Origin of the sequence: Planotetraspora phitsanulokensis (assembly GCF_016863295.1) — a bacterium.
In the GTDB taxonomy this organism is placed as follows: domain Bacteria; phylum Actinomycetota; class Actinomycetes; order Streptosporangiales; family Streptosporangiaceae; genus Planotetraspora; species Planotetraspora phitsanulokensis.
In genome coordinates this window covers 1-54,945 of record NZ_BOOP01000041.1, presented here as the reverse complement: position 1 = coordinate 54,945, position 54,945 = coordinate 1, and the positions used below count along the sequence as shown (strand labels likewise).

Genomic DNA, 54,945 nt, shown 5'->3' with positions numbered 1-54,945 from the left:
GGTGCTCTACTACAAGTCCGGCGTGCTCGACTACACCTCCGTGCGCCCGTTCCCCCAGGGCCTCCGGTTCGTGGTCGGCAGTCCCACCGCGACCCAGTCCGACTTCCAGCACGCCCCCGGCGCGGTCGAGGGCTGGGAGTGCGGGGAGAGCTTCCACAACTGGGACTTCCCGGCCTCCTGCCCGGCCGGAAGCCAGCTCAACGTCCGTTATCAGGCCCCGAGCTGCTGGGACGGCGTCCACCTCGACAGCGCCGATCACAAGAGCCACATGGCCTACCCGGTCAACGGCGAGTGCCCGGTGACGCACCCCGTCGCGGTGCCGATGCTCGAATACAAGATCGCCTTCCCTGCCGACGGCGACATGGCGCAGGTGAGGCTGTCCAGCGGCCGCGGCTACACCTGGCACTACGACTTCTTCAACGCCTGGGACCCCGCCACGCTGGCCGCCCTGGTCACCCACTGCATCAACGGCGGTCTGCAGTGCAACGCCCGCGGCTACGACCTGTACAAGCCCGAACGCGGCGCGGCCCTCGACGAGAACTACCGGTTGCCCGGGCATCCGTGAGTCACGCTCCGGGCCGCTGACCTCAGGTCCCCGCCGTGCCGTCCTCGGCGGGGACCCCTGGGCACTGGCCGCAGATCCTCACGGGAGGATGTGGTCGGCGCAGCCGCCGTCCACGCGCAGTGCGCCTCCCGTGGTCGCCGAGGCGAGGTCGGAGCTGAGATAGACCACCATGTTGGCGATCTCCTCGGGGTCGATCAGCCGCTTGATCAGCGACGTAGGGCGCAGCCGCGACATGAACTCGGCCTCGGCCCGCTCCCAGGGCAGATCCTCGCCGAGGAGCCCGCGGATGAACTCCTCGACGCCCTCGGACCGCGTGGGACCGGCGATCACGGCGTTGACGGTCACCCCGGTTCCGGCCACCGCCTTGGCGAACCCGCGCGACACCCCGAGCAGCGCCGTCTTCGTCACGCCGTAATGGACCATCTCGATGGGAATCACCACGGCGGACTCGCTGGCCATGAACTGGACACGCCCCCATCCGCGGTCGCGCATGCCGGGCAGGTAGTGGCGTGCCAGCCGCACCCCCGACATGACGTTGACGTTCCAGTAGTGCAGCCAGGTCTCGTCGTCGATCTCCAGCACCGGCTGAGGCGCGTAGATCCCGAGGTTGTTGATGAGGACGTCCACGGCGGGCAGCGCGCCGAACACGGTCGCCGCTCCCTCCGGCGTCGAGACGTCGGCGGCGATCCCGTCGATCCGGGCGCGCGGATCGGCGGCCCGCAACTCCTCGACGACCGCCTCGACGCGGTCCGCGGCTCTGCCGTTGATCACCGTGTCCGCCCCGGCGGCCGCCAGCCGGGCCGCGATCACCCGGCCGATCCCGTGCGTGGAGCCGCTGACGAAGGCCGTGCGGCCTGCGAGGTCGATGTGCATGCAGGTTCCCTACCCATGCCGGTCGCACCACCTTCTGCCTGCCGTTTCGAGGGGTACCACCTGGCGTTCGGCGCGGCCCTCATCATCGTCCTGTTCGTGCTCCCCCCGGCGCGGTCCCCTCCGCCTGCGGCCATGGTCATACCGGACGGCGCGGCGAGCGATGCGAGCAGACGATCTTGAACAGTTCTTTGCCCACGGCTCGATAGCTTGAGAATCCGCATGACTTCGAGGGGGCACGCATGAAGCCCGATGCCCGGCGCATGGCCGATCTTTTGTACGGCGCGATCAACAAACACGACATCGACGCGTTGTTGCGGCATTTCCACGCCGATGCCGTCCTCGTCTCACCCGCGGGCGTCGCGGAGGGCGCGGCGGAGATCGCGTGGCACTACGAGCACATCTTCGTCGCCTTCCCCGATCTCGCCTTCACGCCGTGGCAGGGGATGCTCCCCGCAGATCCGGCCTTCACCGAGTGGACCATGAACGGCACGCACACCGGGCCCTTCTGGCTGCCCAACGGCGAGACGCTGGAGGGCACCGGCCGCCGCGTCACCGTCCGCGGCTGCGCTGCGTGCACGCTGGAAGACGGCCTGATCATCACGCACCGTGTGTATTTCGACCAGCTCGAGCTCTACGCCCAGCTCGGGTGCGAGCTGTCCCCCGCGGCTCCTGATCCGGGCATGAACCCCGCTCAGGCCGGCAGGAAGATCCACGCCGCCGATTCCCGTCCCGACTCGTAACGAGAGTCGAGCCGCTTGCCCACCGCGGCGGCTTCGGGGAGGACGCGCTTCAGCACCCGGTCCACGTCGTTGTCGTTGACGTCGCCCAGCGCGCCTCTCCAGGGCCCCGCCGCTCGAACGTACACCGGGATGCGAGAAGGTATGCCGCAGAAACCGACGCATCTGGAGGTGAGATGTTCAGCCGGGCACTGGGAGACGATGCTGAGCTGCGTCCGTTGGAGCCGTGGCAGGCAGGCGAGTTCACCGCCTACATCGACCGGGTACGCGATGCGCTCAAGCCCTGGATCCCGTGGGCCTACTCCGTCGTGGACGAGGCGTCGGCTCGTGCATTCCTGCAGGACTACGCCGATCGCCAAGCCGCCGACACTGGTCGCATCTTCGGCTTGTACGTCTCGGGCGTCCTGCAGGGTGGTATCGTCTACCGCGCCTTCAACGCCACTCAGGGCGTCTGCGAGATCGGCGTCTGGCTCTCTCCGGAGGTACGAGGCAGGGGCCTGATCACCCTGGCCTGCCGTGCGCTCATCGACTGGGCGCTCAACGTGCGTGGGATGGTCCGCGTCGAGTGGCTGTGCGACCCCCGTAACGAGGCCAGTATCGCCGCCGCCCGACGCCTCGGTTTCACCCACGAGGGCACCCACCGCAAAGCCTTCCACCTCGACGGCGAACACCGCGACGTACAGGTCTGGGCCATCGTCGCCTGACGCCCCGGTCGCGGAGGTCGGTGAGCGCCGTCTGTGTGGCTGCCGGCATGGGACCAGGCTACTGGCCGAGATCCGGGCGCGGAGTGTGGTCGGTCCGGAAGCCGGCCACCGCGGTGATCGCCGTAGGGATCAGGTGCTGCCGGTCGTGACGATCAGTCGGCTCCCGGTCGTCGCCTTGGCCGGCGCCGTCTCGAGCAAGTTGTCGCGCACGTATTGATTGAAGGCCGCCGTCGTAAAGATGCTGTTCGCGACGGCCGTCATCGGGGCCGACCAGGCCATTCGCTATCCCCTTATCTCCGCGATCGGGACCGACGTGAACGTGATCGTTTCGTTCGGCCCGAAGTCGCCCGTCTCGTACAGCACCCCGACCGCGCCGTCCATGAGGACCATGTCCGAGTACGCGGCAGGGAGGCCGGACACCTGGTGGCCGATCGTCCATGTTCGGCCGTCGTCCTCAGAGACACGGATCGCCATGGCGGCCCGGTCAGTCGGATGCGACGGCCCGGAGTAGAGGAGCCGCCCGTCCGGGAGGGCGAGCACGGAGCCCTCGACGACCGGAGTGGTGATGGTCGCCTGCGGCCGGTACGCCCGCTCGAGGGTCTGTCCGCCGTCGACGGAGATGGCATCGGCGCGAGTGCCGGGCGCGGTGTCGTTCTGGCCCCGTGCCGAGAAGTACAGCCGGCCGTCCGGCAGTTCGGCCACGGTCGACTCGTTCTCGTTGACGTACCCGTTCGTGGCCGAGCTCGTGAACCCGACCTGCCACGTGACCCCGCCGTCGTCGGAGTAGATGGAGTGGGCGCCGTAGTACTTGTTCTCCGTGCCCGTGTCCGACCCTGCCGGAGGCTTGGAGTGGTTGGCCGCCACGACCAGGCGGCCTGCGTGCGGCGCCGCCTGCTTGGCGACGCCGTGCCCGGGGCCGGTGGCGTACCACCGCCACCCCGCGTCTTTGACCGTGGTGACCTCCACTGGCGCCGACCAGGTCACCGCGTTGTCGGCGGACCGCTGCACATACACCCGGCGGGTCGTCGCCGCGGACGCTTGACCTTGCATGATCTGCGCCTCTGTCAGCGCACCGCCGTTGCGGCAGGACAGCAGCACGATGTCCCCGGACGCGGGGTCGACCATGACGGTCGGGTTGCCGGCGGTGTCGGACCCGTGGTTGGTGACGACTCGCTGGGCCAGCCACGTGGTGCCGCCGTCGAAGGAGCGGCGGGCGACGATATCGACGTTCCCGGTGTCGGAGGTCGTGTGCCGGCCCTCGGCGAACGCGACGAGGATCCCGGATGGGGTTCGGACGATGGCTGGGATCCGGTAGACGTCGTATCCCCCGATGCCTGCCTGGAAGACGACGCTCGTGGCCACGGTCACCCTGGCCTCCCCTGTGACTGTTAGAAGCGGAGCCGCCATAACAATGGACGCGGTGAGTGAGCGAACGGCTACATTGCGCATCGGGTTAGGAAACCCCATGCTCCGCGTTCTCGTCCCACAAATCCGCAGGGGTCTGCCCATGCGGTATGCCAGCGCGCACCGCGACACTGTGGTCCTGGAGGTACCAGTTCCGGCTGCCCGGGATCGGCCGCCGCGCCAGGACCTCCATGAGCTCCGGCCCGTCGGCCGGCCACTCGATGTCCGACGTGAAGAAGACGAGCGAGGTGTCGTCGAGGCCGCGCACGCCGAACTTGCCGTCGTTGAAGCCGCGGCCGGCGGCGTCGAAGGTGAAGACGGGACTGGGCTGGGCCGGAACCTTCTCGCAGCCGAGGACGATCTCATGGATCTTGCCGCGATCGATGGTGTGCTCGATCCGTTCGACGAAGAATTCGGCGGACAGGCCGGTCTGCGGCTCGATGATGGTGATCCGGTCGGATAGGTCACGGGCGAGCGCGGCGGCGATCCGCGAACTCGGGGTGGTGTCTCCGCAGACGATCCGGATGCGGACGGTCGGCAGTCGCTGGGCACGCTGCGCGAGGACCGCGTCGGCGATCGCACGGGCGTCGTGGACGTTGGCCCACGGCGCGTCATTCGGGTTGCTGCGTTCGCCGTACTGCTGGACCGATGTGGAGTCGACCGCCTCGACCACCGTGGTCCGCAGGACCGGCACGTTGAAGGCGCGCAACTGGAGGGTGTCGAAGACGGCCGGCCCACCGACCGCGCGCAGCGTGATCGGTGTCGACTGGCCGGACGTGCGGGAGAGGGAGTTCGGTGACGCCCCCGGACCGCACGAGGTAGTCCCGCCCGGACTGCGGGCGGCGAGCCTCGGAGAAGGGGTCGCTGGTCTGTACGCGGACCACCACGGATTCGCCCTCGGTCAGGGAGTAGGAGCTGTCGTCGGACCAGACGACGCTGGGCTCGGCGTCGCGGCCGCGCTCCCCGACACTGAAGCTGTGCGACCGCGCGTGGTGCTCCTGGATCACGAAGGTGTCGTCGCCGCCCGCCTCGGGCGCGGTCTCGGGGATCGGCTCGCGCGTGCGCCGGGGGTCGCGCTTGCCTCGGTAGGGCTCGAGTCTGTCCGCCACGCCGAAGCACCTACCCCCGGAGCACGCTCCCGATCTCCCTCAGGCCCGTTTGGCGATGGCGGTGATGAACGGCTGGACCAGCCGCGCGGCGAGCGGGCCGAACGCCGCCAGGATGAGCACGTACGCGGCCGCGACCGGCCCGAGATCGGGATGGGCGCCGGCCGCCACGGCCAGCCCGGCGATCACGATGTTGAACTCGCCCCTGGGGATCAGCGCGATGCCGGCACGGGCCCATCCCGCTCTCGCGATGCCCGCCCTGCGGGCGGCGTACGCGCCGGAGAGCAGCTTGGTGATCATGCTGACGATCGCGAGCAGCGCCGCGAGCCAAACAACGGGCCCGATCTTGGCCGGGTCGGTCTGCAGGCCGAAGAACACGAAGAACACCGCGGCGAACAGGTCGCGCAGCGGCGCGAGCAACGCCTGCGCGTCCTCCGCGAGCTTCCCCGACAGGGCGATGCCGACCAGGAACGCGCCCACCGCCGCGGACACCTGCAGTTGTTGCGCCACTCCCGCGACCAGCAGGGCGAGGCCGACCACCTTCAGCAGGAGCACCTCGGAGTTGGGGCTCTCGACGAACGCCTGGATGAACCTCCCGAAGCGCAGGGCGACCACCAGCACGACGCTGACCGTCGCCAGCGCGATCGCCACCGTGACCGCACCACTGACGAAGCTGAGCCCGGCCAGCACGGCCGTCAGGACCGGGAGGTAGATCGCCATGGTCAGGTCCTCGAAGACGAGCAACGACAGGACCACGGGGGTCTCCCTGTTGCCGATCCAGCCGAGGTCCGACAGGACCTTCGCCGTGATGCCCGACGACGTGGCGTAGGTGACGCCGGCCATCGCGAGAGCGGCGACCGGCCCCCAGCCGAGCAGGAGCGCGAACACCGCGCCCGGCACGGCGTTGAGCACGACGTCGACGAGCCCCGCGCGGGCGTTGCCCTTGAGGCTGGTCACGAGCTCGCCCGCGTTGTACTCCAGGCCGAGGGTCAGCAGGAGGAGGATGACACCGAGCTCGGCTCCGACGGAGATGAACTCCTCGCTGGTCGCGAGCGGCAGGATGCCGCCGGTGCCGAACGCCAGTCCGGCGATCAGATAGAGGGGGATGGGCGAGATTCCCACACGCAGGGCTAACGCACCGAGGATGCCGAGCCCGAGGACCACCGCGCCGAATTCCAGGAACAGTATTGCTGTTTCGTGCACAAGCCGGCCTAACCGTTGGACAGGATGTCGGCGACGGCGGCGGTGCTCTCGGGGCTGCCCACCACCACGACGACGTCACCGTCGGCCAGCAGGAAGTCCGGCCCGGGGCTGGCGGCGACCAGCCCTGAGCGGACGATCGCCACGATGGACGCGCCGGTCCTGGTGCGGACGCGGGCGTCCCCCATCGCGCGGCCGGCGTACGGCGAGTCAGGCAGGATCGGCAGCTGCAGGCTGACCAGCCCCTCGACCTCGCGATGCAGGTCGTTGAGGCGCTGGACGATGCGCGGAGCGCCGAGCAGCTCGGCGAGCGCATCGGCCTCCTCGTCGTTGAGTTTCACGGTCTCGCAGGCGCGGTCGGGATCGTCGGGGTCGTAGATCACCAGGTCGCGGCGGCCGGTTCGGTGGGAGACCACGCCGATGCGGCGCCCCGACCGTGTCGTGAACTCGTGCCGCAGCCCGATTCCCGGCAACGCCGTCTGCTCGACCTCCACCTGCACCTACCGCCTTTTCTCGATACGGGAGCTTTCCGACTACCGTACCTGTGTTGGCGTTCAGGTGGCTTTGCGTGAATCTACAGTTTTCTAGCCCTCTGGATGACCTCCTCCGTCGTCAGCGGGCTTCTCGGATGGTGGCTCAGGCACATGGGGGCCTGGATCCTGGCGAACGCCGTCCCCTCGACGCCGGCGTAGAACTCGCCGGGGCCGAGGTGCCCGACGTCCCCGATGGCGCTGTTCTTGGACCTCGCCACCTCCTTGGCCGCCTCGATCTGGGCGGGGCTGTTGAGCAGTCCGAAGAACTGGGTGGCGGAGTTCCCGGGGATGCGGTTGTGCAGCCCTTTCGGGGCCTGCGTCGCGAAGACGAGGCCGAGGCCGTACTTGCGGGCCTGGGAGGCGAGCGCCAGCGTGCTGTGCGTGCACGCGGTCATCGCCCCGGACGGCGCGAACGTCTGCGCCTCGTCCATGACGAACAGGCCGCCCAGCGGCCGGTCGCCGGCCGGGTTCCTTCTGATCCACGAGAACAGCGCGAGCTGCAGCAGGTTGACGAAACTCTGCCGCTGCTCGTCGGACGGCAGGCCGACGAAGCTGATCACTGAGATGCGGGCCCTCTTGCCGGGCGGCGGGGTCAGCAGCACCCCGGGGTCGGCCGCCGCGCCCTCGCCGCCGAACAGCGGGTCGCTGACCATCGTCGCCGTGAGGTTCTGTGCGATCTCCGCCGCGATCTTGTCGGCGCCGGCGAGCGTGCTCACCCCTTCGGAAAGCTCGGACAGCAGCGCGATCAGACCGTGCAGGCCGGCGGTCCCGTGCCGCCCGTAGTACTCGACCGCCTCCTTCAGGACCGCCCGGCCGCGGTGGGCCTTCTGCGTGTTGCCTTCGAGCTTCGCCCGGGGCACCAGCGACGAGACGGCCGCGTCGACGGCCTCTCGGAACTCGTCCGCGTCGTCCAGCACGCCGCTGAAATCCGGAAGCGGCTGGAAGGCCAGGGGGCGCCCGCCGACCCGGCCGGGCGTCCAGACCGTGACGTCGGTGCCCGCGAGGTAGCGCTCGGCCTTGTCCGCGTCGCCGTCCCCCCATTGCCCGGGCCGCTCCGGCCAGCGGTCGCCGAGGCGTGCGAGGTCGTTGTTGGGGTCGAGCACGATGGCCGACACCCCCTCAAGCGCGCACTCCTCGATCAGCCGGCGGATCAGCACGGTCTTCCCCGAACCCGAGCCGGCGAAGATCGACGTGTGTTTCCGCAGCGCCTCCAGGCCGACTCGGACGGGAACCCGGTCGGCGGTCGTCCCGATCACGATCGACGGGGCGTCCGCGCTTCCCGTGAGGGCCGGCACGGCCGACGCCTTCTCACCCCGGGTCGCCGCCGCCGCGTCCGTCGGGAGATCCACGGCCGGGGCGCCCACATCACCGCCCGTGGCGGCCACCGGCGCCGCGGTATCCCCTTCCTCGGCGGGCGTGCCGTACGGAACGGTCCACACGTCGCCGAGCGCGTCGCCGAGCAGCTTGATCTCGCCGGTCGGCCGTCTGGCGGCGAGCCACGCCTGCAGGGTGGGCGAATTCTCCTTCAGCAGGGCCCGGAGCGCCGCGAGGATCTTCAGGTCCTCCTCCTCGACCCGCAGGGTCCTGCCGCCCGCCCGCTCGAAGGCCGCGACCGCCTCCCGCGTCTTGGCGCCGCCCGACCACTCGGTGTTGCGCAGCAGGAACAACCTGCGTTTGCCCAGGGCGGAGTCCAGCGCCGCCGCGACCGACGCGTTGCGCAGCCGGGTGAGGGCGGCGTTGGCGTGAGCCGCCGCTATCGCGCGGAAGCTCCAGTGCTCCTCGTCTTCCGTGGCCTCGTCGAGGGACCGCCGCAGACGCGCATGGAGGGGCGGCTTCGCGCTGGGTGGGGCGTCCTGGCTGAACGTCCGCCCGCTCTCGCCCCGCTCGGCGATCCACGCGGCGAGCCCCGCGGACAGGAGCGCCGGCATCGTCGTGTCCTCCGTCGCGGGATCGAGCGCCGCCGCGGCCTCCGCCGCGACCTGTGCCGCGCTCCTCAGCTCGGTGTACCGGGCGTCCAGCGCGCCGAGATCCGCCTCGGGCACGACGAAGTGGGGCGTGGGAACGTGCTCGGGGGCCATCGCGCCGGCGCCGTCGAAGCCCGCCAGCTCCGTGATCTCGCCTGCGGCCCGGCAGGACCGGATGTGCGCGTCGATCCTCATCAGGATCTGCCGCGGAGTGAGCCCGGGCACGGAGTCGAAGGCGCTCGGCCTGACCGGCCAGGACGGATGGGGCGGCCGGAAGCCCACGGAGCGGTAGTGCGCCCCGAGCCGTCGTTCGACCAGGGCGCGGCCGGTCTCGGCATCGGGGACGGCCTTGAGCTGAACGGGCTTGCGGAACCGGTCCTGCACCGTGTCGGTGGCGTTCGTCTTGATGAGCGCCCACGTCGCAGGAATGCATGAGAGGACGGTGAGCGTGCGTCTGGTGACCTCGCGCAGCGCCATGAGGCCGCCCGCGAACTGGTCCATCACCAGCGCCTCGCGCCAGTCGCCCGTACGGTCCAGCGTCCGGGTCGCCGCTGTTGAGATGAATGCGTCGATCTGATCGATCGCCATGACGGAGGGACCGGTGAGCGCGAGCAGGCGGGACACGTCCCTGACGATCTCCTGCGGAGACCGCCATCCTCGCCGTATGCCCCAGGGCGCACGATCCCCCGGTTCCTCTTCCGGCTGCGAATAGAGCAGCGCATCCGCGACGTCCTGATTGTGCGGATCCTTGGAGGCGCGGAGCACGAGTGCTCTCGCGACGTCCTGGCTCTCCCTGCCGATGTGCCCGTCGTAGCCGCGCAGCGCCTCGATGAAGACGTCGAGAGCCTCCGCGGTCACCGGAGTGTCGCCGATCACCGCGCGCCGCACCATCCTGGACACGCCCACCTGCGAGGAGATGCGGCGCAGGAACGCCTTGAGCTGGCTCTCGCCGTCCAGCTCGCGCGACAGGTTGTCCATCATCGAGTTCACGACGTTGACCCAGAACGTGCCGGCGTCCAAGAGCCCGACGAGGAAGAAGTAGCCACCCTCTTCCTGGACCTTCTCCCGGATCCAGCCGAGCAGGTGCGTCTTGCCCACACCGCGCTGACCCTCGATGACCAGCCCGATCGGGCTCGTTCCCGCGCTCCGGGCGGCCTCGCCCACACCGTCGAGGACCGCCTGCGCGGTCGGCCGGTTCAACGCCTCGACGTGGAAGAGCGACGGGCTCCAGACGTCTTCGGGGCCGGAGGCCCAGTTGAACGTGAGCGCGGAGAGCGCGGTGTTCGCGTCGACCGTCATCATGCTCCGATCGAGATGAGGTGCTTGTCCTGGTCGCCGATGACCAGCGCGGCTTCCCGGTCGCGCCGGGTGAGGGCCTTCTGGTTCGACTCCGGGACGACGTTCACGTCGGGCATGGCGGCCATCCGCCTGAGCGTCTCGTCCACCTTCGTCCTCGCGGCGTCGCGCAGGAGCACGCGGAGTTCCGTGAGGCTCACCCAGCCTCCCGGCTCCCTGGCCAGCTCCGCGTAGGCCTCCCGGATGAGGGCCTCGACGTCGGACGCGGGCCCGAAGACGTCGGCGAGCCTGCGATCGGTCCGCTCCATGAAGCCCTGGACGCCGCTCATCAGCGCCCGGGCCGTCGTCCAAGGCGACCCGGTGACCTTGACTGTGCCGGCGCGGAACTCCTCCGCCACCCGTGCCCAGCCCGCGTCGGTCAGCACGTGGACGTACGGGCGCCCCTGCTTCCAGCTGTCGACGAGTTTCAGCTCGTTCAACTTCCGGCGGTCGGCGCCGTCGAGCGTGATGCCGTGGCGCGCCTTCATGTCGGTGTTGGAGATCTCACCCGCCTCCACCATGAGCACGACGAGGGCGGCGATCTGGGGCAGGGACAGGTTTATGTCAGCCATGGTGTGACCCTTCGAACGTTCCAGTGCGGCGGCTCGTGACGAACCGCTCCAGCTGGCGGACGACAGCGGCGAGATCGGAGGCGATCTGGTCATTCGTGAAGCGCAGCACGGCGAAGCCGTCGAGCTGGAGTTGCACGTCGCGCCGCCGGTCGGCTTCGAAGCGGACCGCCTCGCGATGTTCCGGGCCGTCGACCTCGACCACGCACCGCTCCTCACGCCAGAGGAGGTCGAGCCGGAAGGTGCGGGCGAGGGCGTGGGACCGGTGGGTCTGGTTCCAGGCCCGCCCGGCGGCCCATTGGCTGGAGGCCAGTGCCCTCTCCAGCGCCTGTTCGGCGGCGCTCGCCGGGTGCGGGCGCCCCGTCACGGCCGGGTAGCCGATGGCGGGCTCGCCCGTGCGGGGTTCGGAGGCGCCGTGCCCGCGACCATCGGGACCCTTCCGTACGGACGTCTCGGTCCGGGCGGGTATCGGCCGGAGAGAGCCCGCGGGCGCGTCAGCGGGAACCGGCGGGAGGGAGTCCGCAGGCGCGTCAGCGGTAACCGGCGGGAGGGAGCCCGCGGGCGCGTGAGCGGTAACCGGCGGGAGGGAGCCGGCGGGCGTGTGAGCGGTAACGGCCGCGTGTACGGAGGTCTCCGGCACGTCGCGGGCTATGGCGGCGACGTCCTCCGGGAGCCGCACGGCCACGGTCTCCAGGCGGTCGGCGCGGACGACGCGCGCGCCGGTGAGCCACACGCCCATACCGGAGCGATGGGCCAGCCACTCGCATCCCGCGACCAGCACGTCCTCGTCCCGGGCCGAAAGGCCCTCGGGGACGTCGACCAGCAACGCGACCTGCCGGCGGCCGAACGCCGCGGCGAGCACGCGCGCGAGACCGGCTGCCCGCACCTCGGCGGGAAACCGCGTGGGCCCTGGCGCCTGTCCGGTCAGGGACGCCTGAGCGAGGTCGGCCACGAAAGGGCCGAAGTGATGCGTGCCCGAGGCCATCCGCAGGGCGAGCGCCCGGACCGCGCCGACTCCGGCTCCCCCGGGTTCGATGCCCTCGGCGTCCGGCAGCCAGGCCGGATAGAGAGCGACGGCGGCCGTTTCGAGCTCCGACAACACCGACTCGACCATGGCGGAGGCGGTGGGCGCCGCACTCGCGGCGTAGGTGAGGACGGCGGGGGCACCAGCGGGCAGCGATTCCAGCGACAGCGCGAGGGCTTCGCGGCCGGCTCCCGCCAGGCAGATGACGCGGCCTGTCGGCAGCTCCGCCCATGAACGCGCCACGCCGCTTCACCTGATCTCTGGTGATCCCCGGGTAACTCGACCTGCCGACGCTATAAGGGATCACTCCCGGCGTGCATGGACTTTCCCGAAGAAGCCAGATTTTTGGGTATTTGCACCGGACGGGTTCCCTGTACGAGCGACCCGGGTTCAGGCCAGGTGACCGTCGGGCGACCGCCTGCGGTGATCCGCCCGACGACACACCTGACCAGGCATCAGACGGCCAGCAGGACCGACGTGGGGGTGTGCAGCGCGACCTTCTCGCTCACGCTCTCGCCGACCAGCACGCCCAGCTGCGTGTGGTGGGCGGGGCCGAGGACGATCAGGTCGCTGCCGAACTCGTGCGCCCGCTCGACGATGATGCTGGAGATGTCGCCGCGAAGCCCCGTCAGCAGTTCACCCCGGGCCGTGACCCCCGCCTCCTTCAACTTCGCCAAGGCGTTGTCGACGACCGCCTGGGCCTCCTGTTCATCCTCGACCTGGACGACCGTGTCGTACACCACCTGCGAGGCGCCGACGTGAACCACGTCGACGGCCGCACCGGTGAGCTTGGCGAGGTTCTCGACCGTCTCCAGGACCCGGTCCGAGCGCGGGGAGTTGTCGACCGCCGCGAGGATGCGCTTGTACATGGCTGTTCCCTGTCCTTGATGCCTTTTCCGGCATAGCGTCCGTTACAGATAAGAGTCTCTCTTACCGCCAAAGATCGGTTTATACCGGGCGGCCGGTAAGGGCAGCGGTGGGGCGGGGGCGGCCGGGCCTTCCCGCGACCCCTGTCAGCCCGCGCGCGACGCCGCTCACGACTCCGGGCTCGGGGTTCCCGGCTTTACCCGGTTGACCGGCGGATGCCCGGGAGGTTGCGCTGTGCGCCTTCCACGGCTCGAACCGAGCACGGACGTTACTTACCGTAGACGGTCAAACGGATAGCGTCATTTCGGACAGCACGCCCCGATCCGACCGAAGGCGCGCATATGACTGCTCAGCTCGACATCACCGTCAACGATCATCCGGCCGTCACCGTGGTCGCCGTAGCCGGCGAACTCGACATCGCGACCGGAGGACTGTTGCGCGGCGCACTCAGGCGGCTCGTGTCCGAGGGACGCGTCAGGCTCGTGGTGGACGCCTCGGCCCTGTGGTTCTGCGACTCGTCCGGCCTGGAGGTCCTGATCGACGGCCTCGACGACGCCGTGCGGTCAGGCGGAACGCTCGAGCTCACCGGCGTGCACGGCACACTGGGCGTGGTCCTCGACGCCACCCGGCTCCGCGAGGCGTTCCGGGTCGACGACGCGTCGATCGAGTCCCTCGCCCACCGCTGAGACCACACCCGGGGCCACACCTGAGGCCGCGCGCTCGTCGGCGGACCGGCCCGGCCGCCCCTCCCCCCGAAGATCCCGCATCGGACTGGACTGTGGAGTCCAGCCTTGTATCCTCCTGTGCATGACCCGTGCTCTCACCGCCAAGGGCGCCGCGACCCGGCAACGGATCGTCGCCGGCACGGCGGACCTGGTCCGCGCGAGGGGAGCCGACCAGGTCGGCCTCGACGACATCCGCGCGGCGACGGCGACCAGCAAGAGCCAGCTGTTCCACTACTTCCCCGACGGGCGCGCCGAGCTGCTCCGGGCGGTCGCCGCGCACGAGGCCGGTGAGGTCCTGAGCGACCAGCAGCCCTTCCTCGACGGGCTCGGGCCCGCGGGCAGCTGGCAGGCGTGGCGCGACGCGGTGGTCGCGAAATACCAGGAGCAGGGCGTGCACTGCCCGCTGAGCGCGCTGACCACCCAGCTCGGACCGGCCGACCCGGGCATCCGCGTCATCGTCGCGGACCTGCTCGATACGTGGCACACCCGGATCGCCGACGGAGTCCGCCGCGCGCAGGCGGCCGGTCTCGCCGATCCGTCCCTGGAGGCGGACAAGGTCGCGTCCTCGATCCTGGCGTCGATCCAGGGCGGCGTGGTCATGATGCAGGCCACCGGGAACATCGAGTTCCTGAAGGTGCCGCTCGACGCGGCTCTCGCCGTCATCGAGCCGCCGGCCGGCGCCTGACCTCCGCGTCCGCACAGATTCGTATGGATCTTCTCGGAGAAGTGGCCCCAGTAGCTCGATCAGGACCCCTTAGCGCAGCGCGTCCAGTGAAGCGGTCGGAACCGCGATCCAGCCTTCCGTGGCGGCGCTCGCGGCCTGCTCCGGCGCGGGTGCGGTGACGAGTCCGCACGCGGCGGCCCGAGCGGTGAGAGCGGCGACGACCGCGTCGGCGGCGTCGTCCGACCTCCGGCAGACGGCCTCGTGGTCCCCCAGGCTCAGCCAGGGCGCCGCGGCCAGCAGAACGTCGATCACCCGGCTCAGAGCCTCGGCGTTCTCCGTCCTCTTGTATCCGCGGTACGGCAGACCCCACTCCTTGAGTGAGGCCGCGGGATAGACCTCCACGACGAGGCCGCCGCCGTCCCGGGCCACCACCGTACCCGTCTCCCCGGCGAGCCTGGCCAGCAGGGCGGCGCAGCGCATCGCGGGGTGGGCGATGCGGTCGGCGGAGACGCTCAGCGGCCGCAGGCCGGTCCGTTCGTGGACGGCCCGGTCGGTCACGCGGAGTGCGAGATCCCTGCGCCAGTCGCGGCCCAGCCCCGCGGGCACGGCGACGTCGCCCGCCCGATGCGCTGAGACGAACGACACGAACAGATCCGGCCAGCCGAGTGGACAGTCGATCCCCGACTTGGCGGCTCCCTTGACCGCCTCGACGATCAGATCGTCGTCCGCGCCCACGACGACGTCCCTGACGCGAGCTCCTCTCTCCGACCATTCCACCCAGGCCACGGCCGTACGCACCGCCTCGGCCGCGAGATCCACTCCCACCGTCAGCACACCTTCACCGTACGGCCGGGCGGGCGCCGGGATCAGGCGTACTGTACGACCAGCTCGGACGACCTTCCGACAACTTCTAGTGCCTTGACAGAGATAATTGTCGGTGGGATGGTGAGGTCATGTTCGAAGTTGCGGTGATCGAGGATGCAGCGGCCGCCGAGGTGTCGCTGGATCCGGTGCGCGCGCGGTTGCTGGCGGAGCTGGCGGAGCCGGGGTCCGCGACGATGCTGGCGGCCAAGGTGGGGTTGCCGCGGCAGAAGGTGAACTATCACCTGAAGGCGCTGGAGCGGCACGGCCTGGTGGAGCTGGTGGAGGAGCGCCGCAAGGGCAACGTGACCGAGCGGGTCATGCGGGCGACGGCGGCGTCGTACGTGATCTCGCCGCTGGCGCTGGCGGCGGTGCAGCCGGATCCTTCGCGGTCGCCTGATCGGTTGTCGGCGCGGTGGCTGCTGGCACTGGCGGCGCAGCTGGTGCGGGACGTGGGCGAGTTGATCACGGGGGCGACTGCGGCGCGCAAACGGGTGGCGACGTTCGCACTGGACGGGGAGGTGCGTTTCGCCTCGGCGGCCGATCGGGCGGCGTTCGCGGAGGAGCTGGCCGGGGCGGTGGCCGCGCTGGTGAGCAAGTATCACGACGAGGCGGCCGAGGGCGGGCGCGACCACCGGGTGATCGTCGCCGTCCATCCCAGCGTCAAGACACACGGCGCATGACTCCGGCCCGGGACACGTCCCCGTCGACGCCGCGACCACGAAGGCCTGGAAGCTCCGGCTGACACGCGCACCTGCCGAACCTCCCTCTGCCCGATGAGCGCCCTGCTCATCGGGCAGACGTGTTTCCTGCCGACACTCTCGCGCATGGCTTGTTAACGGCGATACCGAGAGCGGGTAGCAGCAGTTCCCAATCCGTGTTATCGTTGCTAACGCAAACGCGAAAGCACTGCTATGAATGCGGGGAGACCTCGATGTCCATCACCACGGAGAACGAATCCGGCCAGGGACGCGTCGCCGTCGTCACCGGAGGATCGCGCGGCATCGGCAACCAGGTGGCCAGGAAGCTCGCGGCGGACGGCCTCGCCGTCGTCGTGGTCTACGGGGGCAACCAGGCCGCGGCGGAGGTCACCGTGAAGGAGATCCGCGAGGCGGGCGGGCAGGCGATCGCCGCCCAGGCCGACATCGCCGACGAGAACGACATGGCCGCGGTGTTCGACCTGGCCGAGCAGACGTTCGGCGGCATCGACGTCGTCGTGAACGCCGCCGGCCGGATGGTCCTGTCCACCCTCGCCGATCTCGACCTCAAGGTGCTCGACGAGATGCACCGCACCAACATCCGCGGCACGTTCGTCGTCTCCCAGCAGGCCCTCCGGCGCCTGCGGTCCGGCGGCACGCTCATCAACTTCTCGTCGTCGGTCGTCGGGCTCGCCTTCCCGCGCTACAGCGGATACGCCGCCAGCAAGGGCGCCGTCGAGGCCATGACGCTCATCCTCGCCCGCGAGATGCGCGGCCGCGACATCACCGTCAACGTCGTGGCCCCCGGCCCGACCGCCACCGACCTGCTCTTCGACAACAACACCGAGGAGAACCTCGGCCGCCTCGCCTCCGCGCCGCCGCTGGAGCGCCTCGGCACGGCGGAGGACATCACCGAGGTCGTCGCCTTCCTCGTGAGCCCCGAGGGCCACTGGGTGAACGGCCAGGTCATCCGTGCCAACGGCGGCGCCATCTGACACGCGGCCGGTACCGGAAAAAGGATCCCCCGATGAACTCCAGCAAGATCATCCTCGTCACCGGCGCGTCAAGCGGCTTCGGCGCGCTGACCGTCCGCGTCCTCGCCCGTGCGGGTCACACCGTGTACGCGGGGATCAGGGAGACCGAAGGACGTAACGCGCCCGCGGTCGCCGACCTCCTGAAGCACGCCGCGGACAACGCCGTCGACCTGCGGCCCATCGAGCTCGACGTGTCCTCGCAGACGTCGGCGGACGACGCGATCAGCGAGATCGTGCACGCCCACGGCCGTCTCGACGTGGTCGTGCACAACGCCGGGCACATGGTGCTCGGGCCCGCCGAGGCGTTCACCCCCGAGCAGATCGCCCAGGTCTACGACACCAACGTGCTGGGAACCCAGCGCGTCAACCGCGCCGCCCTGCCGTACATGCGGGACCGGCACGAGGGACTGCTCGTGTGGGTCGGCAGTTCGAGCACACGGGGCGGATGCCCGCCGTTCCTCGGCCCCTACTTCGCGGCGAAGGCCGCGATGGACGCCCTCGCCGTCAGCTACGCCGGTGAGCTGGTCCGGTTCGGTGTCGAGACAGCGATCGTCGTCCCCGGCGCGTACACCGAGGGCACCAACCACTTCCTCCACGCCGGACGGCCGGACGACGCCGAGCGCGCCGCGGCGTACGACGAGAAGTACGCGGCCCTGATGGACGACGTCAACGTCCGCCTGGCCGGGTTGCTGCCGCCGACGGCCGACGTCGCGGAGGTGGCGGAGGTCATCGCACAGGTGGTGGACATGCCCGCCGGGACCAGGCCGCTGCGCACCCACGTCGACCCCAGCCGCGACGGGAGCGAGGTGGTCTCCGCCGTCGCCGACCGCATCCGGGTGGACTTCTTCCGGCGCATCGGCCTCGACGACCTACTGACCCCCGGCAGCAGCCTCTGAAAAACCGGCCGTGATCATGCACACCTCACGAAAGTGTGCATGATCACGTTCGGAGGAGGGCGTGATCCTCACCCCGGGGCCACAGGGCCGGACCTCACTGACATATCCTCCGGATGTCCCCCCATCAGACGGAGCACAGCGACCGGAGAAGGGCCAGGCATTCATCGTGACGGAGCGAGCACCCGAGCCACAGGCCGTGCTGACACCGCTCACCAGTTCGGCGATCTTCCTGATCGTGACGGTCGACCAGGGGGGCGAGCCGGTCGTCAGGGAACTCCTGTCCGACGTGGCGGGGCTGGTGCGGTCGGTCGGATTCCGCGTCCCGTCCGGGGCGCTGACCTGCGTCACGGCCATCGGATCCGACGTGTGGGACCGTCTGTTCGCCGGCCCGCGTCCCGCCGAGCTCCATCCCTTCCGTGAGGTGGCCGGCGCCCGGCACACCGCCGTCGCCACGCCGGGCGACCTGCTGTTCCACATCAGGGCCGGCCAGATGGACCTCTGCTTCGAACTGGCCGCACAGATCATGGACCGGTTGCGGGGGGCCGTCACGGTCTTCGACGAGGTGCAGGGGTTCAAGTACTTCGACGAACGTGACCTGCTCGGATTCGTCGACGGCACCGAGAACCCCACGGGGCGGGACGCGTGCGACGCCGTGACCGTCGGCGCCGCCGACCCGGACCAGGACCCCGACTTCGACGGCGGCAGCTACGTCATCGTCCAGAAGTACATCCACGACCTCGCCGCGTGGAACGCCCTGCCGGTCGAGGCGCAGGAGCGGGCCATCGGACGCACCAAGCTGCAGGACATCGAGCTTCCCGACGAGGTCAAGCCGGGCGACTCCCACGTGGCGCTCACCACCATCACCGACCCCGACGGCACCGAGCGCCAGATCGTGCGCGACAACATGCCGTTCGGCGCTCCCGGACGCGGCGAGTTCGGCACGTACTTCATCGGCTACTCCAGTTCGCCGTCGGTCACGGAGCTGATGCTGGAGCGCATGTTCGTCGGCGACCCGCCGGGCGCCCACGACCGGATCCTCGACGTGTCCACCGCGGTGACCGGAAGCCTGTTCTTCGCGCCGTCGGCCGACTTCCTCGACGATCCTCCCCCGCCTCCCGGGCGGCTCGAGACCGGGCGGACGGCGGAGACGGCCGTCGCCGCAGAGCCCCCGGACGAGCCCCCGCGCACATCCGACGGTTCTCTGGCGATCGGCGACCTCAAGCACCTGAAGAGGAGCACCCCGCGATGAACAACCTGCACCGCGAACTCGCGCCCATCTCGGATGCGGCCTGGGCCGACCTCGAGAGCGAGGTCCGCCGGACGTTCATCCGGCATCTCGCGGGACGCCGGCTGGTCGACGTGCCCGAGCCGGGCGGCGTCGCCCTCGCCTCGGTGGCCACCGGCCATCTGGCCGCCGTCGAGTCGCCCGCTCCGGGGGTCGGGGCGCGCCTGCGTGAGTCCCAGTCCCTCGTGGAGTTGCGCGTGCCGTTCACCGTGGACCGCCAGGCCGTCGACGACGTCGAGCGGGGCGCGAAGGATCCGGACTGGGACCCGGCCAAGGAGGCCGCCAGGCAGATGGCCTACGCCGAGGACCGCGCGGTCTTCGAGGGGTACGCGGCGGCCGGCATCGGGGGAATCCGGCGCGGCTCGACCAACCCGCCGCTGGTGCTTCCGGCGGAGGTGCGGGACTACCCCAACACGATCAGCCAGGCGATCACCACCCTGCGCCTCGCCGGTGTGGACGGCCCCTACTCGCTCGCGCTCAGCGCGGACGCCTACACCGCGGTCAACGAGACCTCCGACCACGGCTACCCCATCCACGAGCATCTCGCGCGGCTCATCGACGGGGAGATCATCTGGGCTCCCGCCATCAGCGGCGCGTTCCTGCTGACCACCCGTGGTGGAGACTACGAGCTGCGCATCGGCCAGGACCTCTCGATCGGCTACGACTCGCACGACGCGACCAGCGTCCGGCTGTACCTCCAGGAGACCCTGACCTTCCTCGCCTACACCGGCGAGGCCGCCGTCGCCCTCACCTGAGGCCGCGGGCCGGTGAGACCGCTGTCGCCCTCGCCTGAGCCCGCAAGTCGGTGAGACCGCCGGAGCCACCGGAGCACGCCGGCGGCTCCGGCGTCCGATCACCCGGACGCCGCCTCTCGTACGGCGTCGCGCGCGCCGCCCGGGTCGGCGGCCGCCAGTGCGAGCCGGGCGTGTTCCCTGCACTGGTCGAGAGAGTGGCGGGCGAGGGCGTCTCGCACCGCCGCCACGCTCCTCGCCGACATCGACAGGCTGGTGACGCCGAGCCCGACCAGCACGGTGGCCAGCAACGGGTCGGCCGCGGCCTCTCCGCACACGCCGACCGGCTTGCCCGCGGCACGCCCCGCCTCCGCGCACCGCTCGATCAGCTGAAGGAGCGCCGGCTGCCATGGGTCGAGGAGATCGGCCAGCTCGCCGTGCTGACGGTCGGACGCGAAGGTGTACTGGCTGAGGTCGTTGGTGCCGATGCTGAGGAAGTCCAGCTGCTCGAGGAGGCGGTCGGCGTGCAGCGCGGCGGCGGGGACCTCCACCATGGCGCCCACGTGAGCGATGCCCCGGGCACGGGCCCGCCGGGCGAAGTCGGCCGCCTCCCCCGTCGTGGTGACCATCGGCGCCATCACCCAGGGCGAGGTTCCGCTCGCGCGCGCCGCCTCGGCCAGAGCGTCGAGCTGGGCGTCCAGCACCTCGGGCGACCGGCGCGACACCCGCAGCCCGCGCACGCCGAGCGCCGGGTTGGGCTCCTCGGGCAGGCCGAGGAAGGGCAGGGGCTTGTCGGTGCCGGCGTCCAGGGTGCGGACCACGACCGTGGCGTCGGGGAAGGCACGGAGAACGGCCTCGTACGCGCCGGTCTGCTCCTCGTGGGTGGGGGCGGTCCGGCGGTCGAGGAAGAGGAACTCGCTGCGGAAGAGCCCGACGCCCTCCCCCGGTGAGCCCTCCGGGACGTCCGCCACGGATCCGATGTTGAGCAGCAGCTTGACCGGGTGCCCGTCGGCGGTCCGCCCCGGACCGGTCGCCGTGGCGAGACGGTCGCGGTCGGCGCGGGCCGCACGCTCGACCTCCGCAGCCGTCCGCTCGTCGATGCCGGTGCGGACCTCGCCGGCGCCGCCGTCGACGACCGCCCAGGTCCCGTCCGCCACGGACAGGATTCCGGGACAGGCCACGACCGCGGGAATGCCGAGTGCCCGCGCGAGGATCGCGGTGTGGCTGGTCGGCCCGCCCTTCTCCGTGACCAGTGCGAGCACCACGCCCGGGTCGAGGGCGACGGTGTCCGCGGGGGCCAGGTCGCCGGCCGCCAGGATGTACGGGTGCCCGGGGGACGGCAGGCCCGGCATGGGCAGGCCGAGCACGGCCGCGACGGCGCGGTTCTTGATGTCGTCGAGGTCGCTCGCGCGCTCGGCGATGTAGCCGCCCACGGCCAGCAGGGCCTCCCTCTGCTCGGCGCACGCGGCGTCGATGGCGTGGGCGGCGTCCGACCCCGCGGCGACCCGTTGCTCGACCGACTCCCGCAGCATGGGGTCTGCCGCGATCATGGCCTGCGCCTCGAGGATCTCCCGGGCCGTGGCGTCCGTCGCGCCTTCGGCCCGGGCGGTCAGCTCCCGGGCCGCCGACTCCAGGCCGTGTACGGCACGGGCGGTCTCCGCGGCGGTGTCCGCGACCGGCACGGGCGCGGGCAGCAGGGGCGGTCCCGCCATCCTGTGCACCCGGCCGGCGGCGCGGCCCGGGCTGATGCCCAGGCCGCGCAGGACGTCGGGCGCCGCCTCAGGCATCGGAGGCTTCCTCGGCGTCGAGGTCGCGGGACAGCAGGTCGGCCAGCGCGTCCAGAACCTCTTCCGCGCCCGGCCCGTCCGCGTCGAGCGTGACCTCGGCGCCATGCCCGGCCCCGAGCGACAACACGGCGAGCATGCTGTTGGCGGGGACCGGCCTGCCGTCGCCGACGCGGATGCGGACGGCGGTGCCCTGCCTGGCCACGGCCTGGACGAAGATCTTGGCGGGGCGCGCGTGCAGACCGGACCGTGAGGCGACGATCACTGTCCTTTCCGGCATCTGGCTCCTCCTTCCTCTCAGGGTTCGATGTCAGGGTTCGATGGTGACCTTGATCGCGGCGCCGCGGCTCACGATGTCGATGGCGTCGAGCACCTCGCCCAGCGGGAGCCGGTGGGTGATCAGGTCGGCCACGGGCACCGATCCGTCGGCGATGAGCTCGAGCGCGCGCTTGTTGTGGGCCGGGCTCGAGCCGTTGGCCCCGACGATCGTGAACTCGCGGTAGTGCACCAGGTTGGAGTCGAGCCGGATGATCGGATCGTCCTTGGGCAGCCCGCCGAAGAAGCTGATGCGCCCCTGACGGGCCGTCATCTGCAGCGCCTGCTCCTGGGCGGCCCCGGACGCGGCGGCCGTGATGACGACGTCCGCTCCCCTTCCGCCGGTGAGCTTCAGCACCTCGTCCACGACGTCGGTGTCGGCGGCGCAGATCGCCGCGTCCGGCCTGACCAGGTCGGCCGCCATGGCCAGCCGGTCCGCGTTGAGGTCGACGAGGAACACGCGTGCGGCCCCGCGCGAGCGGGCCAGCCGTACGTGCAGGCAGCCGATGGGTCCCGACCCCATGACGACGACGTCGTCGCCCTCGCCGACCCGGGCCAGCTCCTGGCCGTTGAGGACGCAGGCGAGCGGCTCGGCGACGGACGCCTCGGCGAACCCGAGGCCGTCGGGGATGCGGTTGAGGCCGTCGACGGCGAGGACCTTGGCCGGGACGATCATGTACTGCGCGAACCCGCCGTCGTAGTGGTAGCCCATCGACTCCTGCTTCGGGCAGACCGTCATGTGGCCTCGGCGGCACTCCTCGCACTGACCGCAGGGGATCGCGGCGATCACCTGGACGCGGTCACCCGGCGCCCAGCCGGTCACGCCCTCACCGACGTCGGCGACCTCACCGGCGATCTCGTGCCCCATGACCCTCGGCGGCCTGATGTGGTGGTGGCCGAACTTGAAAATCTTGACATCGGTGCCGCAGGTCGAGCAGTTGCGGACACGGATCTTGACGTCGCCGGGGCCCGCGACGGGCTCCGGCACGTCCTCGATGCGGATGTCGCCGGGAGCGTGGAAACGGGCGACCTTCACTCGGATGGTTCCTCTCTTGACGGTTGCAGCAGGCGGATGACGTCGGAGACCTCGGTCGCCTCCCGCAGGGCCTGTGCCTGCTCCGGATCGAGCAGGATCTGGGCGAGTTCCGACAGCAGCCTGATGTGGCCGTCGCCGCGCGCGGCGATGCCGACGCAGACGGAGACCCGCTCGCCGTCCCAGTCGACGCCGCCGGGGAAGCGCAGCACGCAGATCGCGTCGTGGTGGACGGCGTCCTTGGCCACGAGGGTGCCGTGCGGGATGGCGACGCCCTCGCCGACGTACGTGGAGATCGAGCGCTCACGTTCGAGCATCGCGTCGATGTAGTCCGCCTCCACGGCGCCCACCTCGACGAGGACCTCCCCGCAGCGGCGGATCGCCCCGTCGCGGCCGTCCGCCTGCTCGTCGAGGCGGACGGCGCGGGGGTCGAGCGGCAGCGGGGCCGTCTCAGCCATTGATGGTGCCGCCGCTCTTGATGGTGCTGACCAGCTTGGCGACCGCCGGGTCCCCGATGAAGACCTGGAAGGGGATGAGCACCACGCTGGGAGCCGTGGCCCGGGCGCGGTCGGCCAGACCCACGTGGCAGACCACGACGTCGGCGTCGGCCGGGATCGAGTTGACCGGGGTGTGCTCCACCTGGACCTGCGCGCTCTTCAGCTGCTTGCGGAGCTGACTGGCGAGCATGACGCTGCTGCCCATGCCGGCGTCGCAGGCGACGACGATCTTGTGGACGTCCTTGCTCTCGATGCTGGACACGGTGGTCACGACTCCTTCGTTGCGGGCACGGACTCGCTGCCGGCCGCGGCTTCGGTCTGGGCGCCGGTCTCGGTGGCCGGCGTGGCGCTCTCGTCCTCGGGCCGGCCCCCGGGCTCGGCCTCCGCCTGCTCGTCGCCGTTCTTGCGCCCGAAGCCGAGCAGTGCCGACGCGACCGCGAACGAGACCGCGGCGGCCACGACGATTCCGGCGATCACTCCGAAGTAGCCGCCCTTCGGGGTCACCGCGAAGTAGGCGAAGATGCTTCCCGGCGACGGAGAGGCGATGAGCCCGGCACCCGTGACCAGGAAGGTGAGGATGCCCGCGGCGCCGCCGGCGATCGTGGCGAGGATGAGACGGGGCTTCATGAGAACGTACGGGAAGTAGATCTCGTGAATGCCGCCGAAGAACTGGATGACTATCGCCGCCGGGGTGCTGGCCCGCAGCGCCCGGGGTCCGAACAGCATATACGCGAGGAGAAGGCCCAGGCCGGGGCCGGGGTTCGACTCCAGCATGAACAGGATCGACTTGCCGACGCCGGCCGACTCCGCCACGCCGAGCGGGGTGAGGACGCCGTGGTTGATCGCGTTGTTGAGGAACAGCACCTTGGCCGGCTCGATCAGGACCGATGCCAGCGGCAGCAGGTCGTGGTGGACCAGCCACTCCACGACGTCGCCCGCGGCCTCGGTGATCGTTCTGACGACCGGGCCGATGGCCAGGACTCCGAGGATGGCCATGACGCCGCCGACGATGCCCGCGCTGAAGTTGTCGACGAGCATTTCGAAGCCCGCCTTGATGCGGTCCGCGAACATCCTGTCGACCTGCTTGATCACGAACGCCCCGAGCGGACCCATGATCATGGCGCCGAGGAACATCGGGACGTCCGCGCCGACCACGACGCCCATGGTCGCGACGGCGCCGACGACGGCGCCGCGCTGTCCGTGCACCATGCGGCCACCGGTGTATCCGATCAGCACGGGAAGCAGGACGGTGATGATGGGGCCGACCAGTTCGGCCAGGGTCGCGTTGGGCACCCAGCCGGTGGGGATGAACAGCGCGGTGATCAGGCCCCAGGCGATGAACGCCCCGATGTTGGGCATGATCATGCCGGCGAGGTGCCCGCCGAACCGCTGGATGGTCGCCCGCATGCCGGTCCCCTGGACCGTCGGTGTATAGGGAGTGGCCAACTGAATGTGCTCCTTCCGGGGAGCCGGCCTGGCAGGCCGGCTGGGGTGGTGCCGGTGGTTACGTGCCGCTTCTCATCCCCCGGACATAAGCGGCTGGGCCGGATCAGGAGTGCTGATCCGGACTGCTGAACGATCGATGTCGGCCGGGGCGGGCATCCGGCTCCCCGGCAGGCCCACGGCGGCGCTCGCCCAGGCGAGCCCCTCGGCCAGCGCCGCCTCGCCGGACGCGCCCGCGGCCAGGAAGCCGGCGAGCATGGCGTCGCCCGCCCCCACGCTGCTGCGCGGCTCCTCGACGGGGCACCGGCCGTACCAGAACCGGTCGTCCTCCATGAGGAGCGCGCCGTCCGCGCCGAGGCTGGTGAGCACGGAGCGCGCGCCCATCCCGCGCAGCTTCTCCGCGGCGTCGATGACGTCGCCGAGACGGGTGATCGGCGTGCCGGTCGCCTCCGCGAGCTCCTCGCGGTTGGGCTTGACGAGCGTGGGGCCCGCGGCGACCGCCGCGACCAGGGCGGGGCCGCTCGTGTCGATCGCCGTCTGGATGCCGGCGGCGGCGAACCTGCGGCACAACCCCGCGTACACGTCGACCGGCACTCCGGGCGGCAGGCTGCCCGAGGCGACGACCCAGTCGGCCGACTCGGCCGCGCCGAGCACCGCGCTCGCCAGCGTGTCGAGCTCGGACGGGGTGAGCGCCGTGCCCGGCTCGTTGAGCTTGGTGACCGTTCCGTCGGGCTCGGCGAGGGTGACGTTGGACCTGGTCGCTCCGCCGACGGAAACGGGGATCATGTCGATGCCCTCCGCCGACAGCAGCCCGACGAGCTGCCGTCCCTCGTCGCCTCCGAACGGGATGACCGCGCACGAGCGCACCTGGTTGGCCAGCAGCGCGCGTGAGACGTTGACGCCCTTGCCGCCGGGGTCGAGATGGGCGGCGGCCGCCCTGATGACCGCTCCCCTGGTCAGCGAGCCGACCTCTATCGTCCGGTCCAGGCTCGGGTTCAGCGTCAAGGTGAGGATCATGCGCGGACGACCTCCGGCCCGGCCGCGGCCAGATCCGACGCCAGCTCCAGATCGAGGCCGGCGTCGCTGACGATCACGTCGATCTCCGACAACGTCGCGAAGCGGGCCAGGTAGTTGCTGGAGAACTTCGTGTGGTCGGCCAGGAGCACCGAACGTTGCGCCGAGGCGACCATCGCCCGTTTGATCGCCGCCTCGGACGGATCGGGGGTCGTCAGGCCCCGGGCGACCGAACATCCGTTGGTCGCCATGAAGGCCACATCGACGTGAAGCTGCGAGAGCTGCTGGAGCGCCCAGTCCTCGACGGTCGCCAGCGTCCTGCCGCGAACCCGGCCGCCCAGGAGGAACACCGTCACGTTGGGGCGGGTCGCCAGCACGGTCGCCAGGGGCGGCGAATTGACGATGACGGTGAGCTCGCGGTCGGCGGGAAGGGCCTGGACCAGACGGCCGGTGGTGGTGCCCGCGTCGATGACGATGGCTCCGTCCTGGGGAAGCTCGGCGAGGGCGGCCTTGGCGATGCGCTCCTTCTCGGCGGTCATGACCTCGTCGCGCGTCGCCACGGCCGGTTCGAAGCCGAGCCGTTCGACGGGAATGGCGCCGCCGTGCACACGCCGCAACACGCCCGCGCGTTCGAGGACGGTCAGATCCCTGCGGATCGTCTCGGTCGTGACGCCGAACTGCTCCGCCAGGGTCACCACGTCCACGCGTCCGGCGGCGCGGGCCTCACGGAGGATTTCCTGCTGCCGTTCCTCGGCGTACATCCTGTTGATTCACCGCCGTTTCGATGTTGTTTCGTATGTGTTTATACCCGTCTATGTTGGTCCGTCAAGAGGTCGTCACGCGGTGTTCGCCGGGTCGCAACAAGGAGCCCCAACGGGTCCGCGCGCAGGCCGGAGGGCCGGACGCCGGGCCCGTACTATGGGCGAGCCCGATGAGGGCGCGACCAGTAGGTTCACGCGCCGCCCGCACACGCCGTCGCGACGGCGCCTGCCGGGGCGGAGGACAGGTGAGGAGATCGCATGGCGGGCCCGAGGGCGGGCGGCTCTGAGCCCATGACCTCTTCGCACCTCGCCGAGCCCGCTTCCGAGCCGGCTCCCCCGCGCCGCTGGTTACGCAGAACTCTCCTCGGCCTCTCAGCGGTCGCGGCGGTGGGCGCGGCCGGTTACCTCGCCGCCGCCGGCGCGCTGTCGGGCGAGGTCCTCCCCGGCACCCGCGTCGCGGGCGTCGACATCGGCGGCCTGTCCCCCGCGTCCGCGGAGGCGGTGCTCCGCAGGGGGATCGCGGACTCGGCCGACCGGCCGCTCATCGCCCATGCCGGGGTGACAGGCTCCGGCGGCACGCGCCAGATCCTCTCGCCGGCGGAGATCGGGCTGTCGGTGGACGTCAAGGGAACCGTGGCGGACGCCGGGACGGGCTGGCCCACCCCCGTATCCCTGGTCCGGGTCCTGTTCGGCGGGCAGGAGGTCGCCCCGCGCGTGGCCGTCGACACCCGACGGCTCACCGCGCGCGTCGCCCAACTCGCCGAGGAGGTCGACGTCCCGGTGCGCGAAGGCGAGGTCGGCTACCGGGGCCTCGAACCCCGCGTGACGCTCCCCGCGAACGGGCGCGCGCTCGACCAGCCGCAGGCCGCCCGGGCGCTCCGCGCGGCCTACCCGCGCTCGCGGGAGCCGGTACCGCTGCCGGTGCGCGTCGTCACCCCTCAGGTCTCCGCCGCGGTGGTGAACCGGGTCGCGCAGACCACCGCGCGTACGGCGGTCGCCACCCCGTTCCTGCTGAAGAACGGCTCTCGCGAGGCGACGCTGAGCCGCGAGGAGCTCGCGGGCGGCCTGCGCTTCGTCGCGGCGGGCACAGGCCTGATGCGCCCGTCGTTCGACGCGGAGGAGACCGCCGCGGATTTCAGGTCCCGGCTCATCGGCGACGACCGCGTCCCCCGGGACGCCTCGTTCGAGATCGTCGACGGCAAGCCGCGCGTGGTCCCGTCACGAACCGGGCAGGCGATCGACGCCGACGGACTCGGCCGCCTCATCGCCGCCGTGATCGAGGACGGCGGGGGCCGGACCATCGAGGTGCCGATCACGAAGGAGGCGCCCCGGCTGACCACCGCGCAGGCGCGCGCGCTCGGAGTCACCGAGCAGGTGAGCTCCTTCACCACGGAATATCCGTGTTGCGCGCCCAGGGTGACCAACATCCACCGCATCGCCGAGATCGTGAACGGGCACCTGGTCCGGCCCGGGGAGACGTTCTCCCTCAACGGGCTGGTGGGCAGGCGCGACACGGCGCGGGGGTTCGTCGAGGCTCCGATGATCCTCAACGGCAGGTACGTCGACGACGTGGGCGGCGGAGTCTCGCAGTTCACCACCACGATGTTCAACGCCGTCTTCTTCGGCGGCTTCCAGGACGTCCAGCACACGCCGCACTCGTTCTACATCTCCCGGTACCCGGCGGGGCGGGAGTCGACGATCTCCTTCCCCCAGCCCGACTTCCGGTGGCGAAACGACTCTCCGTACGGCGTGTTCATCACGACGTCGTACACGAGCACGTCCGTCACGGTGAATTTCTGGAGCACCAAGCGGTTCGACGTGGAATCGGAGAGTTCGGCGCGCTACAACCTGAAGGGCTTCCCCACGCTCACCGACACCGGCCCGGAGTGCATCCCGATGACCGGCGTCGACGGCTTCACGATCGACGTGTGGCGGATCTTCAAGCAGGACGACGAGGAGGTCCGCAGGCAGAGGTTCCGGACGACCTACATGCCGGAACCTCAGCTCACCTGCGAGTGACCCCCGCGCTCAGCCCTTCCACTGGGCGCCGCGGGCGTCCCAGTCGGTGTAGGTGTAGGGGTTGTCGAAGACCTTCGTCTCGGGGACGTCGGGGTTCATGCCCTTGGCCCACGCCTCCTCGCCGAGTGCGCCGACGAGATGCTCGACGGTGCTCTCGACGCTCCGCCGCGCGGCGGCGAGGTCGATCCCGACCAGCCGGTGGTCGAGCTTGACGATCCGCCCGTTGACCACGACGGTGTGCACGTCCGCGCGCTGCGCCTGGAAGGCGACGTGCCCGTACGGGTTGAACATCGGGAACATGACCGGCGAGTGGTCGTTCTTGATGAGCACGATGTCGGCCTTCTTGCCGACCTCGAGGCTTCCGACGGCGCCGTCCAGGCCGAGGGCCCTGCTCCCGCCGCGCGTGGCCCAGTCGACGACGTGCTCGGCGCGCAGGTGCGCGTGGGTGACCGTCTCCTGCCGGCCGTGCGCCTCCATGTGCTCCCTCGACCGGTCGGCGCCGAGCGTGGTGCGCATCGCGGAGAACAGGTCGCCGCTCCACCACACGCTGGTGTCCATGGACAGGGACACCGGGATGTCGTGCCTGCGCAACCGCCAGGTGGGCGGGTAGCCCTGGCCCGCGCTCTGCTCGCTCTCCGTGGACACCGAGACGGAGCCCCCGGTCGCGGCGATCCGGTGGTAGGAGTCGGAGCTGAGCGTCGCGGCGTGGACGTAGACGGTCTCCGGAGTCATGAAGCCGTTCTCGTGCATCAGGCGGATGCCGTCGTCGTTGGTCGCGCCCCAGACGCCCGCGTGGGTGGTGACCGGGACGCCGAGGTCGCGGGCGACCTCGAAGGCGGCCCGCTCGGGGAACTCGGGGTCACCCGTCACGTCGAAGGCCATCTGGAACCCGAACATGTCCCCGCGCCCGTGGACGCGGCGGCTGACGAAGTCGCGGAACTCGGGGGTGGTGGACCACGCCCACGGCCCCTGCTGGATGTTGCCGTAGGCGAGGACGAACCGGCCCGGCACCGCCTCGAGGGCGTCGGCCGCGGCGTCCGCGTGGTCGACGGTCTGCAGGCCATGCGACCAGTCGACGGTGGTGGTCACGCCGGCGTCCAGCGCCTCGATCGCGGCGAGCAGGTTTCCCGCGTACACGTCCTGGGGGCGGAAGACCTTCCCCCACTCGAGGTAGTACCAGACGAAGTACTGGGTGAGCGTCCAGTCGGCGCCGTATCCGCGCATCGCCGTCTGCCACATGTGCCGGTGCGTGTCGACCATGCCGGGCATGACGATCCCGCCGCTCGCGTCGATCTCGAGCGTGCCTTCGGGGACCTCCAGGCCGTGCCCGACGGCCGCGATGCGCTCGCCCACCACAAGCACGTCGGCGTCGCGGAGGATGTCGTGCCGGTCGTCCATCGTCAGGACGACGCCCTTGCGGAACACCACCGGCCGTCCCGGTCCGAGGTCGCCGCGGCTCGTGTCGTGGGTGGTCGTCGTGCTCATCGTGCCCCACTTCTTCCCTGGGCCTTCATCCGCCGCCGCGGGGGATCGCGACACGCGGGCAATCACGGACGAACGTCCGTAGAGCGGTCAACGCAATGTGGATGTAACAATGAGGTGAGCCATCGTCGCTGTCAAGGGTGGCGGGACGCACGAAATCGCGACCCGGCCCACCTGGCCCATCCGACATACGGACATCACGCCGCTCCACGGTTAGAGTCGGATGGCCAGTGAACCGACAGGAAAGAAACCGACATGGCGCGCAAGGACACCGGACCCGACTTCATCGAGGCGCTCGCGCGCGGTCTCGATGTGATCAAGGCGTTTCGGCCGGGGCGGCCCCTGATGTCCCTCACCGAGGTGGCGACCGCCGCCGAGCTGGCCCGCCCGACGGCCCGCCGGATCCTGCTCACCCTCGAGGAGCTCGGTTACGCCAGGAGTGAGCAGGGCGGCTTCGCCCTCACCCCGCGCGTGCTGGAGCTCGGGGTCTCCTACGTGCACTCCACCGGCCTGTGGGAGATCGCCCGCCCCCACATGGAACTCCTCGTGGCCAGGACGCGGGAGTCCTCCTCCATCGCCCAGCTGGACGGCTCGGACATCGTGTACGTGGCACGCGTGGCGGTGCCGAAGATCGTCGCACTGTCGGTGAGCATCGGGACGCGCTTCCCCGCCCTGCAGACGTCGCTCGGGAAGGTCCTGCTGGCGGGCCTCGCCCCCGCCGAGGCCGACAGGGTGCTCGCCGAGCCCAGCCGGTCGGGCATCTCCGCCCGCAGGCAGCCCGGGCCGGACGAGCGGGAGGCCGAGCTCCGCGACGTGCGGGCCAAGGGGTGGGCGCTGACCGACCAGGAGCTGGCGCTCGGCATCCGGTCCGTGGCCGTGCCTCTACGCGACGGGACCGGCCGGGTCGTCGCCGCGCTCAACGTCAACGCCCACGCCGCCGAGACATCGGTCGAGAAGCTCACCGAGGAGCACCTTCCGCTCCTGCTCAGGACGGCCGCCGCGATCAGCGCCGACTGGGCGCTCTACGAGTCGATCCCGCAGGTGACCGCGTCCTGACCCGACCGAGGGGAGCGCACGGGCCGGCCGTCCCGCACCTTGACAGGACGGATCGGGACGCGCAGACTGCCACGGCGGACAATTGTCCGCTCAACGGACGCATGAGCCGGTCGGCCCGACGATCCATCCTCAGAGAGGAACCCGTCCCTTCATGACCACCTCCAGCGCGGCGACCCCGTCCGCAGCGTCCGGGCCGTTGTCCGGCCTGCTCGTGGCCGACTTCTCCCGCATCCTCGCGGGGCCGTACGCCACGATGCTCCTGGCCGACCTCGGCGCGGAGGTCGTCAAGGTGGAGAGCCCCGCGGGAGACGACACGCGCACGTGGATGCCCCCCGTCCACGACGAGGTGTCCACCTACTACCTGGGCGTGAACCGCAACAAGCGGTCGGTCGCGCTCGACCTGAAGGACGACGCCGATCTCGCGGCGGCCCGGGAGCTCGCCCGGCGGGCCGACATCATGGTGGAGAACTTCAAGCCCGGCGGCCTGCGCAGGTTCGCGCTGGACTACGAGGCGGTGAGCGCGTCCAACCCCGGGATCGTGTACGCGTCGATCAGCGGGTTCGGCTCGGGCGGCGGCGCGTCCCTGCCCGGCTACGACCTCATCGTGCAGGCCATGTCCGGGCTCATGAGCCTCACGGGCGACGCGGACGGCTCGCCGTACCGGGCCGGTATCTCCGTCTTCGACGTCATGGCCGGCCTGCACGCGAGCATCGGCATCCTCGCCGCGCTCCACCACAGGGCCGCCACCGGACAGGGCCAGCATGTCGAGGTCAACCTGCTGAGCACCGCACTGTCCGGGATGGTCAACCACTCGAGCGCGTACGTCGCCGCCGGCGTCGTTCCGCTGCGCATGGGCAACGCCCACCCGAGCCTGTTCCCCTACGAGCCGCTGCCCGCGGCCGACGGCGACCTCATCGTCGCGGCGGGCAACGACGGCCAGTTCCGCAAGCTCTGCGAGGTCCTCGGTCTCCCCGAACTCGTCGACGACCTGCGGTTCGCGCGCACCAGGGACCGGACGGCCAACCGCGAGGCGCTGCGCCCGCTGCTGGTGGAACGGCTCGGCCGCCGGTCGAAGATGGAGTGGTTCCACGAGCTCACCGCGGCCGGTGTGCCCTGCGGGCCGATCAACACCGTCGACGAGGGCGTGGCCTTCGCCGAAAGCCTGGGCCTGGACCCGGTCGTGAGACCCGGCGAAGGCGATCGGGCCGTCCCCTCGGTGCGCAACCCCATCACCTTCTCCCTGACCGAGCCCTCCTACCGGCTGCCTCCTCCGGCGCTCGACGAACACGGCGCGGAGATCCGCGCATGGCTGACCGAGCCGGAGCGGCCCGGGCGGCAGGACACCTGAGGCCCGCAGAGCACGACGGCGACTACGACAGCGAGGAATCATCCATGGACGGCGCGACGTTTCCCACCTCGATCGGGACCTCCGACCCGACGGCCATCCGGCTGCTCGGGCAGGACCTGGCGAGCGACCTCATGGGGAAGGTCGGTTTCGGCGAGCTCGCGTTCTGGCTGGTGGCCGGGCGCCGGCCCACGCCGCAGGAGACGCGGGTGTTCGAGACCGTACTGGTCGCACTCGCCGACCACGGCTTCACCCCGACGGCGATCGCCGCGCGGCTGACGTACCTCAGCGCGCCGGAGTCCGTGCAGGGGGCGCTCGCCGCCGGCCTGCTCGGCGGCGGGTCGCGGTTCCTCGGCGTCACCGAGGACAGCGGGCGCTTCCTCGCCGGGGTCCTCGCGGCCCACAAGGGCCCGCTGCCCGGCGACGACGAGGGCTGGGACGCGCTCGCGCTGGCGGCGGTCACCGAGGCGCGCGAGGCCCGGCGGCTGGTCCCCGGCCTCGGCCATCCGGTGCACAAGGTCCAGGACCCGCGGACGCCGGTACTCCTCGCGATCGCCGACGAGGAGGGCCTGCGCGGACCCCACCTGCGGCTGTTCGAGGCGATCGGCCGGGTGCACCCGCGGGTCCTCGGCAGGACGCTGCCGCTGAACGGCGCCGGAGTCTGCGGGGCGGCCCTGGCCGACCTGGGCCTGCCGGTCGACCTGCTGCGCGGATTCGCCCTGCTGGCGCGGGCCGCCGGACTCCTCGGGCATCTCGCTGAGGAGCGCCGCCGGCCGATCGGCATGGACGTCTACATGACCGTCGACCGGAACGCGACGTACGTGCCGGACGAGGACTGACCGCTCACCCCACCCGCCCCGGGAGGTCTCATGGCAGAACTGGTCGCGGTGATCGCGTCCACGCATCACCCCTTCTACTACCGGGCGAGCACGGCCCCGCCGGAGGAACGCCCCCCGTTCGCCGACGCCTGGGTCGCCAAGATCGCGGCCTTCCGCGAGACGCTGACCCGGGCGAACCCCGACGTGCTGGTGATGGTCGGCTCCGACCACTTCCACCAGCTGTGGCTGGACAACATGCCGCAGTTCCTCGTCGGGAAGGCGCCCTTCTACGACGCCAACTTCTACAACGAGGAGCGCGAGTTCGGCCTGCCGCGCATGCTGCTGCGCGGCCAGGAGGACCTGTCGGCCTACATCCTGCGTGAGGGCCTGGACGCCGGCTTCGACCTCGCCTTCAGCAACGAGCTGCGCATCGACCACAGCGTCACGTGCCCGATCATCACGCTGCGACCCGAGGCCGACCTGCCCATCGTGCCGATCTACACCAACATCTTCGCGCCGCCGCTCCCCCGCCCGAAGCGCTTCGTGGAGCTGGGCAGGACGATCCGGCAGCTCGTCGAGTCGTGGCCGAGCGACAAGCGAGTCGCGGTCATCGGCACGGGACACCTCTCCCTCGAACTCGGCGGACCGCGCCAGTTCGGGCCGCACGGACCCGACCCCGAGTTCGACAGGAAGGCCGTCGAGTGGATCGCCAGTGGCGACATCGATGGCTGCCTGTCCGAGGTGACGCTCGACAGCCTGTGGGAGCCGGGCAACGCCACCCACGGCTTCATGGACTTCATGCTGATGATGGGCGTCGCCGGAGAGGGCGCCAAGGCCGACTACGTGGACTCGCTCGACCTGTTCCACACCATGGAGGCGTACTTCACCTGGTATCCCAACGGGGTGACCGCATGAGCAAGTACCTGATCGACAAGTTCCTGTTCACCGTCGACCGCGACCCCGAGCTCGTCGAGCGCTACCGGGAGGACCCCCGCGGCACCGTCGCCTGGTGGGAGGCCGAGCGGGCCAACACGATCCTCGGCTGCCACTCCGGCGAGGCGAGCACCTGGCTGAAGTTCGAGGACGCCGAGCGCGAGGCTCTGGTCGGCCACGACTACGTCCGGCTGTTCGAGCTCGGCGCCCACCCGTTCCTCACGCTCACGCTCTTCATCGCCATGTTCGAGCGCGACCACGACGAGCCGCTCGCCTTCCAGAAGGAGTACGGCAGGCGGCTCCAGCACTTCAGCCTGCCGTACCCGGACATCGCGACGTGAGCGACGCGATGCGCGCGGCGATCGTCCACGCGTGCGGGGAAGCACCGCAATGGGGCGAGCGGGACAAGCCGAAGCGGCGGGAGGGCCAGGTCGTCGTCAGCGTGCTGGCGGCCCCGATCACGCCGCTCGATCTCCTGTGCGCCTCGGGCACCTCGTACTTCGGCGTCCCTGAGTTGCCGTACGTGCCGGGCGTGCAGGGCGTCGGGTTCGTCACGGAGGACACCGGATGGGGGCCTGCCGGGACGCGGGTGTGGTTCCCCACCCAGGCCGGGATGCGTCCGGGCGACGGCAGCCTCGCGCAGTTCTGCGCGGCCGCCGAGGACGACCTCGTGCCGATTCCCGACGGGGTCGGGGAGGCCCAGGCCGCGGCGCTCGGCCTGTCCGCGGTCGCGGCCTGGATGGCGCTGACCTGGCGGGCCGCCCTACAGCCCGGTGAACAGGTGCTCGTCCTCGGGGCGGGAGGCGTCGTCGGCCAGGTGGCCGTGCAGGCCGCGAGGCTGCTCGGCGCGCGCCGGGTGGTCGCCGCCTGCCGGTCCGACTCCGCGCAGGAGACGGCCCGGGCCGCCGGAGCGGACGCCGTCGTCGCCATCAAGGACGGCGACGACGCCGCGACCCTCGCGCAACGGTTGGCGGCCGCCTGCGACGGAGGGGTGGACGTCGTCGTCGACCCGCTGTTCGGAGTGCCCGCCGAGGCTGCCGCGCGGGTGCTCGCGCAGGGCGGCCGCCTGGTCAACCTCGGCGGTTCCGCCGGGGAGAGCGCAACCCTCGGTTCCTCGGCGCTGCGCAGCCGCTCGGCCGCGGTGCTCGGATACACGAACAACGACCTCACCAACGACCAGCGGCGGACCGCCTTCTCGCAGGTCATGGAGCATGCCGTCGCCGGCCGGCTGAAGGTCGCGTTCGATCTGGCCCCGCTCGACCGCGTCCGGACGGCCTGGTCGAGTCAGGCGGCGGGCACCGCGATCCGCCGGATCGTCGTCGCCCCCTGGACCCTGTCCACGCCGGAAGACCCGGGACTCAACTGAGTGATCTCCTCCCCACGCCCTGTTCGGCTGTCCGGCCGAGCAGGGCGCGTGGGCACACGGATGTCCCCTGGGCACATCAATGTGCCTTTTGTGGGCTCTGTGGTGGTGGTGCATCATGAGCATGCGCACAAACAGTAACCAATGGCGCTGAACTGCGTTTATGTGCTCTGCGTGCGCTTCGCATCTGCCCGCCGCCTCGCGCGGCGGGCTTCCCCCACGGAGTCTCCATGAACATCGTCCTGTGGGTGCTGCAGAGCATCCTCGCCCTTCTCTATCTGTTCGCGGGAATCAAGAAGACCTTCCAGTCGCGTGCCGCGCTGGCCCCGCAGATGGGCTGGGTGGAAGACCTCTCCGACGGCCAGGTCAAGCTGATCGGCATCGTCGAACTGCTGGGCGCGATCGGGCTGATCCTCCCGGCGGCCCTCGACATCGCGCCGATCCTCACGCCGCTCGCGGCGACCGGCCTCGCGCTCGTCCAGGTCGGCGCCATCCCGGTGCACGTGCGCCGCGGCGAGACGAAGCTCGTGCCGTTCAACGTGGTCCTGCTCGTCCTCGCCGCGGTCATCGCGTGGGGACGCTTCGGCCCCTGGGCCTTCTGAGGCCCGGCGAGGATCATCGCGGAACAGCCTGATCCAGCACGAAGAGCAGGGGCGGTCGCGGGCCGAGCGCGCGGCCGCCCTGCCGTGCCGCACAAGGGGGGCGGCACCGAACGGGCTCGTCAGGTGACATTCATTCTTATCCCGTATTACGATGATATTTGAGCATTAAAGGACGGGCCGAATTCATCTCGACAGGCCCCGACGGACCTGGAGACGCGATGGAGGACGGAAAAGGGGCACCCAACCCGTGTGACCGCGTCTCGAGTGAAGGGCCGAAGGTCCGGGAGGTCCTCGACCGGGTGGGCGACAAGTGGAGTCTGCTCATCATCGGCACGCTCCAGCACGGGCCGCGGCGGTTCGGCGAGCTCCGCCAGGCCATCGGGGGCATCTCGCAGCGCATGCTGACCCTCAACCTCCGCCACCTCGAGCGCGACGGGCTGGTCACCCGCTCGGTCTACGCCGAGGTGCCGCCGCGGGTGGAGTACGAACTCACCCGCCTCGGCCGGACCCTGCTGGAACCGGTCTTCGCCCTCGCCGCCTGGGCCACCGCGAACTACTCCGAGATCGAGGCCAACCGCAGGACGTTCGACGCCCGCTGACCGGGGCGCCACCCGGAGACCGGGCGCACCGGAACGAAGCCGGATGAAAAAAGTTCGCACACTCGGCCATTTGTTATTTATTTGATATCCATCAGATATCTGATCGAATTCAACGCCTCCTTCGGATGATTCTTATCTGACGGTTATTATTTGCACATAAATCCCGTTGATTGAGCCACCGCTGTTGCCCAGGGGACGGCGCCTCCGGTGAACACCGGATCGCGCCCGCAATGACCAGTGGAGACGTTCAACAGTGCATATAGCGATATTCGTCGAGAACCGCAATGGCATCGCCCTCACTGGCCGGCTCATCGCGACCGAACGTCCGGAAGCACCGGACTTCTCGGTCCTGACCGCGGACGCCGAAGGCGACGTGGCCACCTGGGTCGCCGCCGAAGGGCAGGCACGCCTCCCCCACACGACCGTCCGAAATCTCTTCGAGGTGGGCGAACCGATCGGCGACCGGGAATTCGCCGACGAGCTTGAGCGGCGCATCGTGGAGTTCGCCGAGAAGGAGGACGTCGACCGGCTCGTCCTGTTCAACGACCAGTCACGCCGGGGACGACTGGTCGCCCGTGCGCTCAACCGGCGCTTGCCCGTCGTGCTCGTCCAGGACGGGCATCTCGACTTCCATTACAAGCGCCACGCGGGATCCCAGCGCGACCAGAACTGGTACTACGGCGCGTCAGCGCCCTCCGCCGTCTGCGTCTGGGGTCCGGCGACGAGCAACCACCTGAGGTTCCGGTCGAACTCCGAGTCCGGCGACGTGGTGATCACCGGGGCCCTCGGCCACAGCGACGACCCCGAACTCGTCAACGCGGCCCGAGCCCTGTCCTTCCGCCCTTCCCGGACGCCCGGGGAGCCCCTTCGGATCGTCGTCCTGGACCAGTCGCTGTCCGACCAGGGCAAGCTGACCGCCAAGGAGCACCGCGAGGTGCTGACTGAGATGGTCGCCGCGCTGGCGCCGTACGGGACGATCGACGTCAAGCCCCACCCGTCGTCGCGGGACTCCCACCTCGAATGGCTGGAGACCCTGCCGGACGTGACCGTCCGCGGCGCGGACGTGCTCGTCGACGCGGCCGGGCTGCGCGGCTACGACCTGGCCGTCACGTTCTTCTCCACGACCTACCTGCAGACGCTGCGCGCCGGCACGCCGCTGGTGCTCTACAACCCCGAGCAGCTGAACATCGTCTTCCCGGTGATCCAGCACGCCATGCTGCGCAACGTCGGATCCATCGGCGCGCTGACCGACGTCGCCCTGCAACTCAAGACGTCGGCCACGTTCGCCGGCAACGCGCACGGCGAGCCGCTCGACCACTTCATCAGCTTCGGCGACGGCGTGGCCGACGACATCCTCGACGTCATCATGGCGGCGCGCACCCCGCGGGAGCCTTCGCCCGCCCCGGTGGAACGTGCCATCTCCCCCTCGGCGTCCACGACCGCCACCCTCTCCGAACGCGCCCTGGCCGAAGTGCGCGACCGGGTCACCCGGCCGCACTCGCTCGCCGTCCTCGGCGACGACTTCTCCTACGCCACGGGCGTCGCCGTCCCGGTGCTCACCTACACCCAGTCGCTGCTCGCCCGCAGCCCCGTGGCCGTCCACTACTTCGACATCCAGGCGTTCTCCACCGTGAGCGACGTGCTGGCCGCGTTGCGCGACATGGAGGTGGTGCTGGTCAACAGCCTCGCCTTCTTCTGGCGGTCCCCCATCGCCAACGAGGTCGTGCGCGCCCTCGTCGAGTCGGGGGTCCGCGTCGCGGTGTACGTCCACGAGACCCAGTGGGTCATGGACTACGAGGCGCGAATCCGCGGCGACCGGCACACGGACATGCTGGAACTGCTCCCGCTCGTGCAGCTGCTGTGCGTCTCCAAGGCGCAGGCGGACCTGTTCCGCACTCTGGGCGCCAGGGACCCGATGGTCGTCTACAACACCGTGCCCCGCGATCCCGAGCGGCGGCGGGCCAGGGAAGGGGTCTCCAGCGAGTCGCGGATCGTCATGGTGGGCAGCGTTCAGGACCGCAAGGGCGTCGACCTGTTCTCCAGGGTGGCGGAGCGCGCCCGCGCTCTCGGCCTGCCCTGGCGTTTCACCTGGATCGGGCAGCGGACGCGACGGCTCGGTGAGAGCACGCTCGTCTCCGACAGCGTCGAGTGGCTCGGCCCGCTGCCGCGCCGCCGCGTACGGCGTGAGCTGGCCGAGTCCGACGTCTTCTTCCTCTCGAGCGCCGACGACCCGATGCCGCTGTCGGTGGTCGAGGCGGTGCAGCAACGGCTGCGCGTGGTGACCTACGAGCGGGTCGGCTCCCACGAGGTCCTCGCCGGGGTGTCCGGCTACCGTTCCTTCGGCGAGTACACCCCCGACGCCGCCTTCGCCGCGCTCCAGGCGGTGTTGTGCGAACCGATCTCGGAGGACGGCTTCCGCGAGGTGGAGGACCTGTTCGACATCCCGGCCTTCACTGAGCGCATGTCGACCGCGCTCAGCCTGCCGCGCGCGGCGGAGGGGGGCGGGCCGTCCGAGAGCCTGTACGACGAGCGCCTCGCGGCGCAGGCCGAGCAGCGGCTCGACTTCCGGGTCGCCGAGTTCAAGGAGCTCTACGAGTCCGGGCGGCACGACGACGCCCTGCGCGTCGGGACCACCGTGCTCCTCGACCGCAGCCCGATGGACGTGCTGCTCGGAATGGCGGACATCCTCGCGCAGGAGGGCGAGCTCACCGAGGCGCGAAGGCTCCTTACGGTGGCGGCGCTCAACGCCGGGGACCGGGCCAAGGCGTGGCTCACCATCGGCCGTCTCGCCCGCGGGCTCGGTCCCGGTGGCAGGGCGTTGTCCACCATCGCGGCCTACGAGGCGATGCGCATCAACCCGTCCGCCCGGACGGCCTTGGCGCTGTCGCGCTCCGCGCTCGGCGTCCGCATCAGGCGGCGGCCCGCCAGGGAACGGCGGAGTCCGTAGACGCCGAGGGGCCCGGGCGCGGGTCGGCCACCGCGCACCGGGCCCCTCGGGCACCGCCGGTCAGACGCGCGAGGCGCCGTCTGGGCCACGCGCAGGGCGGCTTGATTCGTCAGACACGACTTAGGCCGGAGGCTCGATGAGCCCCGCGTGGTAGGCCTTCACGAGCCGCCTGGGGACGAGGATCCGCCTCCCGTCGAGGACGATGGGCACCAGGTCGAGGGCCTGCGCCTTCCATTGGGAACGGCGGCTGCGCGTGTTGCTGCGGGACGTCTTGCGCTTGGGGACGGCCATGCTCTCCTACCAGCTCGACTTGGTGACACCGGGGAGCTCTCCCCGATGGGCCATCTCACGGAAGCGGATCCGCGAGATCCCGAACGTGCGCAGATATCCCCGGGGACGGCCGTCGACCGCGTCCCGGTTGCGCACGCGGGTGGCACTGGCGTCACGAGGCTGCCTGCTCAACTCGCGTACGGCTCCCGCGCGCTCCTCGGCGGAACCCGTCCTGACGAGTTCCTTGAGCTCGGCCCGGCGGCCGGCGAAGCGGGCGGCGACCGCCTTCCTGCGCTCATTGGCCGCGATCTTGCTCTTCTTGGCCATCAGATCTTCTCTCCCCGAGCCCTGATCCGCGCGACGGCGCGCTCGATGCCGATCTTGTCGATGGTCTTGATCGCCTTCGCGCTCAGCGTGAGCCGTACGAACCGGCCCTCGCTCGGCAGCCAGTAGCGCTTGTGCTGGATGTTGGGCTCCCACCGGCGCCGGGTGCGCCGGTGGGAGTGGGAGACGTTGTTGCCGAAGACCGGTGCGGCCCCGGTGAGCTGGCAGCGGGCCGACATCACCGGCTCCCGTAGCGCTGGCGGAAGCGCTCGACGCGGCCCTGGGTGTCGAGCACGCGCCCGCGACCGGTGTAGAACGGGTGGCTCGCCGAGGACACGTCGACGTCGACCACCGGGTAGACGTTGCCGTCCTCCCACTCGATGGTCTTGTCACTCGTGACGGTCGACCGCGTCAGGAAGGCGAAGTCCGCGCTGGGGTCGCGGAAGACGACCGGACGGTACTCGGGGTGGATGCCCTTCCTCATGGTTATCGGTCCTCTCTGAACAGCACGTGCTGCCGGGCGATGGGGTCGTACTTGCGCAGCGTCAGCCGGTCGGGGTCGTTGCGCCTGTTCTTGCGGGTCACGTAGGTGTAGCCGGTTCCCGCGGTCGAACGCAGCTTGATCACGGGACGCACCTCGTTTCTGGCCACTCCAGCTCCTTTCGGGTCGTAGAATGAAAATGATAACCGTTTTATTCCTGGAGGGAGACCTCGTGTCCGTCCCTGTTGTCCTCGTCGCGGGCCTGCATGACGCGGCCAGGACCGCCGCCGTCGACCGGCTGCTGCGCGCCCACCCCGGAGCGGTCGCCGTCCACCACGACCTGCGCGACGTGACCCGTGGCCGGGTGGAGCGGGTCGTCCGCGACGCCGACCGGATCCGTGACAGGACCGACGTCCGGCTCGCCCACGGCTGCGTCACCTGCACGGTGCGCGAGGACCTGGTGCCCGAGCTCGTACGGCAGGCCGGCGCCGCCCCGCTGCTCATCGCGGACCTGTGGGACTCGGTCGAGCCCCGGTCCGTCGCCGAGGCCCTCGACTGCGAGGAGGCACACGACCTCCTCCGGGTCACCGCCGTGCTGACCGCGCTGGACGCCGAGCACATGCCCGTCGACATCGCCCGCGCCGACCGCCTCGTCGAAGTCGGCAGGCAGGCCGCGCAGGGCGACCAGCGCTACCTGGCCGAGGTGCTCGCCCGGCAGATCGAGTACGCCACCGGCCTGATGGTCCACCGCGGCGACGGCGACGAGGGGGACGTGGAGCTGACACGCGCCGTGCTGGGCCATCTCGCCCCGCTGACCCCGGTCACGCCGGTGGACGGTCCGCTCCCCGAGGTGACGGGTCCCGCCCTGCGCGCCGACGAACTGGCGGCGCGCGTCGACCCGGCGACCGCGCAGCTGCCGTGCGACGCGGTCACGGACGAGATCACCACGGTCGTCTGGCACCGCCTCCGCCCGCTCCACCCGGACCGCCTGTTCGAGGCCGTCGACGAACTGGTCACCGAATCGGTCCGCAGCCGTGGCCGGTTCTGGCTGGCCACCCGGCCGCAGCGGTTGCTGGCCTGGGACGCGGTGGCCGGCGTGGTCTCCGTCGAGGACGCGGGCCCGTGGCTGGCGGCGCTGCCCGACGCAGCGTGGGAGCTGGTCTCGCCCGCGCGCCGCATGGCCGCCTCGCTCGACTGGGCGCCCACCGTCGGCGACCGCGTCCAGCACCTGGTCTTCACCGGCCCCGAGCTCGACCGCGAGCGCATCCACGCGCTGCTCGACTCGTGCCTGCTCACCCCGGAGGAATCCGTCGCCGGCCCCGACGCCTGGGCCGCCTTCGACGACCCCTTCGCCGCCGTCCTGGATCTGGAGGAGATCGCGTGAAGAACCGCCGTGTTCCGAGGAAGAAGGCCAATCCCCTGCTCGGTGTCGACTACATCGACTACAAGGACACCGATCTGCTGCGGAGGTTCATCTCCGACCGCGGGAAGATCCGCAGCCGCCGGGTCACCGGAGTGAGCGGCCGGCAACAGCGGCAGCTCGCACGGGCCATCAAGAACGCCCGGGAGATGGCCCTTCTCCCCTACTCCTCCCGCGCCCGCTGAGCGCATCGCGATCCGTCACCCTTTACAACGTAGATCGACAGGAGCCCGCCAGGACGCACGTGCTGGCGGGCTCGCTCGTGTGACCCGAGGCACGCCCTGCCGTGCCGGCCGAGACGGCCCCTGCCGTACGGCTCAACGCGCCGCTGGTGTCCCGAATGGTGCGGGCAGTCGTGATCAGCCGCCGAGGAGCCTGATCATGAGGTCGGTCATGTCGCACCCGCAGAAATGGATGCCCTCCCGTATGACCTCGCAGATGCGGTCCATGACTGCCTGCGGAAGGGGATGCAGGCCCTCGGCGCTTTCGTCGTGGAGTGCGACCAGATCCAGCATCGGCATCTGGTGGAAATCTATGCCCGATAATTCGGCGGGCTCCTCGCTGGTCATCGCGTCCACCCTTCGTGGCAGTCGCCCCCATTTTTCACGCAGGCGGGCCGAAGTATCGCCATTCCGCAGGCTTTGGTATCCATCCCTGCGCAGCACCCCCCGGTCGGCGCGAGCGTGATGTCCACGCGGACGCGGGGGTCAGGCGCGAGCGTGATGTCCACCCAGACGCGGGAGGAGTCAGCCGCGAGCCCGGAAGCGCTCGGCGAACTCGGCCGTGTAGGCCGGCCACGCCACCGGGTCGTGTCCCGGGATCAGCGCATACCCCTTCGCCGCGGCGATCTTCTTGAGTTTCCTGATCTGCTCGACGGTGTCCTGCGGCTCGCAGTCGATGAACCCGCCCACCGCGAGTTCCCCGTCGACGTTCTCGGTGAGGTCGGCCGCGTCGAAGGCGAAGACGAAGCCGCCGCCGCCCACGGACTCGTCCAGGTCGACGACGAAGCTCTGGTGGCCCGGGGTGTGGCCCGGCGTCGGCACGGCGGTCACCCCCGGGGCGATCTCCGCCTCCCCATCGGCGAGCCGCCAGTCGATGCGCGGGTCGTCGAAGTCGATGCGGAAGATGCCGTGCGCCTCCGCCGCGTCCGACAGGCCGTACCGCAACTCGGTCCGCTGGGCGTGCACGGGAACGCGCCCGGCGAAGTGCTTGAGCCCTCCCGCGTGATCGAGGTGCAGGTGGCTGACAGCCACCGCACGGATCTCCTCCATCGCGATGCCCGCCCCCGCGAGCGTCTCCTCGAGCGGCTCTCCGGATCCGGGGAGCACGGGGAGGTACTCCGGCCGCGGATAGAACCGCCGGGCGAGAGCCGCGTCACGGATCAGGGCGGTGTTGAACCCGGTGTCGAGCAGCACCCAGCCGCCGTCGGTCTGGAGCAGCACGCCGGGCACGGGCTCGCGCAGCCGCGTCCCCGAGGTGTCCCCGTGCACCGAGACCGTCTTGGGCAGGTCCTCCCAGCCGAGTGTGAGCAGGACGATCCGCCGGACTCCGCTTCCCATGACCTCAGCCCACCGGTCCCGCGGACGACGACGCCGGAGATGTGAGGGGGCACATCGCGACCGGTGCGCTCATGTCGTGTGGCGCTTTCCGCGGGAGCTGATCATCGGGCCTCATGAGCGCAGAGTACCTCCGGTTCACCGCGTCGCCGCCATCCGGGGTACGACGCCGCTGATACCCCCTGGGGGTATAGTGAAGGTCGACCGAGCCGAGAGGAAGATCATCATGTCCGGATCGACACCCGCAGACGATCCCGCACCCCCGCGTCACCCGGCCGGCCACGGCGAGAGCCCGCAGGCCGGCGCCGCCCAAACCATGCACACCGCGCACACGGAGCACGGGCACGCGGAGCACACGGAGCACACGGAGCGCGGGCACGCGGAGCACACGGAACATGGGCACACAGAACACGGGCACGGACCCCAGCCGGCGACGTGGCGGACGGCCGCCTCGGCGACCCTCCACTGCCTCACCGGGTGCGCCATCGGCGAGGTGCTCGGCATGGTGATCGGCACCGCCCTGTCCTGGGGCGACGCTGCGACGCTGGTCCTGTCGGTCGCCCTGGCGTTCCTCTTCGGCTACGCGCTGACCCTGCGCGGCCTCCTCCGCGCCGAGGTCGGCTGGCGGCAGGCCGTACGGCTGGCGATCGCGGCGGACACGCTCTCCATCCTGATCATGGAGATCGTGGACAACGGCTTCCTCCTGGTCGTCCCGGGAGCCATGGACGCGGGGCTGACCACCGGGCTCTTCTGGGGATCGCTCGCGGCCTCGCTGGCGCTGGCCTTCGCCGTCACCACCCCCGCCAACAAGTGGATCATCAGCAGGGGCCGGGGCCACGCTGTCGTACACGCCTACCACCACTGACGCCGGACTCCACGGCGAAGACCCGGGTTTTCGGCGTGGGTGTCAGGCGGTGACCGGCAGAGCCGCCAGATCGACGGGATGACGCAGCGGCCGGCCGTCGATGACCCGGAGCACCTCGTCCAGGGCCTGCGACCCCAGCCGGGCCAGTTCGTTGCCCAGGGATCCGGCGACGTGGGGGGTCAGGACGACGTTCGGCAGCTCCCACAGCGGCGAGTCCGACGGGGTGATCTCGGGTTCCGTCACGTCGAGCACGGCGGAGATCCGGCCGCGCCGCAACTCCGCGATGAGGGCGTCGTGGTCGACCAGCGACCCCCGGGCCGTGTTGATCAGCGTCGCGCCCGGGCGCATGGCGGCGAGGCGCGCCGCGTCGACCATCCCCCGCGTCTCCTCGATCGCGGGGGCGTGCAGGGACACGACGTCGCAGGAGGCGAACAGGTCGTCGAGGCCGGTCTTGCGCACGCCGAGCGCGGCGGCGCCGGCCTCGTCGAGGTAGGGGTCGCTGACCAGCACCTCGAGATCGAACGGCCGGAGCAGCTCGGCGACCCTGCGGCCGACCTTCGACGCGCCCACCAGGCCGACGGTCTTGCCGTGGTTGCCGACGTCGGGATAGTCCCCGATGAGGTCGATCGCCTCCCGCCGGGCGCGGTACTCCCGGGCCATCGCGGGCACCGCCTTGTTGGCGAGCAGGATCATCGCCACGGTGTACTCGGCGACCGGGACCGCGTTCGCGTCGGCCGCCGAGCTCACCAGGACGCCCCGCTCGAACACCGAGGGGCAGACGTGGCCCTTCACCGTGCCCGCCGCGTGGACGACGGCCCGCAGGTGCGGCGCGTGGTCGAGCACCCTGTCGTCGATCATCGGGCTCCCCCAGCCGGTGAGCAGGACGCGCGCCCGCGCCAGCCGCTCGAGAGCCTCGGCGGAGTGGAACCCGGTGACGGGCGGCCCCCAGTCGGGGCCGACGAGGGCGTGGAGCCGTTCCGCGCTCTCGCCCTGGAAGAGCCGGGAGGGCAGGGCCGCCGGCATCGCCAGCACGACGGCGCCGGGAACGGCCTGGTCCGCCGAGCCGCCCACGGGGGCGCTCATCGTGCCGCCCAGACGAGTCCGCGCTCGGTGAGCGTGCGGACCGCGGGCTGCTCCAGGTCGGCGACCCGGTGGCCGATCGCCGAGAAGAAGATCTTCCCGGCGCCCCATCCGCGGGTCCAGACCACGGGCATGTCGACCGGCCCTCGCCCGTGCTCGCCGTCCTCCGGCGTGAACGTGGTCCGCGCCAGGACCGTGTTCAGCGAGTCGGTGAGCATCCAGTACTGCTCGGTCGTCACGGTGAAGTCGTCGAGACCCGCGACGATCGGATGGCCGGCCTGGCCGGGCTCGATCGTGACCTCGTACTCGAGGAAGTCCTCGGGGTGCCACAGGAACAGCCCGCCCACCATCCGCAGGTAGTCGTGGCTGCCGCCGAAGGTGCCGACCACTCCGCCGTGCCAGCCGGCGAAGCCGGTGCCCGCGTGCACGGCGGAGACCAGTCCGGCGCTCTGCTCGGGGGTCATCGTGCCGATCGACCAGCACTGCACGACCAGGTCGGTCGCCGCCATGAGCTCCGCGTCGGTGTAGACGTCGAGGTCCTCACTGACGGTCACGCCGAAGCCTGCCTCGACGAGCGACGGGATGAACAGCTCGGTGGCCTCGACGGGCGCGTGGCCCTCCCAGCCGCCGCGTACGACCAGCGCGCGGCGGCGCGCCCCCTCGCTCACGGCCGGCCCGCCGGATCGGCGGTCCAGGCGGGGAGGTCGAGCGGCGTGCGCTGGACGCCGATCCACTGGCGCCGGGTGAAGCCCGGCATCTGGTTCTCCGCGCCGTGTCGGGCGTGCGCGTCGTTGACGTGCACCTCACCGGCCTGCAGCCGCTCGGCCACCCGCATGCCCCGCATGAGGTCGGCGGTGAACACCGAGTTCATCAGCATCGGATATCCGTTCGTCAGGGCGACGGCCTCCTCTTCGGTGTCCACGACCGTGATCGGGATGACCGGGCCGAAGATCTCCTCGGTGAAGGCCGGCATGTCCGGCGTGACGCCGGTCAGCACGGTCGGCCGGTAGAACAGGCCGTCGTAGGTGCCGCCCGCGACGAGCTTGGCCCCCATCGCGACGGACGGTTCGACGATCGTCCGGTGCACCCGGTCGCGCTGGGCGGTGCTGATCAACGGGCCCAGGTCGGCCTCGCCGGACAGCGGGTCGCCCACGCGCAGGGCCTCGACCCGGCGCGTCACCGCCGCGATGTACTCCTCCGCCACTTCGCGGACCACGATGTGCCTGCTGGAGCTGATGCAGGTCTGCCCCTGGAACTCGAGGGAGGCGACCATCGCGAGCGAGGCGGCCAGGTCGACGTCGGCGTCGCCGAGCACGAGGAAGGCGTTGTCGCCCCCCAGTTCGAGGCGGATGGGACGCAGAACGGCGGCGGCCGACGCGGCGATGTCCAGGCCGACCCTGCGCGAGCCGGTGAAGTCGATGAGGTCCAGGCCGTCATGAGTGGCCAGCGGCCACCCGGCGTCGGGACCGTCGCCGGTGACCACGTTGAGGACGCCGGGCGGCAGACCCGCGTGGTCGGCCGCCTCGGCGAGCACCTGCCCGCCGATGATCGGGGTGAGCTCGGCCGGCTTGAGGACGAGCGTGTTGCCGAACGCCAGCCCGGGCGCGACCGCGCGCATGGCCAGGTTCATCGGGTAGTTCCACGGCGTGATGACGCCGAGCACGCCGAGGGGGACCACTCTCGACAGGGACAGCTTGCCCGCCTTGTAGGGCGGCAGGATCTCCCCCGCGTTCTCCGTCGCCTGCACCGCCGAGATGCCGAGCTGGCGGATGGTCGTGGAGACCTCGTCCTCGGCCTTGGCCCGGACCCCTCCGGTCTCCCGCATGCTCAGCGTGACGAGTTCCTCGTAGCGGCCCTGGAGGTGCTCGGCCATCCGGCGCAGGTGACCGGCGCGCTCGGGCGCGGACAGGGCCGCCCACCCCGGCTGCGCGGCGCGGGCCGCGTCGACCGCCAGGTCGACGTCCGCCGCGCCGCCCAGGGCGTAGCGCCCGATTCGAGCACCGGTCGCCTTCTCCTCCACGTCGCCGAACCGGCCCGACGCGGAGGGACGCCAGGCGCCGTCGATGTAGAGATGGCCGTCGGCATGACGAGATGGCATTCGAACTCCGATGGATCGTCCGGTGCGCGGCACCACGGTCGTGTACTACTTAGTCCACGACTTAAGCTAAGTACCGTTGGTTCGAAGGTCAACTGGCGATCTCGGCTGGGTCCTCCCCGGAACCGGACGGCCCGGCCGCGCCCAGGAACGTCGCGACGGTATGGGCGAAGCCACGCGGGTCGTCGAGCCAGGGGAAGTGGCCCGCGCCCGGCTGAACGGCCAGCTCCGCCCGGGGGAACATCGCGGCGACGACGGCGGCGACGCGGGGAAGCGGGCTGCCGTCCAGCTCGCCCGCGAGGACCAGGACCCGCGCGTCCAGTGCGGCGACGGAGGCACGCGCCGCGTCGGGGTCGAAGGCGCCCGAGGTCGCGTACAGGTCGCCGGCCTCCAGGTTGCTCTGTTCGAGGTCGGATGCGGAATGCGCCTGGGCGGCCGCGTCCCAGCGGCCGTAGAAGAACGGGGCGACGGCGTCCCAGTCGGCGTCGGTCGCGGACCCGGCCCAGACGGCTTCGTAGGCGTCGTGTGCGGCGCCGAACCAGGGCTCGGCGGCGCGCAGGGCGGCCGCCTCCCGGCGGTGCTCTTCGGTGAAGTCCACACCGAGGGCGCGCGCACGGGCGGTGACCAGGGTGAGCGTCCGTACGCGCCGCGGATGGCGGGCCGCGTAGAGCAGGGCGAGATCGCCGCCGGCGGAGTGCGCGAGGAGGTCGACCCGATCCAGCCCGAGGTGAACGCGCAGGGCCTCGACGTCGGCGACCTGCCGATCGCAGCGATACGTCGCCGGGTCGGAGGGGACGGCGGAGTCGCCGGTGCCACGCAGGTCGAGCATGACCAGCCGGCGGTGCCCGGACAGCCCGCCGAGGTCGCCCAAGTAGGCCGAAGCGCGCATCGGCCCCCCGGGCAGGCAGAGGAGCGGCTCGCCCTCACCCGTGACGTGATAGACGAGCTCGGTCCCGTCGGGAGCGGCGAAAGCAGGCATGGCCCCCATCCTCACGGCCGCGTGACGATCATGGCAAGTGGGGGCCGGGTGCAGAGGCGGGGACCGATCCTCCGCTCGCCAGCACCTGGACCACCGGCAACGTCGCCGCCCCCAGCGCCACGGCCTCCTGCCCGAGCTGGCCGAGCTCGATGCGGACCTGGCCGTACATGTAGGACAGGGCGTGGCGTCGCACGGTCTCACGTACGGCGGGCAGGATCGCGGCCCCCATGGTCTCCCCCACCCATCCGGACAGGACGACCCGGTCGGGGCTGAGCAGGTTGATCAGGTTCGCGATGCCGATGCCCAGGTACTCCGCGGTCCTGCCGAGGACCTGCGACGCGCCGCCGTCGTCCTCCGCGCGCGCCACCAGCTCCGCCAGGCGCGCCTCGGTCCCCGCCGACTCGAACGGCCTGGCGTCCGGAAGCGCCAGATAGTCGTCGAGGACCGCCTCCGCCCCCACGTAGGCCTCGAGGCACCCGCGCGACCCGCATCTGCATGGCCTGCCGTCCACGTTGATGACGGTGTGGCCCCATTCGCTGGTCGTGCTGGTCGTGCCGGCCATGTCGCGGAACGACTCCGACGCGGTGGCCACCGCGGCCCCCACCCCGACGCCGAGGAGCGCGACGATCGCCCGCCGTGCGCCACGGCCGGCTCCACGCCACATCTCCGCCTGCCCGAGCGTGCGAGCGCAGTTGTCGAGGTAGATCGGCGCGGGAAGATCCCGGCGCAACATGTCGCCGAGGGGCACAGCCGACCAGCCGAGGGTCGGGGCGTAGACCAGCTCGCGCCCGGCGACCTGCACGGCGCCGGGAACCCCGACGCCGATCCCGAGCAGGCCGCCCGTCTCGACGCCGGCCTTGGAGACGACCTCCCGCACCCCGGCGAGCACGAGGCCGACGACCTGCTCGGGCTCCAGCCGGGTGGCCGCCACCGAGTACGTCGCGGTCGCCAGCGTCCCGAGCGTGTAGTCGAACAGCCCGATCTGGACGTGGGTCTCGCCGATGTCCACCCCGACGACGTGGCCGAACTCGCCGCGGACCTGGATGAGGGTGCGCGGGCGCCCGCCGTCCGACTCCACCAGCCCGGCCTCGGCGACGACGCCGTCGTTGATCAGATCGGACACGACGTTGCTCACCGTCGCCGAGCTGAGCCCGGACTCTCTCGTGAGATCCTGACGGCTCGTCGGCCCCTGGACGTACAGACGCGAGAGCAGCGCGGATCGATTGTGTCGACGCAGGTCACGTGTCGTCTGCTGCACCGCGCGTGTCACATTCCGAATTGTGCCAGAGCGCCGGGCGCGCCAGAGATCCCCGCCCGGCGCTCGCGCTCCGTCCGGAAGGCGTCAAAGCGGCGTCAGCGTTCGCGCGACCGACGTCGGAATTCCGTAGCGAACAGGCATTTCGCCAAAATCCGGGTCTAGCGTCGCCTTTGTACGAGTTCTCCCCTGGAGGCGACACCATGCTGGAAGATCCTTTATATGTGCCCGTCAACCGCGGCACGCTCTCCCTTTCCCTTCGCCTGTTCCGCACGGCATCGGGCAAGAAGACCTCGGTGGCCTTCACCTCGCCGCTCCGGCTGGCCAAGGTGCTCGGCAGTGACCAGGAGTGGATCCGCCTCAGCGAACCCGCCCTCCGGTGCATGATCAATGACCTGGACGTCATCGGCATCGTGATCGACCCCGCCGGGACCATGTCCCGGTCCGTCGCCAGGAGCGCATGATGTGCGTCCTCGAACAGGACCTGGCCGACCAGGATGAGGACTCCGCGTCGATCGCGGAGCTCCTGACCGCCCGCCTCAGCGAATGGCAGACGGGCGAACCCAAGCCGCAGGGCTGAGCCGCGGCGCTAGCAGAGCAGCCCTGCAAAAAGGAGATCACCGCCCTATGGCGGTGATCTCCTTCCATTCTCACTCCCATCCGGCCACGGCGCGCCGCGCCGTCCAGGCGCGGCGGCCGACGCGCACCAGCCGGTCGGCCGACCACGCGGCACTCGCCGCGGCGAGCCCCCCGAGCACCGATCCCAGGATGATCGTGCCGTTCACCGGGGGCCCCCAGTCGAGCCGTTCCCTCGTGTCGGTCCACACCCGGACGGTTTCCTTCAGGTCCGGAAGCGGGCCCACGTGCGTCCTGCCGGTGTGGACGGCGCCGTCCCTGCCCGTCCACGCCACCTCCACGTCCGCTCCCGGCGCGGGCAGCGACCGCCCTCCGCCGCCCGGCGGCCCGACCACCCGCACGATGTGGGCGTCGACCTGCCGGTGGGTCAGGGGATAGGCGTCCGCCGCGCGCGTCATGACGAAGCAGGCGACGACGCCGGCGACGCAGCCGATGAGCACGATCGCCATGGCAGGCAAGGTCCACCGCGCCCCGGAGCTCGGGCCGGGCGTCCCGCCTGGGAACTCCCCCGATGGGTGTGCGGAGTCGCGGGGGCTCATCTGACCTTCTTCTCGCGCCGGCCGACTTCCGGCTCCTCGGCGGGACCGCCGATCCGGAACCGCATGCGGCAGACCACGACGTCGGTCCTCCGGCGCAGCGCGCGGGCGAGGATCGCGCCGCGCTGGTTCTGCAGCAGCCGCTGCCAGACGTGCTCCGGCTCGACCTCGGCGATGAGCACGAACACGTGGGCCTCCGGAACGCTCCCGAGGTAGTCGACCAGGGGTTCGTCCAACCTCCAGTGGGCGTCGAAGAGCCGCACCAGTTCGACGTCGGGTGCCCAGCGGCCCCAGCCCTCGCCGAACCGGCGGCTCCCCTCCTCGTTCTCGGGATGGGAGATGTTGACCGCCACCACGCGGTCGCCGAGGGAGAGCGCGGCGGACAGGGCGTCACGTGTGAGCCGGTTGACCTGCTGGACGGGGACCACCACGAGCGACCGGCGGGGTCTGGGCGGCGCGGGCGTCCTGCCCAGTTCGAGGCGCTTGCCGATCAGGGCGTACGACCGGTTGATCCGCCGCATGAGCAGCACGATCAGCGGAAGCGCGACCACGACCAGCCAGCCGCCCTCGGTGAACTTCGAGATCGCCACCACGACCGCGGCGACAGCGGTCAGCAGCGCGCCGAACCCGTTCAGCGCCGTGCGCCACCGCCATCCGGCGGGCCGGTCGGTGATCCAGTGCCTGACCATGCCGGCCTGGGACAACGTGAAGCCGACGAAGACCCCGACGGCGAACAGGGGGACCAGCAGGTTCATCTCGCCGTGTGCCGCCACCAGCAGCGCGGCCGAGGCCACGGCCAGGAAGGCGATGCCGTACCGGTGGACGTTCCTGTCGGCGCGCACCGCGAACAGGTGCGGCAGGTTGTTGTCCTGGGCGAGCAGCCGGGCCAGCACGGGCAGGCCGCCGAAGGAGGTGTTGGCGGCGAGCGCCAGGAGCACCACCGTCGCGAACTGCACCAGGTAGAACAGCGGCCCGTCGCCCACGGACGCCCGGCTGACCTGCGCGAGCACGGTCATCCCGTCGACGGGCGCGATCGCGAACTTCCCGATCAGGACGGCGATGCCGATCAGCATGACCGCCAGCAGCGCGCCGAGGGCGACCTCGGCGTTCTGCGCCCGCCTGACCCTGGGAGTGCGGAAGGCGGGGACCGCGTTGGCGATCGCCTCGACACCGGTCAGCGAGGCGCAGCCGTTCGCGAAGGCCCTGAGCAGCAGCAGGACGCCGACCGTCTCCAGGTTCCGCGCCTGGGCGGCGTGCTCGACGGCCGTCGCGGGCGCGCCGCGCAGCAGACCGGCCACGATCACCAGCAGGATCGCCCCGACGAACACGACCGTGGGCGCGATGAAGGCGCGGGCGCTGTGCGCGATGCCCCGCAGGTTGATCGCGGTGACCAGGGCGAGGACCGCCAGGCACAACCAGACGGTGTACGGCACGAGCCCGGGGAAGGCGGACGTCAGCGCCGCGACGCCGGCGGCGACGGACACCGCCACGTTCAGCACGTAGTCGACGATGAGACTCGCGCCCGCGACCAGGCCCGCCTGGCTGCCGAGGTGGGTCTTCGCCACGCCGTACGCGCCGCCTCCTTGGGGAAAGGCCGCGATGACCTGCCGGTAGGACAACGTCAGCACGGCCAGCAGCAGCGCGATCCCCAGCGTGACCGGGAGGGTGAAGCCGAGTCCCGCACCGCCCGCGAGGGCGAGCACCACGACGATCGCCTCGGGGCCGTACGCCACGGAGGCCATCGCGTCCAGCGAGAGGGCGGCCAGGCCACCGGTCACCGTGAGCCGGTGCCGCTCGCCGGCGGGCTCCTGCGCCGCGGGAGCGGCAGGCGGACTCGCTACTGCGGACATCGTGTCCTCTCAGGGTTTGAACCGGTAGCCCATGCCCGGTTCAGTGATGAGATGCGCGGGATGAGCGGGATCCCGCTCGAGCTTGCGCCGCAGCTGGGCCATGTACTGGCGCAGGTAGTTGGTCTCCTTGACGAACCCCGCACCCCAGACCCGGGTCAACAGCTGCCGCTGGCTGACGAGCTTGCCCGGGTTGCGCAGCAGGATCTCCAGGAGATGCCACTCGGTGGGCGTCAGCCGGACGTCGCCGGTGACCGTCTTGTCGACGAGGTCGATCGCGTGGTCACCGATCTGGATCACGGAGGGTCCGGGCTCCTGGGCCACGACGCGGCGGCTGACCGCCCGGACGCGGGCGAGCAGCTCGTCGATTCCGAAGGGCTTGGTGACGTAGTCGTCGGCGCCCGCGTCGAGGGCGTCGACCTTGTCCTGGTGCCCGGTGCGCCCGGAGAGCACGATGATCGGGACGTTGGTCCATCCGCGCAGGCCGTGGATGACGTCCACTCCGTCGAGGTCGGGCAACCCGAGGTCGAGCACGACCAGGTCGGGATGCCAGTCGGCGGCCTCGCGGAGCGCCGAGGCGCCGTCGGCCGCGACGGCGACCTCGTAGTGGCGGGCGACCAGGTTGATGCGCAGCGCCCGGATGATCTGGGGTTCGTCGTCGACGACGAGAACGCGTGTCACGATGACCACCGGTCCTTCCCGCGAGCCGGGAGGCACCGTGTGGAGCACCCGGCGAGGCCCTGGACCGGCCGCCCGGCGAGGCGCCGGACGGAGCAGCCGGTGGAACGCCGCCGGGCGTCGCCGCCCGGCGCGCGCCGGCCACGGGGGCCCGCGCCGGCCCCGGAGCCGAGTCCGGGGCCGGTGCGGGAGTGTCGCCCTGGCACCGCCGTCACTGTCCCGTGCCGGAGGCCAGGTCGTCGAGGGCCAGGTTGAGCTGCAGGACGTTGACCGCGGGCTCGCCCATGAAGCCGAGAGCCCTGCCGGTGGTGTTGTCGTCGATGAGCGACTTCACCTTCGCGACGTCCAGGCCGCGCTCCTTGGCCACCCGAGGCGCCTGGAGGTCGGCGTAGGCCACCGAGATGTTCGGGTCGAGCCCGCTGCCGCTCGCGGTCACCGCGTCCGCGGGAACCGCGGGCGTCGGCGCGTCGCCGCGGACGGGCACGGTACGGCCGGCCGAGTAGTCCTCGGCGGGCTTGCCGCACTCCACCTTCACGCCCTGGTATTCGGCGATGAAGGGCGTCGCGGGGCAGGCCTGGTTGACGCTGACCACCCGGGTCGGCTTCCCGGCGGCCGGGAAGACCTTCAGGACCGCGCCCACGCCGTCGGCGGTGCAGTACGGCCGGGCGCCGCTGACGCCGTCCAGTTCGCCGATCGCCTGGGACCGGGCGCAGACCGTGGTGAGCAGCGACTGGCTGCCCGCCTTGGCGTCGTCATCCGCCCCGTTCGGGTCGGGGAGGGTGTCGACGACGTCCTCGGGGCCGAGGTTGCTGGCGGCGGTCGACAACATGTCGTAGCCGTCGCCGGCGGCGGACGGCCGGCTCTGGAAGTACTTCCCGATCGGGTTGCCGTCCTTGTCGGTGAAGTTCTGGCCGATGATGGCGCTGCCGACGTCGGCGCCGTTCTTCTCGATGATCTGGCCGTTGGCGTTGGAGTTGAACAACGCCTGGGCGACGCCCGTGACGACCAGTGGGTAGATGCCGCCGAGGATCACGGTCAGCACGATGACTGCCCTGATCGCGGCGAGGTGCTGGCGGATCCAGCTAGGCAGACGGTCCATTACGACATCCCCGGAAGGAACATGATGAGAAGGTCGAT

At 71.0% G+C, this 54,945-nt stretch carries 61 protein-coding genes (1 of these 61 only partly in view); 24 read left to right on the top strand and 37 right to left on the bottom strand.

Annotated elements, in window-relative coordinates:
• Positions 1-565, top strand: the 3' portion of a protein-coding gene (locus Pph01_RS35995; RefSeq protein ID WP_204077691.1) for a DUF1996 domain-containing protein. It extends 788 nt beyond the left edge of the window; only the last 565 of its 1,353 coding nucleotides appear in the window; its start codon lies off the left edge, out of view; its stop codon occupies positions 563-565.
• 78 nt (positions 566-643) lie between these two features.
• Here Pph01_RS35995 and Pph01_RS35990 read toward each other — a convergent pair whose 3' ends face one another.
• Complete coding sequence (locus tag Pph01_RS35990) at positions 644-1,438, bottom strand: SDR family NAD(P)-dependent oxidoreductase (RefSeq protein ID WP_204077690.1); 795 nt, start codon at positions 1,436-1,438, stop codon at positions 644-646.
• A gap of 239 nt (positions 1,439-1,677) precedes the next feature.
• On the opposite strand from Pph01_RS35990, the gene Pph01_RS35985 reads away from it, so the two are divergent.
• Positions 1,678-2,178 (top strand): ester cyclase, encoded by a 501-nt coding sequence (locus tag Pph01_RS35985; protein ID WP_204077689.1) that lies wholly within the window; start codon positions 1,678-1,680, stop codon positions 2,176-2,178.
• On the opposite strand, the gene Pph01_RS35980 is transcribed toward Pph01_RS35985, so the two are convergent.
• Positions 2,130-2,303: a hypothetical protein gene (locus Pph01_RS35980; RefSeq protein WP_204077688.1), complete on the bottom strand. Its 174-nt coding sequence runs from the start codon at positions 2,301-2,303 to the stop codon at positions 2,130-2,132. The two genes, Pph01_RS35985 and Pph01_RS35980, sit on opposite strands and share 49 nt — an antisense overlap.
• Before the next feature lie 48 nt (positions 2,304-2,351).
• Here Pph01_RS35980 and Pph01_RS35975 point away from each other — a divergent pair, with 48 nt between their 5' ends.
• Positions 2,352-2,879: a GNAT family N-acetyltransferase gene (locus tag Pph01_RS35975; RefSeq protein WP_204077687.1), complete on the top strand. Its 528-nt coding sequence runs from the start codon at positions 2,352-2,354 to the stop codon at positions 2,877-2,879.
• A 129-nt stretch (positions 2,880-3,008) separates the two neighbouring features.
• Here the strand turns inward: Pph01_RS35975 and Pph01_RS35970 are convergent, their stop codons facing one another.
• The 9 genes from Pph01_RS35970 to Pph01_RS35930 form a co-directional block, all read right to left on the bottom strand.
• Entirely contained in the window at positions 3,009-3,158 is a 150-nt protein-coding gene (locus Pph01_RS35970; protein WP_204077686.1) for a hypothetical protein, read from the bottom strand.
• A gap of 3 nt (positions 3,159-3,161) precedes the next feature.
• Complete coding sequence (locus tag Pph01_RS35965; protein WP_204077685.1) at positions 3,162-4,247, bottom strand: sialidase family protein; 1,086 nt, start codon at positions 4,245-4,247, stop codon at positions 3,162-3,164.
• 85 nt (positions 4,248-4,332) lie between these two features.
• Complete coding sequence (locus Pph01_RS35960; RefSeq protein WP_204077684.1) at positions 4,333-4,992, bottom strand: hypothetical protein; 660 nt, start codon at positions 4,990-4,992, stop codon at positions 4,333-4,335.
• A gap of 439 nt (positions 4,993-5,431) precedes the next feature.
• Positions 5,432-6,592, bottom strand: a complete 1,161-nt coding sequence (locus tag Pph01_RS35955; RefSeq protein ID WP_204077683.1) for a cation:proton antiporter — start codon at positions 6,590-6,592, stop codon at positions 5,432-5,434.
• 8 nt (positions 6,593-6,600) lie between these two features.
• Complete coding sequence (locus Pph01_RS35950; protein WP_204077733.1) at positions 6,601-7,083, bottom strand: cation:proton antiporter regulatory subunit; 483 nt, start codon at positions 7,081-7,083, stop codon at positions 6,601-6,603.
• Positions 7,084-7,163: 80 nt separating this feature from the next.
• Positions 7,164-10,388: an ATP-binding protein gene (locus Pph01_RS35945; RefSeq protein ID WP_239117266.1), complete on the bottom strand. Its 3,225-nt coding sequence runs from the start codon at positions 10,386-10,388 to the stop codon at positions 7,164-7,166.
• Positions 10,385-10,993: a hypothetical protein gene (locus Pph01_RS35940; protein WP_204077682.1), complete on the bottom strand. Its 609-nt coding sequence runs from the start codon at positions 10,991-10,993 to the stop codon at positions 10,385-10,387. The genes Pph01_RS35945 and Pph01_RS35940 overlap by 4 nt, the downstream gene beginning before the upstream one ends.
• A complete protein-coding gene (locus Pph01_RS35935; protein WP_204077681.1) occupies positions 10,986-12,257 on the bottom strand; it encodes an endonuclease domain-containing protein in 1,272 nt (423 codons plus the stop codon). Before Pph01_RS35935 ends, Pph01_RS35940 begins: the two co-directional genes overlap by 8 nt.
• A 212-nt stretch (positions 12,258-12,469) precedes the next feature.
• Positions 12,470-12,883, bottom strand: a complete 414-nt coding sequence (locus tag Pph01_RS35930; protein WP_204077680.1) for a universal stress protein — start codon at positions 12,881-12,883, stop codon at positions 12,470-12,472.
• A gap of 339 nt (positions 12,884-13,222) precedes the next feature.
• Between Pph01_RS35930 and Pph01_RS35925 the strand changes: the two genes are divergently transcribed.
• Together Pph01_RS35925 and Pph01_RS35920 are read left to right on the top strand one after the other, a co-directional pair.
• Positions 13,223-13,567, top strand: a complete 345-nt coding sequence (locus Pph01_RS35925) for an STAS domain-containing protein (protein ID WP_204077679.1) — start codon at positions 13,223-13,225, stop codon at positions 13,565-13,567.
• 121 nt (positions 13,568-13,688) lie between these two features.
• On the top strand, positions 13,689-14,291 hold the full coding sequence (locus Pph01_RS35920) for a TetR/AcrR family transcriptional regulator (protein WP_204077678.1): 603 nt from the start codon (positions 13,689-13,691) through the stop codon (positions 14,289-14,291).
• Between the two features lie 69 nt (positions 14,292-14,360).
• On the opposite strand, the gene Pph01_RS35915 is transcribed toward Pph01_RS35920, so the two are convergent.
• Positions 14,361-15,104, bottom strand: a complete 744-nt coding sequence (locus Pph01_RS35915; RefSeq protein WP_204077677.1) for a DUF429 domain-containing protein — start codon at positions 15,102-15,104, stop codon at positions 14,361-14,363.
• 119 nt (positions 15,105-15,223) lie between these two features.
• On the opposite strand from Pph01_RS35915, the gene Pph01_RS35910 reads away from it, so the two are divergent.
• From Pph01_RS35910 to Pph01_RS35890, 5 genes are all read left to right on the top strand, one after another.
• Positions 15,224-15,814 carry an ArsR/SmtB family transcription factor gene (locus tag Pph01_RS35910; protein ID WP_204077676.1) on the top strand — a complete coding sequence of 197 codons (591 nt, stop codon included), beginning with the start codon at positions 15,224-15,226 and terminating at the stop codon, positions 15,812-15,814.
• A gap of 251 nt (positions 15,815-16,065) precedes the next feature.
• Positions 16,066-16,824, top strand: a complete 759-nt coding sequence (locus tag Pph01_RS35905; protein WP_204077675.1) for an SDR family oxidoreductase — start codon at positions 16,066-16,068, stop codon at positions 16,822-16,824.
• A gap of 32 nt (positions 16,825-16,856) precedes the next feature.
• Positions 16,857-17,759, top strand: a complete 903-nt coding sequence (locus Pph01_RS35900) for an SDR family NAD(P)-dependent oxidoreductase (protein WP_204077674.1) — start codon at positions 16,857-16,859, stop codon at positions 17,757-17,759.
• Positions 17,760-17,925: 166 nt separating this feature from the next.
• Positions 17,926-19,008: a Dyp-type peroxidase gene (locus Pph01_RS35895; protein WP_239117265.1), complete on the top strand. Its 1,083-nt coding sequence runs from the start codon at positions 17,926-17,928 to the stop codon at positions 19,006-19,008.
• On the top strand, positions 19,005-19,799 hold the full coding sequence (locus Pph01_RS35890) for a family 1 encapsulin nanocompartment shell protein (RefSeq protein WP_204077673.1): 795 nt from the start codon (positions 19,005-19,007) through the stop codon (positions 19,797-19,799). The genes Pph01_RS35895 and Pph01_RS35890 overlap by 4 nt, the downstream gene beginning before the upstream one ends.
• A 98-nt stretch (positions 19,800-19,897) precedes the next feature.
• On the opposite strand, the gene ptsP is transcribed toward Pph01_RS35890, so the two are convergent.
• From ptsP to Pph01_RS35850, 8 genes are all read right to left on the bottom strand, one after another.
• On the bottom strand, positions 19,898-21,562 hold the full coding sequence (gene ptsP, locus Pph01_RS35885) for a phosphoenolpyruvate--protein phosphotransferase (RefSeq protein WP_204077672.1): 1,665 nt from the start codon (positions 21,560-21,562) through the stop codon (positions 19,898-19,900).
• Positions 21,555-21,839, bottom strand: a complete 285-nt coding sequence (locus Pph01_RS35880; protein ID WP_204077671.1) for an HPr family phosphocarrier protein — start codon at positions 21,837-21,839, stop codon at positions 21,555-21,557. The genes ptsP and Pph01_RS35880 overlap by 8 nt, the downstream gene beginning before the upstream one ends.
• A 30-nt stretch (positions 21,840-21,869) precedes the next feature.
• Entirely contained in the window at positions 21,870-22,910 is a 1,041-nt protein-coding gene (locus Pph01_RS35875; protein WP_204077670.1) for a zinc-dependent dehydrogenase, read from the bottom strand.
• Positions 22,907-23,365: a PTS mannitol transporter subunit IIA gene (locus tag Pph01_RS35870; RefSeq protein ID WP_204077669.1), complete on the bottom strand. Its 459-nt coding sequence runs from the start codon at positions 23,363-23,365 to the stop codon at positions 22,907-22,909. The genes Pph01_RS35875 and Pph01_RS35870 overlap by 4 nt, the downstream gene beginning before the upstream one ends.
• Entirely contained in the window at positions 23,358-23,675 is a 318-nt protein-coding gene (locus Pph01_RS35865) for a PTS sugar transporter subunit IIBC family protein (protein WP_308441938.1), read from the bottom strand. The genes Pph01_RS35870 and Pph01_RS35865 overlap by 8 nt, the downstream gene beginning before the upstream one ends.
• A complete protein-coding gene (gene mtlA, locus Pph01_RS35860) occupies positions 23,672-24,850 on the bottom strand; it encodes a mannitol-specific PTS transporter subunit IIC (RefSeq protein WP_239117264.1) in 1,179 nt (392 codons plus the stop codon). The genes Pph01_RS35865 and mtlA overlap by 4 nt, the downstream gene beginning before the upstream one ends.
• A 72-nt stretch (positions 24,851-24,922) precedes the next feature.
• Positions 24,923-25,864, bottom strand: a complete 942-nt coding sequence (gene pfkB / locus Pph01_RS35855) for a 1-phosphofructokinase (RefSeq protein WP_204077668.1) — start codon at positions 25,862-25,864, stop codon at positions 24,923-24,925.
• On the bottom strand, positions 25,861-26,622 hold the full coding sequence (locus Pph01_RS35850) for a DeoR/GlpR family DNA-binding transcription regulator (protein WP_204077667.1): 762 nt from the start codon (positions 26,620-26,622) through the stop codon (positions 25,861-25,863). Before Pph01_RS35850 ends, pfkB begins: the two co-directional genes overlap by 4 nt.
• Positions 26,623-26,880: 258 nt before the next feature.
• Here Pph01_RS35850 and Pph01_RS35845 point away from each other — a divergent pair, with 258 nt between their 5' ends.
• Positions 26,881-28,641: a VanW family protein gene (locus Pph01_RS35845; RefSeq protein WP_204077666.1), complete on the top strand. Its 1,761-nt coding sequence runs from the start codon at positions 26,881-26,883 to the stop codon at positions 28,639-28,641.
• A gap of 9 nt (positions 28,642-28,650) precedes the next feature.
• On the opposite strand, the gene Pph01_RS35840 is transcribed toward Pph01_RS35845, so the two are convergent.
• On the bottom strand, positions 28,651-30,126 hold the full coding sequence (locus Pph01_RS35840) for an amidohydrolase family protein (RefSeq protein ID WP_204077665.1): 1,476 nt from the start codon (positions 30,124-30,126) through the stop codon (positions 28,651-28,653).
• A gap of 252 nt (positions 30,127-30,378) precedes the next feature.
• On the opposite strand from Pph01_RS35840, the gene Pph01_RS35835 reads away from it, so the two are divergent.
• The 9 genes from Pph01_RS35835 to Pph01_RS35795 all read left to right on the top strand — a co-directional run bounded on the left by Pph01_RS35835 (position 30,379) and on the right by Pph01_RS35795 (position 39,786).
• On the top strand, positions 30,379-31,179 hold the full coding sequence (locus Pph01_RS35835; protein WP_204077664.1) for an IclR family transcriptional regulator domain-containing protein: 801 nt from the start codon (positions 30,379-30,381) through the stop codon (positions 31,177-31,179).
• A gap of 151 nt (positions 31,180-31,330) precedes the next feature.
• Positions 31,331-32,527: a CaiB/BaiF CoA transferase family protein gene (locus tag Pph01_RS35830; protein WP_204077663.1), complete on the top strand. Its 1,197-nt coding sequence runs from the start codon at positions 31,331-31,333 to the stop codon at positions 32,525-32,527.
• A complete protein-coding gene (locus tag Pph01_RS35825; RefSeq protein ID WP_239117263.1) occupies positions 32,485-33,363 on the top strand; it encodes a citryl-CoA lyase in 879 nt (292 codons plus the stop codon). Before Pph01_RS35830 ends, Pph01_RS35825 begins: the two co-directional genes overlap by 43 nt.
• A gap of 30 nt (positions 33,364-33,393) precedes the next feature.
• Positions 33,394-34,257: a DODA-type extradiol aromatic ring-opening family dioxygenase gene (locus Pph01_RS35820; RefSeq protein ID WP_204077662.1), complete on the top strand. Its 864-nt coding sequence runs from the start codon at positions 33,394-33,396 to the stop codon at positions 34,255-34,257.
• Positions 34,254-34,616 (top strand): hypothetical protein, encoded by a 363-nt coding sequence (locus Pph01_RS35815; protein WP_204077661.1) that lies wholly within the window; start codon positions 34,254-34,256, stop codon positions 34,614-34,616. Before Pph01_RS35820 ends, Pph01_RS35815 begins: the two co-directional genes overlap by 4 nt.
• Positions 34,613-35,641: a quinone oxidoreductase family protein gene (locus tag Pph01_RS35810; RefSeq protein ID WP_239117262.1), complete on the top strand. Its 1,029-nt coding sequence runs from the start codon at positions 34,613-34,615 to the stop codon at positions 35,639-35,641. The genes Pph01_RS35815 and Pph01_RS35810 overlap by 4 nt, the downstream gene beginning before the upstream one ends.
• 227 nt (positions 35,642-35,868) lie before the next feature.
• Positions 35,869-36,240 carry a DoxX family protein gene (locus Pph01_RS35805; protein WP_204077660.1) on the top strand — a complete coding sequence of 124 codons (372 nt, stop codon included), beginning with the start codon at positions 35,869-35,871 and terminating at the stop codon, positions 36,238-36,240.
• A 218-nt stretch (positions 36,241-36,458) separates the two neighbouring features.
• Positions 36,459-36,839 (top strand): winged helix-turn-helix transcriptional regulator, encoded by a 381-nt coding sequence (locus Pph01_RS35800; protein WP_204077659.1) that lies wholly within the window; start codon positions 36,459-36,461, stop codon positions 36,837-36,839.
• 253 nt (positions 36,840-37,092) lie between these two features.
• Positions 37,093-39,786 carry a glycosyltransferase gene (locus Pph01_RS35795; RefSeq protein WP_204077658.1) on the top strand — a complete coding sequence of 898 codons (2,694 nt, stop codon included), beginning with the start codon at positions 37,093-37,095 and terminating at the stop codon, positions 39,784-39,786.
• Between the two features lie 120 nt (positions 39,787-39,906).
• Here the strand turns inward: Pph01_RS35795 and rpmF are convergent, their stop codons facing one another.
• Genes rpmF through rpmG form a run of 5 tightly spaced genes read right to left on the bottom strand, consistent with a single transcriptional unit; the run spans position 39,907 to position 41,031 of the window.
• Positions 39,907-40,077 carry a 50S ribosomal protein L32 gene (gene rpmF / locus Pph01_RS35790; protein WP_204077657.1) on the bottom strand — a complete coding sequence of 57 codons (171 nt, stop codon included), beginning with the start codon at positions 40,075-40,077 and terminating at the stop codon, positions 39,907-39,909.
• A 6-nt stretch (positions 40,078-40,083) separates the two neighbouring features.
• Positions 40,084-40,383 (bottom strand): 30S ribosomal protein S14, encoded by a 300-nt coding sequence (rpsN, locus tag Pph01_RS35785; protein WP_204077656.1) that lies wholly within the window; start codon positions 40,381-40,383, stop codon positions 40,084-40,086.
• Positions 40,383-40,619 carry a 50S ribosomal protein L28 gene (rpmB, locus tag Pph01_RS35780; RefSeq protein ID WP_204077655.1) on the bottom strand — a complete coding sequence of 79 codons (237 nt, stop codon included), beginning with the start codon at positions 40,617-40,619 and terminating at the stop codon, positions 40,383-40,385. Before rpmB ends, rpsN begins: the two co-directional genes overlap by 1 nt.
• Positions 40,619-40,864: a type B 50S ribosomal protein L31 gene (locus tag Pph01_RS35775; protein WP_203887237.1), complete on the bottom strand. Its 246-nt coding sequence runs from the start codon at positions 40,862-40,864 to the stop codon at positions 40,619-40,621. The genes rpmB and Pph01_RS35775 overlap by 1 nt, the downstream gene beginning before the upstream one ends.
• A 2-nt stretch (positions 40,865-40,866) precedes the next feature.
• Complete coding sequence (gene rpmG, locus Pph01_RS35770; protein ID WP_203949614.1) at positions 40,867-41,031, bottom strand: 50S ribosomal protein L33; 165 nt, start codon at positions 41,029-41,031, stop codon at positions 40,867-40,869.
• A 62-nt stretch (positions 41,032-41,093) separates the two neighbouring features.
• Here rpmG and Pph01_RS35765 point away from each other — a divergent pair, with 62 nt between their 5' ends.
• Positions 41,094-42,245, top strand: a complete 1,152-nt coding sequence (locus Pph01_RS35765; protein WP_239117261.1) for a CobW family GTP-binding protein — start codon at positions 41,094-41,096, stop codon at positions 42,243-42,245.
• Complete coding sequence (gene rpsR / locus Pph01_RS35760) at positions 42,242-42,466, top strand: 30S ribosomal protein S18 (protein WP_204077653.1); 225 nt, start codon at positions 42,242-42,244, stop codon at positions 42,464-42,466. Before Pph01_RS35765 ends, rpsR begins: the two co-directional genes overlap by 4 nt.
• Before the next feature lie 174 nt (positions 42,467-42,640).
• Here rpsR and Pph01_RS35755 read toward each other — a convergent pair whose 3' ends face one another.
• Positions 42,641-42,850, bottom strand: coding sequence for a hypothetical protein (locus Pph01_RS35755; protein ID WP_204077652.1), 210 nt, complete (start codon positions 42,848-42,850; stop codon positions 42,641-42,643).
• Between the two features lie 177 nt (positions 42,851-43,027).
• On the bottom strand, positions 43,028-43,840 hold the full coding sequence (locus Pph01_RS35750) for an N-acyl homoserine lactonase family protein (RefSeq protein WP_204077651.1): 813 nt from the start codon (positions 43,838-43,840) through the stop codon (positions 43,028-43,030).
• Between the two features lie 223 nt (positions 43,841-44,063).
• Between Pph01_RS35750 and Pph01_RS43490 the strand changes: the two genes are divergently transcribed.
• Positions 44,064-44,702 carry a DUF4396 domain-containing protein gene (locus Pph01_RS43490; protein ID WP_275412915.1) on the top strand — a complete coding sequence of 213 codons (639 nt, stop codon included), beginning with the start codon at positions 44,064-44,066 and terminating at the stop codon, positions 44,700-44,702.
• Between the two features lie 42 nt (positions 44,703-44,744).
• Here Pph01_RS43490 and Pph01_RS35740 read toward each other — a convergent pair whose 3' ends face one another.
• The 5 genes from Pph01_RS35740 to Pph01_RS35720 form a co-directional block, all read right to left on the bottom strand.
• On the bottom strand, positions 44,745-45,785 hold the full coding sequence (locus Pph01_RS35740; RefSeq protein WP_239117260.1) for a hydroxyacid dehydrogenase: 1,041 nt from the start codon (positions 45,783-45,785) through the stop codon (positions 44,745-44,747).
• A complete protein-coding gene (locus tag Pph01_RS35735) occupies positions 45,782-46,450 on the bottom strand; it encodes a ThuA domain-containing protein (RefSeq protein ID WP_204077650.1) in 669 nt (222 codons plus the stop codon). Before Pph01_RS35735 ends, Pph01_RS35740 begins: the two co-directional genes overlap by 4 nt.
• Positions 46,447-47,880, bottom strand: a complete 1,434-nt coding sequence (locus Pph01_RS35730) for an aldehyde dehydrogenase family protein (RefSeq protein WP_204077649.1) — start codon at positions 47,878-47,880, stop codon at positions 46,447-46,449. Before Pph01_RS35730 ends, Pph01_RS35735 begins: the two co-directional genes overlap by 4 nt.
• An 88-nt stretch (positions 47,881-47,968) precedes the next feature.
• Positions 47,969-48,856: an alpha/beta fold hydrolase gene (locus Pph01_RS35725; protein WP_204077648.1), complete on the bottom strand. Its 888-nt coding sequence runs from the start codon at positions 48,854-48,856 to the stop codon at positions 47,969-47,971.
• A gap of 28 nt (positions 48,857-48,884) precedes the next feature.
• Complete coding sequence (locus Pph01_RS35720; RefSeq protein WP_204077647.1) at positions 48,885-50,126, bottom strand: ROK family transcriptional regulator; 1,242 nt, start codon at positions 50,124-50,126, stop codon at positions 48,885-48,887.
• Between the two features lie 188 nt (positions 50,127-50,314).
• Between Pph01_RS35720 and Pph01_RS35715 the strand changes: the two genes are divergently transcribed.
• Positions 50,315-50,575 (top strand): SAV_915 family protein, encoded by a 261-nt coding sequence (locus Pph01_RS35715; protein WP_204077646.1) that lies wholly within the window; start codon positions 50,315-50,317, stop codon positions 50,573-50,575.
• 186 nt (positions 50,576-50,761) lie between these two features.
• Here Pph01_RS35715 and Pph01_RS35710 read toward each other — a convergent pair whose 3' ends face one another.
• The 4 genes from Pph01_RS35710 to Pph01_RS35695 all read right to left on the bottom strand — a co-directional run bounded on the left by Pph01_RS35710 (position 50,762) and on the right by Pph01_RS35695 (position 54,907).
• Positions 50,762-51,196: a hypothetical protein gene (locus tag Pph01_RS35710; RefSeq protein ID WP_204077645.1), complete on the bottom strand. Its 435-nt coding sequence runs from the start codon at positions 51,194-51,196 to the stop codon at positions 50,762-50,764.
• A gap of 86 nt (positions 51,197-51,282) precedes the next feature.
• Complete coding sequence (locus Pph01_RS35705; protein ID WP_204077644.1) at positions 51,283-53,133, bottom strand: APC family permease; 1,851 nt, start codon at positions 53,131-53,133, stop codon at positions 51,283-51,285.
• 9 nt (positions 53,134-53,142) lie between these two features.
• Entirely contained in the window at positions 53,143-53,811 is a 669-nt protein-coding gene (locus Pph01_RS35700) for a response regulator (protein WP_204077643.1), read from the bottom strand.
• Positions 53,812-54,019: 208 nt separating this feature from the next.
• The gene (locus Pph01_RS35695; RefSeq protein ID WP_204077642.1) at positions 54,020-54,907 is read right to left on the bottom strand and encodes a potassium-transporting ATPase subunit C; all 888 of its coding nucleotides are present in this window, start codon (positions 54,905-54,907) and stop codon (positions 54,020-54,022) included.
• Positions 54,908-54,945 lie beyond the last annotated feature (38 nt).

Coding starts and splice junctions, on each gene's coding strand:
- Pph01_RS35835 (WP_204077664.1), top strand. CDS start 30,379: ATGGCGCGCAAGGACACCGGACCCGACTTCATCGAGGCGCTCGCGCGC.
- Pph01_RS35750 (WP_204077651.1), bottom strand. CDS start 43,840: ATGGGAAGCGGAGTCCGGCGGATCGTCCTGCTCACACTCGGCTGGGAG.
- Pph01_RS43490 (WP_275412915.1), top strand. CDS start 44,064: ATGTCCGGATCGACACCCGCAGACGATCCCGCACCCCCGCGTCACCCG.
- rpmB (WP_204077655.1), bottom strand. CDS start 40,619: ATGTCGGCCCGCTGCCAGCTCACCGGGGCCGCACCGGTCTTCGGCAAC.
- Pph01_RS35830 (WP_204077663.1), top strand. CDS start 31,331: ATGACCACCTCCAGCGCGGCGACCCCGTCCGCAGCGTCCGGGCCGTTG.
- Pph01_RS35890 (WP_204077673.1), top strand. CDS start 19,005: ATGAACAACCTGCACCGCGAACTCGCGCCCATCTCGGATGCGGCCTGG.
- Pph01_RS35905 (WP_204077675.1), top strand. CDS start 16,066: ATGTCCATCACCACGGAGAACGAATCCGGCCAGGGACGCGTCGCCGTC.
- Pph01_RS35695 (WP_204077642.1), bottom strand. CDS start 54,907: ATGGACCGTCTGCCTAGCTGGATCCGCCAGCACCTCGCCGCGATCAGG.
- Pph01_RS35705 (WP_204077644.1), bottom strand. CDS start 53,133: ATGTCCGCAGTAGCGAGTCCGCCTGCCGCTCCCGCGGCGCAGGAGCCC.
- Pph01_RS35970 (WP_204077686.1), bottom strand. CDS start 3,158: ATGGCCTGGTCGGCCCCGATGACGGCCGTCGCGAACAGCATCTTTACG.
- Pph01_RS35920 (WP_204077678.1), top strand. CDS start 13,689: ATGACCCGTGCTCTCACCGCCAAGGGCGCCGCGACCCGGCAACGGATC.
- Pph01_RS35880 (WP_204077671.1), bottom strand. CDS start 21,839: ATGCCGGAAAGGACAGTGATCGTCGCCTCACGGTCCGGTCTGCACGCG.
- Pph01_RS35840 (WP_204077665.1), bottom strand. CDS start 30,126: ATGAGCACGACGACCACCCACGACACGAGCCGCGGCGACCTCGGACCG.
- Pph01_RS35800 (WP_204077659.1), top strand. CDS start 36,459: ATGGAGGACGGAAAAGGGGCACCCAACCCGTGTGACCGCGTCTCGAGT.
- Pph01_RS35845 (WP_204077666.1), top strand. CDS start 26,881: ATGGCGGGCCCGAGGGCGGGCGGCTCTGAGCCCATGACCTCTTCGCAC.
- Pph01_RS35715 (WP_204077646.1), top strand. CDS start 50,315: ATGCTGGAAGATCCTTTATATGTGCCCGTCAACCGCGGCACGCTCTCC.
- Pph01_RS35775 (WP_203887237.1), bottom strand. CDS start 40,864: ATGAGGAAGGGCATCCACCCCGAGTACCGTCCGGTCGTCTTCCGCGAC.
- Pph01_RS35805 (WP_204077660.1), top strand. CDS start 35,869: ATGAACATCGTCCTGTGGGTGCTGCAGAGCATCCTCGCCCTTCTCTAT.
- Pph01_RS35815 (WP_204077661.1), top strand. CDS start 34,254: ATGAGCAAGTACCTGATCGACAAGTTCCTGTTCACCGTCGACCGCGAC.
- Pph01_RS35825 (WP_239117263.1), top strand. CDS start 32,485: ATGGCTGACCGAGCCGGAGCGGCCCGGGCGGCAGGACACCTGAGGCCC.
- Pph01_RS35850 (WP_204077667.1), bottom strand. CDS start 26,622: ATGTACGCCGAGGAACGGCAGCAGGAAATCCTCCGTGAGGCCCGCGCC.
- Pph01_RS35910 (WP_204077676.1), top strand. CDS start 15,224: ATGTTCGAAGTTGCGGTGATCGAGGATGCAGCGGCCGCCGAGGTGTCG.
- Pph01_RS35925 (WP_204077679.1), top strand. CDS start 13,223: ATGACTGCTCAGCTCGACATCACCGTCAACGATCATCCGGCCGTCACC.
- Pph01_RS35985 (WP_204077689.1), top strand. CDS start 1,678: ATGAAGCCCGATGCCCGGCGCATGGCCGATCTTTTGTACGGCGCGATC.
- Pph01_RS35945 (WP_239117266.1), bottom strand. CDS start 10,388: ATGATGACGGTCGACGCGAACACCGCGCTCTCCGCGCTCACGTTCAAC.
- pfkB (WP_204077668.1), bottom strand. CDS start 25,864: ATGATCCTCACCTTGACGCTGAACCCGAGCCTGGACCGGACGATAGAG.
- Pph01_RS35940 (WP_204077682.1), bottom strand. CDS start 10,993: ATGGCTGACATAAACCTGTCCCTGCCCCAGATCGCCGCCCTCGTCGTG.
- rpmF (WP_204077657.1), bottom strand. CDS start 40,077: ATGGCCGTCCCCAAGCGCAAGACGTCCCGCAGCAACACGCGCAGCCGC.
- Pph01_RS35710 (WP_204077645.1), bottom strand. CDS start 51,196: ATGGCGATCGTGCTCATCGGCTGCGTCGCCGGCGTCGTCGCCTGCTTC.
- ptsP (WP_204077672.1), bottom strand. CDS start 21,562: ATGCCTGAGGCGGCGCCCGACGTCCTGCGCGGCCTGGGCATCAGCCCG.
- Pph01_RS35990 (WP_204077690.1), bottom strand. CDS start 1,438: ATGCACATCGACCTCGCAGGCCGCACGGCCTTCGTCAGCGGCTCCACG.
- Pph01_RS35740 (WP_239117260.1), bottom strand. CDS start 45,785: ATGAGCGCCCCCGTGGGCGGCTCGGCGGACCAGGCCGTTCCCGGCGCC.
- Pph01_RS35930 (WP_204077680.1), bottom strand. CDS start 12,883: ATGTACAAGCGCATCCTCGCGGCGGTCGACAACTCCCCGCGCTCGGAC.
- Pph01_RS35820 (WP_204077662.1), top strand. CDS start 33,394: ATGGCAGAACTGGTCGCGGTGATCGCGTCCACGCATCACCCCTTCTAC.
- Pph01_RS35730 (WP_204077649.1), bottom strand. CDS start 47,880: ATGCCATCTCGTCATGCCGACGGCCATCTCTACATCGACGGCGCCTGG.
- Pph01_RS35755 (WP_204077652.1), bottom strand. CDS start 42,850: ATGACCAGCGAGGAGCCCGCCGAATTATCGGGCATAGATTTCCACCAG.
- Pph01_RS35725 (WP_204077648.1), bottom strand. CDS start 48,856: ATGCCTGCTTTCGCCGCTCCCGACGGGACCGAGCTCGTCTATCACGTC.
- Pph01_RS35975 (WP_204077687.1), top strand. CDS start 2,352: ATGTTCAGCCGGGCACTGGGAGACGATGCTGAGCTGCGTCCGTTGGAG.
- rpsN (WP_204077656.1), bottom strand. CDS start 40,383: ATGGCCAAGAAGAGCAAGATCGCGGCCAATGAGCGCAGGAAGGCGGTC.
- Pph01_RS35870 (WP_204077669.1), bottom strand. CDS start 23,365: ATGGCTGAGACGGCCCCGCTGCCGCTCGACCCCCGCGCCGTCCGCCTC.
- Pph01_RS35900 (WP_204077674.1), top strand. CDS start 16,857: ATGAACTCCAGCAAGATCATCCTCGTCACCGGCGCGTCAAGCGGCTTC.